This window comes from Sphingomonas sp. 3P27F8, from assembly GCF_005502745.1.
Classification (GTDB): domain Bacteria; phylum Pseudomonadota; class Alphaproteobacteria; order Sphingomonadales; family Sphingomonadaceae; genus Sphingomonas.
Map to the genome: position 1 here is coordinate 56,554 of NZ_SCNL01000011.1, position 56,883 is coordinate 113,436.

At 63.9% G+C, this 56,883-nt stretch carries 53 protein-coding genes and 2 tRNA genes (2 of these 55 cut by a window edge); 29 read left to right on the forward strand and 26 right to left on the reverse strand.

Annotated features, from left to right (window positions below):
• From FFS35_RS13460 to lptG, 3 genes are all read left to right on the forward strand, one after another.
• Positions 1-283, forward strand: the end of a protein-coding gene (locus FFS35_RS13460) for an ATP-binding protein (protein WP_349290327.1). The gene continues 1,670 nt to the left of window position 1, outside the view; only the last 283 of its 1,953 coding nucleotides appear in the window; its start codon lies off the left edge, out of view; the stop codon is at positions 281-283.
• 102 nt (positions 284-385) lie between these two features.
• On the forward strand, positions 386-1,585 hold the full coding sequence (gene lptF / locus FFS35_RS13465) for an LPS export ABC transporter permease LptF (RefSeq protein ID WP_171007629.1): 1,200 nt from the start codon (positions 386-388) through the stop codon (positions 1,583-1,585).
• Entirely contained in the window at positions 1,582-2,673 is a 1,092-nt protein-coding gene (gene lptG / locus FFS35_RS13470; RefSeq protein ID WP_137787609.1) for an LPS export ABC transporter permease LptG, read from the forward strand. Before lptF ends, lptG begins: the two co-directional genes overlap by 4 nt.
• An 8-nt stretch (positions 2,674-2,681) precedes the next feature.
• Here lptG and FFS35_RS13475 read toward each other — a convergent pair whose 3' ends face one another.
• Complete coding sequence (locus FFS35_RS13475) at positions 2,682-3,764, reverse strand: fatty acid desaturase (protein ID WP_249341634.1); 1,083 nt, start codon at positions 3,762-3,764, stop codon at positions 2,682-2,684.
• A gap of 120 nt (positions 3,765-3,884) precedes the next feature.
• On the opposite strand from FFS35_RS13475, the gene FFS35_RS13480 reads away from it, so the two are divergent.
• Entirely contained in the window at positions 3,885-5,039 is a 1,155-nt protein-coding gene (locus FFS35_RS13480) for an N-acetyltransferase (RefSeq protein WP_137787611.1), read from the forward strand.
• A 58-nt stretch (positions 5,040-5,097) separates the two neighbouring features.
• On the opposite strand, the gene FFS35_RS13485 is transcribed toward FFS35_RS13480, so the two are convergent.
• Entirely contained in the window at positions 5,098-5,331 is a 234-nt protein-coding gene (locus tag FFS35_RS13485; protein ID WP_137787612.1) for a hypothetical protein, read from the reverse strand.
• Between the two features lie 275 nt (positions 5,332-5,606).
• On the opposite strand from FFS35_RS13485, the gene FFS35_RS13490 reads away from it, so the two are divergent.
• The 10 genes from FFS35_RS13490 to FFS35_RS13540 all read left to right on the forward strand — a co-directional run bounded on the left by FFS35_RS13490 (position 5,607) and on the right by FFS35_RS13540 (position 19,164).
• Positions 5,607-6,680, forward strand: coding sequence for a PLP-dependent cysteine synthase family protein (locus FFS35_RS13490; RefSeq protein ID WP_137787613.1), 1,074 nt, complete (start codon positions 5,607-5,609; stop codon positions 6,678-6,680).
• Positions 6,681-6,912: 232 nt separating this feature from the next.
• Positions 6,913-7,248, forward strand: coding sequence for a phosphoribosyl-ATP diphosphatase (locus FFS35_RS13500; protein ID WP_137787614.1), 336 nt, complete (start codon positions 6,913-6,915; stop codon positions 7,246-7,248).
• 13 nt (positions 7,249-7,261) lie between these two features.
• Entirely contained in the window at positions 7,262-7,654 is a 393-nt protein-coding gene (locus FFS35_RS13505; RefSeq protein WP_137787615.1) for a histidine triad nucleotide-binding protein, read from the forward strand.
• 96 nt (positions 7,655-7,750) lie between these two features.
• A complete protein-coding gene (locus FFS35_RS13510) occupies positions 7,751-9,319 on the forward strand; it encodes an amino acid permease (RefSeq protein ID WP_249341635.1) in 1,569 nt (522 codons plus the stop codon).
• 62 nt (positions 9,320-9,381) lie between these two features.
• Positions 9,382-11,508 (forward strand): NAD-dependent DNA ligase LigA, encoded by a 2,127-nt coding sequence (ligA, locus tag FFS35_RS13515; RefSeq protein WP_137787616.1) that lies wholly within the window; start codon positions 9,382-9,384, stop codon positions 11,506-11,508.
• A 171-nt stretch (positions 11,509-11,679) separates the two neighbouring features.
• Positions 11,680-13,158 (forward strand): carboxypeptidase regulatory-like domain-containing protein, encoded by a 1,479-nt coding sequence (locus tag FFS35_RS20570; RefSeq protein WP_349290328.1) that lies wholly within the window; start codon positions 11,680-11,682, stop codon positions 13,156-13,158.
• A gap of 162 nt (positions 13,159-13,320) precedes the next feature.
• On the forward strand, positions 13,321-15,096 hold the full coding sequence (locus FFS35_RS20575) for a TonB-dependent receptor (RefSeq protein ID WP_349290329.1): 1,776 nt from the start codon (positions 13,321-13,323) through the stop codon (positions 15,094-15,096).
• 199 nt (positions 15,097-15,295) lie between these two features.
• Positions 15,296-16,357 (forward strand): histidine kinase, encoded by a 1,062-nt coding sequence (locus tag FFS35_RS13530; protein WP_137787618.1) that lies wholly within the window; start codon positions 15,296-15,298, stop codon positions 16,355-16,357.
• 84 nt (positions 16,358-16,441) lie between these two features.
• Complete coding sequence (locus FFS35_RS13535) at positions 16,442-17,245, forward strand: LytTR family DNA-binding domain-containing protein (RefSeq protein WP_137787619.1); 804 nt, start codon at positions 16,442-16,444, stop codon at positions 17,243-17,245.
• Between the two features lie 62 nt (positions 17,246-17,307).
• Positions 17,308-19,164: an ABC-F family ATP-binding cassette domain-containing protein gene (locus FFS35_RS13540; RefSeq protein ID WP_137787620.1), complete on the forward strand. Its 1,857-nt coding sequence runs from the start codon at positions 17,308-17,310 to the stop codon at positions 19,162-19,164.
• A 132-nt stretch (positions 19,165-19,296) separates the two neighbouring features.
• Here the strand turns inward: FFS35_RS13540 and FFS35_RS13545 are convergent, their stop codons facing one another.
• Positions 19,297-19,560, reverse strand: coding sequence for a DUF3297 family protein (locus FFS35_RS13545; protein ID WP_137787621.1), 264 nt, complete (start codon positions 19,558-19,560; stop codon positions 19,297-19,299).
• Between the two features lie 99 nt (positions 19,561-19,659).
• Positions 19,660-20,031: a hypothetical protein gene (locus FFS35_RS13550; RefSeq protein ID WP_137787622.1), complete on the reverse strand. Its 372-nt coding sequence runs from the start codon at positions 20,029-20,031 to the stop codon at positions 19,660-19,662.
• A 132-nt stretch (positions 20,032-20,163) separates the two neighbouring features.
• Here FFS35_RS13550 and FFS35_RS13555 point away from each other — a divergent pair, with 132 nt between their 5' ends.
• Both FFS35_RS13555 and FFS35_RS13560 read left to right on the forward strand, forming a co-directional pair.
• On the forward strand, positions 20,164-20,565 hold the full coding sequence (locus tag FFS35_RS13555) for an EVE domain-containing protein (RefSeq protein ID WP_137787623.1): 402 nt from the start codon (positions 20,164-20,166) through the stop codon (positions 20,563-20,565).
• 182 nt (positions 20,566-20,747) lie between these two features.
• Entirely contained in the window at positions 20,748-23,084 is a 2,337-nt protein-coding gene (locus FFS35_RS13560) for a TonB-dependent receptor (RefSeq protein WP_249341637.1), read from the forward strand.
• A 127-nt stretch (positions 23,085-23,211) separates the two neighbouring features.
• Here the strand turns inward: FFS35_RS13560 and typA are convergent, their stop codons facing one another.
• On the reverse strand, positions 23,212-25,035 hold the full coding sequence (gene typA / locus FFS35_RS13565; protein WP_137787625.1) for a translational GTPase TypA: 1,824 nt from the start codon (positions 25,033-25,035) through the stop codon (positions 23,212-23,214).
• Between the two features lie 110 nt (positions 25,036-25,145).
• Here typA and FFS35_RS13570 point away from each other — a divergent pair, with 110 nt between their 5' ends.
• The 4 genes from FFS35_RS13570 to FFS35_RS13585 all read left to right on the forward strand — a co-directional run bounded on the left by FFS35_RS13570 (position 25,146) and on the right by FFS35_RS13585 (position 28,515).
• Complete coding sequence (locus FFS35_RS13570) at positions 25,146-25,661, forward strand: hypothetical protein (protein WP_212742213.1); 516 nt, start codon at positions 25,146-25,148, stop codon at positions 25,659-25,661.
• 110 nt (positions 25,662-25,771) lie between these two features.
• Complete coding sequence (locus FFS35_RS13575; RefSeq protein WP_137787626.1) at positions 25,772-26,980, forward strand: toxic anion resistance protein; 1,209 nt, start codon at positions 25,772-25,774, stop codon at positions 26,978-26,980.
• The gene (locus FFS35_RS13580) at positions 26,977-27,690 is read left to right on the forward strand and encodes a hypothetical protein (protein WP_137787627.1); all 714 of its coding nucleotides are present in this window, start codon (positions 26,977-26,979) and stop codon (positions 27,688-27,690) included. Before FFS35_RS13575 ends, FFS35_RS13580 begins: the two co-directional genes overlap by 4 nt.
• A gap of 45 nt (positions 27,691-27,735) precedes the next feature.
• Positions 27,736-28,515 carry a tyrosine-protein phosphatase gene (locus FFS35_RS13585; protein ID WP_137787628.1) on the forward strand — a complete coding sequence of 260 codons (780 nt, stop codon included), beginning with the start codon at positions 27,736-27,738 and terminating at the stop codon, positions 28,513-28,515.
• Positions 28,516-28,517: 2 nt separating this feature from the next.
• Here the strand turns inward: FFS35_RS13585 and FFS35_RS13590 are convergent, their stop codons facing one another.
• Positions 28,518-29,831 carry an Nramp family divalent metal transporter gene (locus FFS35_RS13590; RefSeq protein ID WP_137787629.1) on the reverse strand — a complete coding sequence of 438 codons (1,314 nt, stop codon included), beginning with the start codon at positions 29,829-29,831 and terminating at the stop codon, positions 28,518-28,520.
• Between the two features lie 479 nt (positions 29,832-30,310).
• Positions 30,311-30,940, reverse strand: a complete 630-nt coding sequence (locus FFS35_RS13600) for a DNA-3-methyladenine glycosylase (RefSeq protein ID WP_137787630.1) — start codon at positions 30,938-30,940, stop codon at positions 30,311-30,313.
• A 54-nt stretch (positions 30,941-30,994) separates the two neighbouring features.
• On the opposite strand from FFS35_RS13600, the gene FFS35_RS13605 reads away from it, so the two are divergent.
• On the forward strand, positions 30,995-31,312 hold the full coding sequence (locus FFS35_RS13605) for a 2Fe-2S iron-sulfur cluster-binding protein (protein ID WP_137787631.1): 318 nt from the start codon (positions 30,995-30,997) through the stop codon (positions 31,310-31,312).
• A gap of 64 nt (positions 31,313-31,376) precedes the next feature.
• On the opposite strand, the gene rlmB is transcribed toward FFS35_RS13605, so the two are convergent.
• Positions 31,377-32,123, reverse strand: a complete 747-nt coding sequence (gene rlmB, locus FFS35_RS13610) for a 23S rRNA (guanosine(2251)-2'-O)-methyltransferase RlmB (RefSeq protein ID WP_137787632.1) — start codon at positions 32,121-32,123, stop codon at positions 31,377-31,379.
• Entirely contained in the window at positions 32,123-33,718 is a 1,596-nt protein-coding gene (locus FFS35_RS13615) for a M20/M25/M40 family metallo-hydrolase (protein WP_137787633.1), read from the reverse strand. Before FFS35_RS13615 ends, rlmB begins: the two co-directional genes overlap by 1 nt.
• 134 nt (positions 33,719-33,852) lie before the next feature.
• Here FFS35_RS13615 and FFS35_RS13620 point away from each other — a divergent pair.
• Positions 33,853-33,938, forward strand: a tRNA-Tyr gene (locus tag FFS35_RS13620).
• A gap of 241 nt (positions 33,939-34,179) precedes the next feature.
• On the opposite strand, the gene FFS35_RS13625 is transcribed toward FFS35_RS13620, so the two are convergent.
• Positions 34,180-34,254: transfer RNA gene (locus tag FFS35_RS13625), tRNA-Val, on the reverse strand.
• Between the two features lie 56 nt (positions 34,255-34,310).
• Positions 34,311-34,688 carry a cell cycle two-component system response regulator CpdR gene (locus FFS35_RS13630; protein WP_137787634.1) on the reverse strand — a complete coding sequence of 126 codons (378 nt, stop codon included), beginning with the start codon at positions 34,686-34,688 and terminating at the stop codon, positions 34,311-34,313.
• Between the two features lie 129 nt (positions 34,689-34,817).
• On the opposite strand from FFS35_RS13630, the gene FFS35_RS13635 reads away from it, so the two are divergent.
• Positions 34,818-35,651, forward strand: a complete 834-nt coding sequence (locus tag FFS35_RS13635; RefSeq protein ID WP_137787635.1) for an N-formylglutamate amidohydrolase — start codon at positions 34,818-34,820, stop codon at positions 35,649-35,651.
• Between the two features lie 173 nt (positions 35,652-35,824).
• Here FFS35_RS13635 and FFS35_RS13640 read toward each other — a convergent pair whose 3' ends face one another.
• Genes FFS35_RS13640 through FFS35_RS13650 form a run of 3 tightly spaced genes read right to left on the reverse strand, consistent with a single transcriptional unit; the run spans position 35,825 to position 38,660 of the window.
• Complete coding sequence (locus tag FFS35_RS13640; protein WP_137787636.1) at positions 35,825-36,367, reverse strand: cytochrome b; 543 nt, start codon at positions 36,365-36,367, stop codon at positions 35,825-35,827.
• Positions 36,368-36,384: 17 nt separating this feature from the next.
• Positions 36,385-37,155 (reverse strand): SapC family protein, encoded by a 771-nt coding sequence (locus tag FFS35_RS13645; RefSeq protein ID WP_137787637.1) that lies wholly within the window; start codon positions 37,153-37,155, stop codon positions 36,385-36,387.
• Positions 37,156-37,211: 56 nt separating this feature from the next.
• Positions 37,212-38,660: an FAD-binding oxidoreductase gene (locus tag FFS35_RS13650; RefSeq protein WP_137787638.1), complete on the reverse strand. Its 1,449-nt coding sequence runs from the start codon at positions 38,658-38,660 to the stop codon at positions 37,212-37,214.
• A gap of 67 nt (positions 38,661-38,727) precedes the next feature.
• Here FFS35_RS13650 and FFS35_RS13655 point away from each other — a divergent pair, with 67 nt between their 5' ends.
• From FFS35_RS13655 to FFS35_RS13675, 5 genes are all read left to right on the forward strand, one after another.
• Positions 38,728-39,207, forward strand: coding sequence for a hypothetical protein (locus FFS35_RS13655; RefSeq protein ID WP_137787639.1), 480 nt, complete (start codon positions 38,728-38,730; stop codon positions 39,205-39,207).
• A gap of 113 nt (positions 39,208-39,320) precedes the next feature.
• Positions 39,321-40,718, forward strand: a complete 1,398-nt coding sequence (locus FFS35_RS13660) for a DEAD/DEAH box helicase (RefSeq protein ID WP_137787640.1) — start codon at positions 39,321-39,323, stop codon at positions 40,716-40,718.
• A 42-nt stretch (positions 40,719-40,760) separates the two neighbouring features.
• A complete protein-coding gene (locus tag FFS35_RS13665; RefSeq protein ID WP_249341639.1) occupies positions 40,761-40,964 on the forward strand; it encodes a DUF1289 domain-containing protein in 204 nt (67 codons plus the stop codon).
• Between the two features lie 10 nt (positions 40,965-40,974).
• A complete protein-coding gene (locus FFS35_RS13670) occupies positions 40,975-42,321 on the forward strand; it encodes a TldD/PmbA family protein (RefSeq protein ID WP_137787642.1) in 1,347 nt (448 codons plus the stop codon).
• The gene (locus FFS35_RS13675; protein WP_137787643.1) at positions 42,314-43,102 is read left to right on the forward strand and encodes a 3'(2'),5'-bisphosphate nucleotidase CysQ; all 789 of its coding nucleotides are present in this window, start codon (positions 42,314-42,316) and stop codon (positions 43,100-43,102) included. Before FFS35_RS13670 ends, FFS35_RS13675 begins: the two co-directional genes overlap by 8 nt.
• Before the next feature lie 14 nt (positions 43,103-43,116).
• Here FFS35_RS13675 and FFS35_RS13680 read toward each other — a convergent pair whose 3' ends face one another.
• The 10 genes from FFS35_RS13680 to proS all read right to left on the reverse strand — a co-directional run bounded on the left by FFS35_RS13680 (position 43,117) and on the right by proS (position 54,220).
• Positions 43,117-43,863: an HAD-IIB family hydrolase gene (locus FFS35_RS13680; protein WP_137787644.1), complete on the reverse strand. Its 747-nt coding sequence runs from the start codon at positions 43,861-43,863 to the stop codon at positions 43,117-43,119.
• Positions 43,860-44,657, reverse strand: a complete 798-nt coding sequence (locus tag FFS35_RS13685; RefSeq protein ID WP_137787645.1) for a Cof-type HAD-IIB family hydrolase — start codon at positions 44,655-44,657, stop codon at positions 43,860-43,862. Before FFS35_RS13685 ends, FFS35_RS13680 begins: the two co-directional genes overlap by 4 nt.
• Positions 44,654-45,640 carry a phosphogluconate dehydrogenase (NAD(+)-dependent, decarboxylating) gene (gene gnd, locus FFS35_RS13690; RefSeq protein ID WP_137787646.1) on the reverse strand — a complete coding sequence of 329 codons (987 nt, stop codon included), beginning with the start codon at positions 45,638-45,640 and terminating at the stop codon, positions 44,654-44,656. Before gnd ends, FFS35_RS13685 begins: the two co-directional genes overlap by 4 nt.
• A 72-nt stretch (positions 45,641-45,712) precedes the next feature.
• Entirely contained in the window at positions 45,713-46,822 is a 1,110-nt protein-coding gene (gene tal / locus FFS35_RS13695) for a transaldolase (protein ID WP_137787647.1), read from the reverse strand.
• 76 nt (positions 46,823-46,898) lie between these two features.
• Positions 46,899-48,968, reverse strand: a complete 2,070-nt coding sequence (tkt, locus tag FFS35_RS13700) for a transketolase (protein WP_137787648.1) — start codon at positions 48,966-48,968, stop codon at positions 46,899-46,901.
• Between the two features lie 71 nt (positions 48,969-49,039).
• Entirely contained in the window at positions 49,040-49,717 is a 678-nt protein-coding gene (gene rpiA, locus FFS35_RS13705; protein ID WP_137787649.1) for a ribose-5-phosphate isomerase RpiA, read from the reverse strand.
• 17 nt (positions 49,718-49,734) lie between these two features.
• Positions 49,735-50,625 (reverse strand): crotonase/enoyl-CoA hydratase family protein, encoded by an 891-nt coding sequence (locus FFS35_RS13710; protein WP_249341640.1) that lies wholly within the window; start codon positions 50,623-50,625, stop codon positions 49,735-49,737.
• A 100-nt stretch (positions 50,626-50,725) separates the two neighbouring features.
• Positions 50,726-52,249, reverse strand: a complete 1,524-nt coding sequence (locus FFS35_RS13715) for a fumarate hydratase (protein WP_137787651.1) — start codon at positions 52,247-52,249, stop codon at positions 50,726-50,728.
• Between the two features lie 16 nt (positions 52,250-52,265).
• Positions 52,266-52,688 (reverse strand): hotdog fold thioesterase, encoded by a 423-nt coding sequence (locus FFS35_RS13720; protein ID WP_137787652.1) that lies wholly within the window; start codon positions 52,686-52,688, stop codon positions 52,266-52,268.
• Positions 52,688-54,220: a proline--tRNA ligase gene (gene proS / locus FFS35_RS13725; RefSeq protein WP_137787653.1), complete on the reverse strand. Its 1,533-nt coding sequence runs from the start codon at positions 54,218-54,220 to the stop codon at positions 52,688-52,690. The genes FFS35_RS13720 and proS overlap by 1 nt, the downstream gene beginning before the upstream one ends.
• Positions 54,221-54,320: 100 nt before the next feature.
• Between proS and FFS35_RS13730 the strand changes: the two genes are divergently transcribed.
• Positions 54,321-56,057: a DUF885 family protein gene (locus FFS35_RS13730; protein WP_137787654.1), complete on the forward strand. Its 1,737-nt coding sequence runs from the start codon at positions 54,321-54,323 to the stop codon at positions 56,055-56,057.
• On the opposite strand, the gene FFS35_RS13735 is transcribed toward FFS35_RS13730, so the two are convergent.
• Together FFS35_RS13735 and fdhD are read right to left on the reverse strand one after the other, a co-directional pair.
• On the reverse strand, positions 56,017-56,556 hold the full coding sequence (locus FFS35_RS13735) for a molybdenum cofactor guanylyltransferase (protein WP_137787655.1): 540 nt from the start codon (positions 56,554-56,556) through the stop codon (positions 56,017-56,019). The two genes, FFS35_RS13730 and FFS35_RS13735, sit on opposite strands and share 41 nt — an antisense overlap.
• Positions 56,553-56,883 carry the 3' end of a formate dehydrogenase accessory sulfurtransferase FdhD gene (gene fdhD, locus FFS35_RS13740; RefSeq protein WP_137787656.1) on the reverse strand. Its footprint extends 449 nt past the window's final position, so the window shows 331 of its 780 coding nt (coding positions 450-780); its start codon lies beyond the right edge, outside the window; the stop codon is at positions 56,553-56,555. Before fdhD ends, FFS35_RS13735 begins: the two co-directional genes overlap by 4 nt.

Sequence of the window (56,883 nt, forward strand, 5' to 3'; positions counted from 1 at the left end):
GCCGGAACTGCTCGCGACCCACCGGTCGATCGCGCTCATCATTTCCGACGTGCTGATGCCCACCCGAACCGGGCCGGAAATGATCGCCGCGCTGGACGACGATCATGCCCATATCCCCGTCCTGTTCGTAACCGGCTATGCCGGTGAAATCGACGGTACGGTCGCGTTCGGTGGCCATCATGTGCTGCGCAAGCCATTCACGCTGATGGCGCTGGAGCGTGCGATCGGCGCGGCGATCGCAGCCGGCCCGGCCACCGCGCACGCCGACCTGGTCACCGAATAACGCATCGATTTCGATCCGGCGGATATTTCCGGCTGACGCCCGGCATTCCCCCGCCTATACCGCCCCGATCCATACGCAGCGCCGAGTGACAATTCCCCGACCATGAAATCGATCGACCGCTACATGGCACGGCTGATCGCGCTGCCGCTGTTCTCCACGCTGGTTCTCGCGGCGATGCTGCTGGTGCTCGATCGCATGCTCCGCCTGTTCGATTTCGTCGCGACGGAGGGCGGCCCGGTTTCGGTCGTCTGGAAGATGCTGGCGAACCTGCTGCCCGAATATCTCGGGCTCGGCATCCCGATCGGGCTCATGCTGGGCATCCTGCTCGCCTTCCGCCGGCTCGCCACCTCATCCGAACTGGACGTGATGCGCGGCGTGGGGATGAGTTACGGTCGGCTGCTACGCGTGCCATATCTGTATGCGATCGGCCTCGCGCTGCTGAATCTCGCCATCGTCGGCTATGTCCAGCCGAAGGCGCGCTACGCTTATGAGCAGCTCCGCTTCGAGCTGCGTACCGGCGCGCTCGGTGCGTCGATCAAGGTCGGGGAATTTACCCATCTCGGCGACCGCCTTACGCTTCGGATCGAGCAGAGCCGCGATGACGGGCGCCAGCTTTCGGGGATATTCGTCCACACGCAGACGCCGAAGGGCGATTGGGTTGGCGTGACGGCGCAACATGGCCAGTTCCTCGCCACCGACGATCCGGATGTCATCATCCTGCGCCTCACCAACGGAACGCTGGTTCACAATCGCGCCGATTTTCGCACGCCGCGCGTGCTGAGCTTCAGCAGCCACGATCTGCCGATCAACCTGCCCAAGTTCGAGCAGTTCCGCGTCCGCAGCGGCGAAAGCCTGGAGGCGACGCTGCCCGAACTCGCACGCACCGGCCGCTCCGCCCAGTCCCCGCAGGAGCGCGACAGCAGCCGGGCGGAATTCCATTTCCGCGTGGCCGAAGTCGCTTCGATGTTCCTGCTGCCGTTGCTGGCGGTGGCGCTGGGCGTTCCGCCGAAACGCTCCACCTCGGCGCTCGGCGTCTTCCTGTCGATCGTGATGATCGTGACCTATCACAAGGTCAATCAATACGCCGCCACCGTCGGGCAGCAGGGGAGAATCGATCCGTTCATCGCCTTGTGGGTGCCGTTCCTGTGTTTCGCCGGGCTGGTGCTGTGGATGTATCGCACGATCGCCTATGTGCCCGGCGGTCAGCCGATCGGTGCGCTCGAGCGCGTGGCCGGCAAGGCCTGGAAAGCGGTGGCGCGGTACTTGCCCGGCCGCCGTCGCAAGGTGGAGGGTGCGGCATGACCTCCTTCTTCCCGTCACGCACCGTATCTCTCTACATGGGCCGGATGTTCCTGGTCCGGACCTTCGGCATCCTTGCCGGGTTGGTACTGGTGCTGCAGGCGCTCGATCTGCTTGGCGAATCGGGCAAGATCCTGGCGGTTCGCGGCAATGGCGACGCGCAGATCTGGTATTACGTTTCCCTGCGCGTTCCGCAGATCATCGCGCGCTTCCTGCCCTTCTCCGTCCTGCTCGGCACGATCCTGACGCTGATCACGATGAACCAGAACAGCGAGGTGGTGGCGCTTAAGGGCGCGGGCATGTCCGCGCATCAGGTGCTCGCGCCGCTGATCGTCGCCAGCATGGGCGTCGCGGTGGTGAGCTTTGCGTTCAACGACCGGATCGTGCCGCGCGCGACGGCGACACTCAACCGCTGGCAGAAGGTCGATTACGGCTCGATACCGGCCGAGCGTGGCGATCGATCGAACGTGTGGGTGAGATCCGGGCAGAATCTGGTCGAAGTCGATCAGATCACCGGGCGCGGCGACGCCGCGCGGCTTTCCGGGATCACGGTTTACGATCGCAGCGGCGGCGAGCTGCGTGGGATCACCACCGCGCTGCACGGCAAGCGTGTCGCCGATGGCTGGTCGATCTCGCCCGCGCAGCGCTTCGATGTCGCGAGTGGCAAGGTCACCAGGCTGGGCACGACAATTGTCGCGCGCGGCGTGACGTCGGACCAGTTGACGCTGGCTTCCGCCGATGCCGACGAGCTTTCGTTTAGCGAACTGAAGGCGGCAATCGACGATCTCGGGGCGGCCGGACGGCCCACCAAATCACTGGAGGGCTCGCTCTGGCACAAACTGTCCGGCCCGCTCTCCTCCGTGCTGATGCCGCTGCTCGGCGCTGTGGCGGCGTTCGGAATCGCACGATCCGGCAAGTTGTTCGTGCGCGCCGTCATCGGCATGGCGCTCGGCTTTGCCTATTTCGTCGCGGACAATTTCGCGCTGGCGATGGGCAATCTGGGCGCCTATCCGCCTTTTCTGGCAGCCTGGGCGCCCTTCCTGCTGTTCCTGTTCATCGGCGAAACGGTGTTGCTGCGCACCGAAGAATAAGCCTGGTTTCAGCGGCGCGGCAGCATCGTGCTCCGCGCAATCTTGCCGACCAGATACGGCAGGCTGCGATAGCTGGCATTGTGATAGCAAGACCCCGCGTCCAGCGCCGCCGTCAGGCGCCGATGCGCCTCGCCCAGCGAGTGATACGGGACACCCGGCAGCAAATGGTGAAGCGCATGATAGCGCAGGCCAACCGGCGCCCACAGCGCGGGGAGCACACCCGGCGGCGGCACGTTAACCGAATCCAGATATTGCGCGGTGACGGTCATCGCCTCGCCCTCGTTTTCCCACAGATGGGCGACGAGCGTGCGAACCTGATTAAGCACCGCCACGCCCGACGAGATCGCGAGCATGATAACAAAGGCGCGCAACGGGAGCGTGCCCGTGGCCACCAGCGCAAGTAGCGCGATCGCCCAGCATGCGCAGGCGATCTCGATCCGGTTCCACTGCGCGCGGAAATCGCCCTCGGGCATCCGGCGGCGGAACGCAGGATTGATCGCCAGCGCCGAATAACGCTCCACCACCATACGCCGCAACGGGGGGATCAGCAGCGATAGCGGCGAAAGCACGGCAAAACGGAACATCAGCGCGATCGGCGTCAGCCCGGCCACGACGATGAACGCCGGCAAGGTCCACGGCTTCATCAGCGCCAGCGGAAGATATTCCGGGTCCTCCGACGTGCCGTAACGCGTGCGAGCGTGGTGCAGGTTGTGCACCCCTTCATACATGAAGGACGGCACCAGCATCGGCACCCCGATGAACAGATTATAGGCGAAGCGAAAACCGGGGAGCACGGCGTGGCGCACATGCGTCAGTTCGTGGATGAAGCTCAACGCACGATATAGGGCAAGCACCGCGATCAGCGCCGCGGCGATCGCGATCCACGTCGAACCGCTCAGGACCGCGAGCACGAGTCCCGCATAGCCGATCGCGACAGATCCCAGGAAATCCCCCCAGTATATGCCCGCGCGCGGCGCGTTGATGTCACGCGTCAGTTCCGCGGCCGCCTTCAGCATCGCGCGGTCGTCTGCGATCGGCAAGCGCGCCGTGCTGTCGGTCGCGGCTTCGCGGTCGAGAATAATGCTGGTCATGGCGTGGCTCATTGCCCGAAGATAGTGGCGATACGGTGGCCTTTACAGGTCGGCGATCGCGCGATGATGACGGAAAGGTCACTCGCCATGATCGCTTCGGGCGATTATTGCGCTGATCTCATGGCATCAGCACTCACTATCCGCCCCGTCCTGACGAAGCGTGATCGCAAGACCTTCGTCGACTTCCCCTTCAGGCTTTACCGCGACGATCCGAATTGGGTGCCGCCGCTTAAAGGCGAAGCGCTGGGGCTGATAACGCCGGAAAAGAACGGCTGGTACAGCCATGCGATTGCGCAGCTTTTCCTCGCCGAGCAGGACGGCCGCGTGGTCGGTCGCATCTCGGCACATATCGATACGCTGGCGCTGGAGATGCCCGCCGATCGCGGTTTCGGCCCGGGCACCGGCTTCTGGGGGCTTATGGAGGCCGAGCGCGAGGAGGTGTTCACCGCGCTGATTGCCGCAGCGGAAGGCTGGCTGCGCGAGAACGGCACCACGCGGGTGATCGGGCCGGTATCGCAATCGGTGTGGGAAGAGCCGGGGCTGCTGATCGAGGGCTTCGATCATCCGCCCACGGTGATGATGGGTCATGCCAGGAAAGAATATCGCGGCTGGGTCGAGCGGGCCGGTTATCTCCCGGTGAAGCAGCTTCTCACCTACGATCTGGCGATCGACAAGGGCTTCCCCCCGATCGTCAACCGCATCGTGGCATCGGGCGAAAAGAACCCGCGCATCCGGATCCGCGAAGTGGACAAGTCACGCTTCATGGAAGAGGCGACGATCATCCTCGGCATCCTTAATGATGCGTGGTCCGACAATTGGGGGTTCGTGCCGCTCACGCAGCCTGAGATCGACGATATCGGGGTGAAGCTTAAGCCGATTGTCTTCAACGACCTGATCCGCATCGCCGAATTCGACGGGCGGCCGGTGGCGTTCATGATCACGCTCCCCGATCTCAACGAGGCGATCAAGCCGCTGAACGGTAACCTGCTGCCGTTCGGCTGGGCCAAGCTGCTGTTATGGCTCCGCAAGCCAAAAGCACATACGATGCGTGTGCCGCTGATGGGGGTGCTGAAAGAGCTTCAGTCGTCGCGCCTCGCCAGCCAGCTTGCTTTCATGATGATAGAGTTCATCCGTCGCGACGCGGTGGCCCACTATGGCGCCACACGCGGCGAGATCGGATGGGTATTGGACGATAATCAGGGCATGAACTCGATCGCAGGCGCGATCGAGAGCAAGGTCAACAAGGTATATCAAATCTACCTTCGCGAGATCTGACCGCGAAACGGGCGGTCCGCGACGATAAGGGTCGACACGGGCCGCCCAGCACGCTGGGTCACTTGGCGAGCGGATCCAGGCCCAATTTGGTCCATTCGGCGCGGGTGCGGCATACCTTCGTCGGCAGACGTGAGCCGGTGAAATTATCGACCACGCAGATCCGCTGGGTCGACGAAGGCTCCGTACCCGCGACTGGCGCGGCGGTCGCCGGCGCCGCGGTGCGGGCGGCGGCGGGTACGGCCGACGCGGCGGCGATTGCGACGGCGGCGACGATCAGGGACTTGGTATTCATAGCTTCCTCCTCCGAAATTCTGGCAGCGTTTCGTGCTGCGATCATCGGATTGCATCTGCCGTGCCAAACTTGAATATTGTTTTATATCAGTGTCTTAGTAAATTGATTACAGTTGTAATCCGCCAGATGTTGGCGCATCGTCCGAAATGGAGGTGCGTTCCGCCACGATGCGCGATCACATCGACAGCGAGAGCTTGATGACGGCGCCGATCTGCATAGACATGGCCGCCAAAGCTGCGCACTGACACGTTTTGCGAGATGCAGGATTTGCGATGATGGAAGGCGCGCCTACGATCGATCCCCACCGCGTATGGCTGTCGGAGGCGATCCGACGGATCGAGGCGGATTTCAATCGCTCGGCAGATACGCATCTGATCCGCGTCGATCTGCCGAACCATCGCGGGATCACTCTGTATCTGAAGGACGAAAGCTCGCACCCCACCGGCAGCCTGAAGCACCGGCTGGCGCGCTCGCTGTTTCTCTACGCGCTGTGCAACGAATGGATCGGGCCGGACACCTGCGTGATCGAGGCGTCATCCGGCTCGACGGCGGTGAGCGAGGCGTATTTCGCGCGGATGCTGGGGTTGCGCTTCATCGCGGTGGTGCCCGGAACCACCGCCGCGCCGAAGCTCGACGCGATCCGTTTCCAGGGCGGCGAGATCTACACCGTGGACGATCCGCGCACCGTCTATGAGGTCGCGCACCGGCTCGCGAAGGAAACGCGCGGGCATTATCTCGACCAGTTCACTTATGCCGAGCGGGCGACAGACTGGCGCGGCAACAACAATATCGCCGAGAGCATCTTTACCCAGATGGCGCGCGAGGAGCGCCCGATCCCGGAGTGGATCGTGTGCGGGGCGGGCACCGGCGGCACCTCGGCGACAATCGGGCGGTTCATCCGCTATCAGCGCCATGCCACGCGCCTGCTCGTTGCTGACCCGGTCCATTCGATATTTCACCGGCATTATGCCGATCGCAGCATTGCCCAGTTACCGGCGGGCTGCGCCTCCTGCATCGAGGGTATCGGGCGTCCGCGCGTCGAGCCGAGCTTCGTCCCGGGCGTGATCGACCGTATGGTCGCGGTCGAGGACGCACAGAGCATTGGGGCGATGCGCGCGCTGTCCGATCGGCTCGGGCGGCGTGTCGGCGGATCGACCGGCACCAATCTGTGGGCCTGCGCGCAGCTGGTCGAGGAAATGGCGGCGGCCGGAGAGCGCGGCAGCATCGTGACGCTATTGTGCGATGGCGGCGATCGATATGGCTGCACCTATTATGACGACGCATGGCTCGCCCGGCGGGGCATCGATTGGCGGAGCGCGGCCGACCGCGTCGCGGCATTATGGGCATAGCGACAGCCTCGCTGGCGTTCGGCACGAACGAAGCCGGGCCTGCCACTTTAGTCGCCGGCGATCCACACAGCGGCACCGTCCGCGAGCGGACGATGCCCGAGCTTTCGGACGTTGCGCTTTTCGTCGTCGCCGTGATCGCGATATGGCTCACGCGGCGCGCATTGCGGCGGCGAATGCAAAAACGTCCGCCACGCGGTTGACCGCGCGCGCGCCAGGCGGCACCGCTGCCGTCATGGCCGACGATACATTCGACCGCCTCGAGGCGACGATCCGCGCGCGCAAGGACGCGGCGGCGATGAAGTCCTACACCGCCAGCCTGTTTTTCCAGGGGCGCAAACGGATCGCGCAGAAGCTGGGCGAGGAAGCGGTGGAGACCGTTATCGCCGCCTGCTCTGGCGACGATGCGAAGATAATTCCCGAGGCGGCAGACCTGATTTTCCATCTGCTCGTCCTGCTTGCCGACGCCGATCTGTCGCTGGACGACGTGCGCCGCGAACTCGACCGGCGCGAAGGCCAGTCCGGTCATGACGAAAAAGCCGGCCGGCCACTTTCCTTCCGTCCCGAATAGCCAGAGGTGACACATGGCCGTCGACGCCACCCAGCCCTATGACGACCAGAACGTCTTCGCGAAGATCCTGCGCGGCGAAATCCCGTCGCGCCGCGTTTACGAGGATGAATTCGCCCTCGCCTTCCACGATATCGCACCATGGGCGCCGACACATATTCTGGTGATCCCCAAGGGTAAGTATGTTTCGTGGGACGATTTCAGCGCCAATGGATCCGATGCCGAGGTCGCCGGCTTCGCCCGCGCCGTTGGCCGGGTGGCGCGCGATCAGGGGCTCGTTGCGCCCGGATATCGCCTGCTCGCCAACACCGGGCTCGATTCGCATGCGGAGGTGCCGCATCTGCACGTCCATATCCTCGCAGGCCGGTCACTCGGCCCGATGCTGGTACGCAACGACAGCCGCGATTGATCGCGCACACGTTGAGACTTTGCGGATGCCGTATTCGCCGCTAGGCTTGACGGCTTAACATATTCGGGCCGCCGGAGAGGCGGTCGAGGGAGGAACATGGCAACTAGACCCGCAGAAGGTCTTCTCGGGCGGATGATGCTTCGCAAAACGGTGGAGCAGGTCCAGCGCGAAACACAAGCAAGCGAACTTAAACGGACGCTCAGCGCCGCAAATCTCGTTTTCCTCGGTATCGGCTGCATCATCGGCGCCGGCATCTTCGTCCGCACCGGCAATGCCGCCGCGCTCCATGCCGGCCCCGCCGTACTGATCTCATTCGTCGTCGCGGGCGTGATCTGCGGGCTTGCGGGCCTGTGCTATGCCGAACTGTCCTCGACGCTGCCGGTATCGGGCTCCGCCTACACCTATTCCTACACCACGATCGGCGAGTTCGCTGCCTGGGTGATGGGCGCGCTGCTGTTATTGGAATATGGCCTGGCCGCTTCCGTCGTCGCGGTCGGCTGGTCGGGCTATGTCGTGTCGCTGCTGCGCGATTACGGCATCGTCATTCCGGTCGAGCTTACCGGACCGAGCGGCCATGCGATCATGGCCAACGGCGCGGCCGTCCTCGGCGCCAATGGCGCACCGCTGACCTATCTGTTCAACCTGCCCGCTTTCGCTATCTGCGCGGTGCTCGGCGCCCTGCTTGTCGTTGGTGTGAGCGAGAGCGCGAAGGTCAACAACGCGATCGTGCTGGTGAAGATGACCGTCATCATCGCCTTCATTCTGATCGTCGGCTGGTTCGTTATCCAGAATTTCGGCACGTTGAAGGCGAACTGGGATCCGTTCATCCCGCCGCCGTCTGGCGAAAAGGGCGAGTTCGGCTGGGGCGGCATCATGCGCGCCGCGTCGATCGTTTTCTTCGCCTATATCGGGTTCGAAGCTGTTTCGACTGCCGGGCAGGAGGCAAAGAACCCGGCGCGCGACATGCCGATCGGCATCATCGGCAGCCTCGTCGTCTGCACCGTTATCTACATGCTCGTATCGGTCACGATGACGCTGATCGTGAATTACAAGATGCTCAACGTGCCCGATCCGGTCGCGGTCGCGGTCGATGCGCTCGGCCCGCAGTGGAGCTGGTTCGCGAAAATCATCAAGATCGGCGCGATCGTCGGCCTCACCTCCGTCGTGCTGGTGCTGATGTATGGCCAGACGCGCATCTTCTACACGATGGCGCGCGACGGGCTGTTGCCGCGTGTGTTCGCCACGGTCCATCCGCGTTTCAAGACGCCGTGGGTCAACACGATCCTCGTCGCGCTGATCGTCGCATGCGCGGCAGGCTTCTTCGACATCAATACGCTCGGCGACATGACCTCGGTCGGAACGCTGGCGGCATTCGGCATCGTCTGCCTGACGGTGATTTACCTGCGCCGCTCGCACCCCGATCTGCCGCGCGGGTTCAGGGTGCCGCTCTATCCGGTGCTGCCGGCGCTCGGGATCCTGTTCTGCTTCGGGCTGATCTTTTCGGTCGAGACGCGCGTCCTGATCTTCTTCGCCTGGTATGCGGCGGCGGCGATCGTGCTTTATTTCGTGTACGGCATGCACAATTCCCGCCTGTACAAGGGCCTTGATGAAATCGACGGCGGACAGATGGGCGAATATGTCGCGCCCGTCGGGAAGCAGCCCTAACCGGTGATCTTTCGGCCCGTTCACTCTTCGCAAGCGCGGGGTGAACGGGCTAGAGGACGGGCATGAGCGCCCTCCCCTCGAACGACCCGGATGCCGCCGCCGAGCTGGAGCGGCTGGCACGCGAAATCGCCTATCACAATCGCCGCTACCACACGGAGGACGCGCCGGAGATCGCCGACGCGGACTATGATGCGCTGGTGCAGCTTAACAACGCGATCGAGGCGGCCTTCCCGCATCTGGTCCGCGCTGATTCGCCGTCCCGCGCCGTCGGCGCCGCACCCGCCTCGCATCTCGCCAAGGTGCAGCATGCGAGGCCGATGACCAGCCTCGACAATGCCTTTGCCGACGAGGAAGTGGAGGAATTCGTCGCCCGCGTCCGCCGCTTCCTGCGGCTGCCCGAAGACGCGCCTGTCGCGCTGACTGCGGAACCGAAGATCGATGGCCTGTCCTGCTCGCTACGCTACGAAAAACGTCGGCTCACGCAGGCACTGACCCGCGGCGATGGCACTACCGGCGAAGACGTGACCGCCAATGTCGCGACCATCGGCGATATCCCCAAGATCTTGCCGGCCGATGCGCCGGATATCTTCGAAGTGCGCGGGGAGGTCTATATGGCCAAGGCCGATTTCACCGCGCTCAACGCGAGGCTCGCGGCCGAGGCGGTGGAAAGCGGCAAGGACGCGCGGCAGTTCGCAAACCCGCGCAACGCCGCCGCCGGCTCGCTGCGCCAGAAGGACGCCGCCGTCACCGCCAGCCGGCCGCTGCGATTCCTCGCGCACGGCTGGGGCGAGACGTCGGCCTTGCCCGGCGGAACGCAGTTCGACGTGATCGAGGCGATCCGCGGCTGGGGAATACCGGTCGCCGATGCCTTGGCTCGCGTGAATGATATCGCCGAGGCTCTCGCACATTATCGCGCGATCGAGGCGAGGCGCGCGGATCTCCCCTTCGACATCGACGGCGTGGTCTACAAGATCGATCGGCTCGACTGGCAGGAGCGGCTCGGTTTCGTCGCACGCGCGCCGCGCTGGGCGATCGCGCACAAGTTTCCCGCCGAACGCGCGCAGACCACGCTTGAGGCGATCGATATCCAGGTTGGCCGCACCGGCAAGCTCACGCCGGTCGCGCGGCTTACCCCGGTCACCGTTGGCGGCGTCGTCGTCTCGAATGCGACGCTGCATAACGCTGACGAGATTGCGCGGCTGGATGCGCATCCTGGTGATCGCGTTGTCGTGCAGCGCGCCGGCGATGTGATCCCGCAGATCGTCGAGAATCTCTCCCGCGCCGAAGGGCGTGCGCCGTGGCCCTTCCCCACGCATTGCCCGGAATGCGGGTCTGAAGCGGTGCGCGAGCCGGGCGAGGTAGACTGGCGCTGTTCCGGCGGCCTCGTATGCCCGGCGCAACAGGTCGAGCGGCTGAGACATTTCGCCTCGCGCCACGCGCTCGATATCGAAGGGCTGGGCATCACCAATATCGAGAGTTTCTTCGCCGACGGCCTGATCGCGCGCCCGGCGGATATCTTCCGCCTGACCGAAGGGCAGTTGCTCGCGCGCGAGCGCTGGGCGGAAGTGTCCGCGCGCAACCTGATCGCGGCGATCGACGCGAAGCGCAATCCGCCGCTCGATCGCTTGCTGTTCGCGCTCGGTATCCGCCATATCGGCGAGGTGACCGCGCGAGACCTTGCACGGCGCTGGCGAAGCTGGCCGGCGTTCCGCGCGATGGTGCAGACCGGCATCGATAAGCGGGATGCGATGCTTCAGGCGATCGGCGAGAGCGACGACAAATTGCTTCAGCGTACCGCCAGGGAACTCGCGCTGATCGCGGACACGAAGCAGGTCGGGCCGGAAGTGGCGCTCGCGTTGATCGACTTTTTCGCCGAAGCGCAGAATGATGCCGCGGTCGCGGATTTGCTCACCCAGGTGACGCCGGCGGACGTCGTCCACGAAACGCGCGCCTCGGAAGTTTCCGGCAAGACCGTCGTATTCACCGGCACGCTCGAAACGATGAGCCGCGACGAGGCGAAGGCGCAGGCCGAATCGCTCGGCGCGCGCGTCGCGGCATCGGTGTCGTCCAAGACGGATCTGGTCGTCGCCGGCCCGGGCGCCGGATCAAAGGCGAAGAAAGCCGCCGAGCTGGGCATCCGCGTCGTGGACGAGGCCGCGTGGCAGGCGATCGTCGCGGCGGCGGGATGATGCGGCGAGGTGAGTGTCGCTTTTTTGCAACGGATGGAAAAGCGAGTCGGTCATAAAACCGGAATCGACTCGCGGCTGTCATTTTAGCTTAATAATGCGGGGGCACGGGCTCGGCGGACGGTCAGGGATACCGCCGGGAACCTGAGCAGAAAGCTCAAAGGGGAAGAAAAGATGCGTAATAACCTGTTTCTGGGCGTAGCTGCGGCTGCGCTCATCATGCCGATTGCGGCGACAGCGCAGGAAACCACGTCGACGATTCGCGGCACGGTCACCGCGAATGGCGCGCCGGTGGCCGGCGCGACCGTGACGATCGTGAACGTACCGTCCGGCACGACCGCTTCGACCAACACCGACGCCGGCGGCAGCTTCAACGCGTCGGGCCTGCGCGTCGGCGGACCTTTCACGGTCACCGTGAAGGCCAGCGGCTATCCGCAGACGAGCGTGACCGACATCTTCACCGTCGTGGCTCAGGCATATGATCTGCCGATCGAGCTGGCTCCCGCCGCGGGCGCGGACTCCACCGCCGATGTCGTCGTGACCGCGTCGCGCCTGCCGAACGCACGCACCGTGAGCCAAGGCCCGGCGACCGTCCTTTCCGCCGCACAGATCGCGTCGGTGGCCTCGGTCAATCGCGACATCCGCGATCTGATGCGTCGCGATCCGTTCGCGCGCCTCGACTATTCGGATGGCAATGGCCGCGCCGTAAGCTTCGCGGGTCAGAATGCACGCTTCAACCGTTTCTCGGTCGATGGTGTTCCCGTCACCGACAACTTCGGCATCAATCCGGACGGCCTGCCCACGCGCCGTTCGCCGGTTCCGCTGGACGCAATCGGGCAGTTCCAGACCAAGGTTGCGCCCTATGACGTGCGCGAGGGCAATTTCCAGGGCGGCGCGATCAATGCGATCCTCAAATCCGGCACCAACGAATTCCACGGCACCGGCTTCTATGCCCGCTCGTCCGACGGTCTGACCGGCACCAAGACCAAGGCCGGCCCCGGCGTCCCGACCGGTGTCGTCACGCTGCCGAAGTTCAAATACGAGAATTATGGCGCCGAAATCTCCGGCCCGATCATCAAGGACAAGCTGTTCTTCATGGTCGCTGGCGAGCGCATCCGCGCTGGCACGCCGATCGCTGAGGGCACCCCTAGCAACAACGCCGGCACGGTGATCCCGAACATCACCGACGCGCAGGTGCAGCAGATCCAGCAGATCGCGCAGTCGAAATATGGATATAACACCGGCGGAATTCTGAACAATTCAAAGGATTCCGACGACCGCCTCGTCGCGAAGATCGACGCCAACCTGTCCGATCGCCAGCGCGCTTCGTTGACCTATATCTACACCAAGGACTCGATCCAGTTCGGCAATAACACGAACGTCGGGCCGGCCTCCGCCACTGCCAATCAGCCGGGTCTTGGGCTCGAATCCAACGGCTATATCGCGTCCAATCGCCTCCACACAGGCGTGTTCCAGCTGAACTCGGACTGGAGCGATGAGTTCTCGACCGAGGTTCGCGCATTCTACAAGGACTATAAGCGCGGCCAGGATCCGATCCTGGGTCGCGGCTTCGGCCAGTTCCAGGTGTGTACTGCACCGACATCCGATCGCGGAAACTTCGGCGCTGGCTCCACCAATCCCAGCAGCAGCTGAACGGGCAACGACCTGTCCACCAATTGTCAGCCGGGTTACGGAACGGTTTCGTTTGGCCCCGATATCTCGCGCCAGTCGAACCAGCTGACCAGCAAGACCTGGGGCGGTCTTGTCCAGGCACGCCTCACCAGGAACGATCATGATCTGCGCATCTTCAGCGAAGTGCAGAGCACGTCGATCTTCAATCTTTTCGTACAGCGCTCGGCGGGCGATTATTACTTTGACTCGATCGCCGATCTCCAGGCCGGCAATGCGCAGCGCCTGCGCTACACGAACGCTGTCCCCAGCCTGAACCCGGCCTATGCTGCCGCGCAGTTCAAATATCAGTCGCTCGCTTTTGGCGTGCAGGACATCTGGCGTGTCAGCGACATTTTCACGCTGTCATATGGCGCGCGTTATGATCTGTACGCCGGTGACAGCCGTCCGGCGCTCAACACCAATTTCGTGAGCCGCTTCGGCTTCCCGAACACCGCATATATCTCGGGCCGCGGCGTGTTCCAGCCGCGTATCGGCTTCGATTTCAAGCCGGCGACGGGCGTCACCGTGCGCGGCGGCGTAGGCATTTTCTCGGGCGGCTCGCCGGACGTTTATGTGTCCAACAGCTTCTCGAACACCGGTTTCCTGTCGAACAGCATCGATGTTCGACAGAACAACAACGGAACGAGCTATATCGTGCCCGGCCAGACCGGCGCGGCGGCCAACGCGACCGGCAGCGCGATCCTGACCGGTGTGAACGGAACGACAATCCCGTCGGCCGCTAACACCGTTCTGGCGGGCGGCAGCTCGTCGGCCACCGCGCCTACCAATGCGCTGGCACCGAACTTCAAGCTGCCGTCGCAGTGGCGCGCGACCTTGTCGGCGGATTACGACAGCGATCTGGGCGGGTTCCTGGGCGGTGGTTGGCACTTCGGCGCGGACCTGCTGTATTCCAAGGTTCGCGACCAGGTGTATTTCACCGACATTCGTTCGGTCCCGACCGCGCTTACCACCCCGGACGGTCGCACACGCTACGCCTCACTCACCACGTTTGCCGATACGAACCAGGATATCCTGCTGACCAATACCAGCAAGGGTCGTGGCTACATCGCGGTGGCGCGGTTCGAGAAGAACTTCGATATCGGCGTAAATATCGGGGCGAGCTACACCTACCAGAACGTCAAGGATGCGACGCCGGCGACATCCTCGACCGCAGGCTCGAACTACGGCAACGGCGCTTTCTTCGACGCAAGCGGCGCGGCCTACGGCGTTTCGAACGACGAAGTTCGTCACTTCATCAAGTATAACGTGACGTTCGATCACGCCTTCTTCGGTGATTACAAGACGGTGTTCTCGATCTTCGGCGAAACCCGCATCGGCAAGCCTTACAGCTATACGATGCAGGATATCTCCTCCGGTCGCAGCGCGATCTTCGGCAACGTCGGGACGGGCAGCCGTTACCTGCTCTATGTGCCCACCTCCACGACAGACGCGCTCGTGTCATACGATAGCGCGACCACGCAGACCTATCTCGACAATCTTATCAAAAGCACGGGGCTCGGAAAGTATCGCGGCAAGATCGCGCCGCGGAACGGCTTCAATTCGCCATGGTTCACCCGCGTCGATCTGCATCTGTCGCAGGAAGTGCCGACCGGCTTCGGCAACAGCCGCATCATGCTGTTCGCGGACATCGAGAATTTCACGAACCTGCTCAACAAGAACTGGGGCCAGGTTCGCGAATATTCGTTCCCGTACACGATCCCGGCGGTGCGGGTGCAATGCTTGCAGACTGCCGTCGCAACGGGCACAGCGCCCACTGCGGCGCAGGTGACGGGCACCACCTCGCAGGCCTGCACACAATATCGCTACAGCTCACCAAGCGTGACGCCGGATCAGCAGAATGTGATCTCCTCGCGTCCATCGCTGTACACGATCCGCATCGGCGCGCGCTTCACCTTCTAAGCGTCCTCGGTTCGTAACGCCTTCGGGGCCGTCGTTTCTTCCGGGAAACGGCGGCCCTCTTGTTTTGCACCCTGGCGGCGGGGCGTGTAAGGCTACGGCGATGGCGAGCACCCTATCCGCCCCGGGCACCACGCAAACGCCCGCGCCCGGCGCAACCGTTCCGGCCCGGTTTCCCGCAACGATCGTGCGCACCCCGACGATGTTCGCGCGCCCCTTCTTTGAGGACAAGGCGCGGGCCTTCTGGTTTCTTCAGGCGGCGGGCTGGTCGGGCTATCTGATCCTGCGCACCGTATCGAGCATCTCGAACGGTTTCACGCTGCAAGGTGTCGTCACCAACATCGTCGAGACGATCGTCGGCTATTGCATCACCCTGCTTCTCTCGACGCTCTACGGCTATTACCGCAGCTTCCCCCGCCTCGCCGGCATCATCCTTTCGCTTCTGACGCTGGGCGCGGCGACCTTCCTGTATTCGCTGCTCGACACTTTTTCGTTCAGCTTCATCAAGTTCGCCGCGCCGGGCATCGATGTTAAGCTCCTGATCGGCGCGCTGTTCCTCAATTTCACGGTGCTGGCCGGCTGGTCGGCGCTGTATTTCGGGATCAATTTTTATCTGATCGTCGAGGAACAGATCGATCAGATGCAGCATCTGGAAACCCAGGCGTCGTCGGCTCAGCTAGCGATGCTGCGTTACCAGCTCAACCCGCATTTTTTGTTCAACACGCTCAATTCGATCTCCACGCTCGTACTGCTGAAACAGACCGAGCGTGCCAACGCGATGCTCTCGCGCCTCGCTTCGTTCCTGCGCTATACGCTGGCCAACGAGCCGACAGCACATGTCACGCTTGCGCAGGAGGTCGAAACGCTGAAGCTCTATCTCGAGATCGAGAAGATGCGCTTCGAGGATCGGCTGCAGCCGAAATTCGATATCGATCCGGCCGCCGAAAAGGCTCATCTGCCCTCGCTGCTACTGCAGCCGCTGGTCGAAAATGCGATCAAATATGCAGTCACGCCGCAGGAGGAAGGCGCCGAAATTCGTATAACGGCGCGGCTCGCCGGGGATCGCGTGCAGATCACCGTATCCGATACCGGGCCGGGCTTGCAGGGAACTAAAAATCGACCAAGCCTTTCAACCGGCGTCGGCATCGCCAATATCAGAGAACGTCTGGCGCAGGCCTATGGGGCGGATCATCGTTTCGAGATCCAGGCCATGCCGCTGGGTGGGTTCGGGGTAGATATCGAGATCCCGTTCCAGCTTGAGTGAGTCAACAGGGGTGTGGAGAAATAAAGGCGTCGCGCCGAAACGAGTGAATTGGGCGCGACGGACGTTTTGGAGAATACCAGGAAAATGACCATCCGCACCATATTGGTCGACGACGAGCCCTTGGCGATCCAGGGACTGGAACTGCGACTTCAGGCGCACGATGATGTTGAGATCATCGCCAAGTGCCAGAACGGTCGCGAGGCGATCAGCGCTATCAAGACCCACAAGCCCGACCTGGTCTTTCTCGATATCCAGATGCCCGGTTTCGATGGTTTTTCCGTCGTCCAAGGTCTGATGGAGGTGGAACCGCCGCTGTTCGTGTTCGTGACCGCCTATTCGGATCACGCGCTGCGCGCGTTCGAGGCGCAGGCGGTGGATTATCTTATGAAACCGGTCGAGGAGGCGCGTCTGGCCGACACGCTCGATCGCGTGCGCCAGCGCATCGCCGAAAAGAAAGGCGCGGAGGAAAGCGAGAAGCTAAAGGAAGCTCTGGCGGAGCATGCGCCGGAAGCTGCCGCGGAAATGGCCAGCGACGATGCCGATCACGTCAATGCCAACCGTTTTGAAAAGCTTATCAACATCAAGGATCGCGGGCAGATATTCCGCGTCGATGTCGATACGATCGAACTGATCGAAGCCGCCGGGGACTATATGGTCATCAAGACCGGGGACAATTCGCTGGTGCTGCGCGAAACGATGAAGGATCTGGAAAAGCGCCTCGATCCGCGACGTTTCCAGCGCGTTCACCGCTCGACCATCGTCAACCTTGATCTGGTCAAGCAGGTGAGGCCGCACACAAACGGGGAATGCTTCCTCGTCCTCGAGTCCGGGTCTCAGGTAAAGGTTAGCCGCTCTTATCGCGACGTGGTGGCCCGCTTCGTTCATTGAGTTCTTCCTGATGTGCGCGCGCTTGCTGGCGGGATCGCACCTGCTCTGCTAGGCGCGCGCGCATGCTCACTCTCAACGCAATCACCGTCCGTCTCGGCGGGCGCGCGATCCTCGACGGCGCCAGCGCCTCGCTGCCGCCTGGGAGCCGTGTCGGTCTGATCGGCCGTAACGGCGCCGGGAAATCGACGCTGGTAAAGGCGATCGCCGGCATGCTCGATCCCGATGCCGGCTCGATAGACATGCCGCGCGGCGCGCGCGTCGGCTATATCGCGCAGGAGGCGCCCGCCGGGCAAGCGACGCCGTTCGAGGCGGTGCTGGCCGCCGACACCGAGCGCGCCGCGCTGATGGATGAGGCGGATACGGCGACTGATCCCGACCGCATCGGCGAAATCCACGAACGGTTGATTGCGATTGACGCCCATGCCGCTCCGGCCCGAGCGGCTCGCATTCTGGTAGGCCTCGGCTTCGACGAAGCAGCCCAGGGACGACCGCTTGACAGCTTCTCAGGTGGCTGGCGAATGCGCGTGGCGCTGGCTGCGTTGCTATTCTCCCAGCCTGACCTTCTTCTGCTGGACGAGCCATCGAACCATCTCGATCTGGAGGCGGTGATGTGGCTGGAGGATTTCCTCAAATCCTATCGCGCGACGATCGTTGTAGTCAGCCACGAGCGTGATTTCCTGAACAATGTCGTCGATCACATCCTGCATCTGCAGGGTGGCAAGACGACGCTCTACCCTGGCGGCTATGATGCATTCGAGCGCCAGCGGGCCGAGCGGATGGCGCAGCTTGCGGCAGCACGCGCCAATCAGGAAGTGCAGCGCGAAAAACTGCAGGATTATATCGCCCGCAATTCCGCGCGTGCCTCTACCGCCAAACAGGCGCAAAGCCGCGCCAAGATGCTGGCGAAGCTTCAGCCGATCGCGGAGGTCGCGAACGATCCCACCTTGTCGTTTGACTTCCCCGATCCCGAGCCGCTGCGACCGCCGCTCATCACGCTCGATCACGCCGCCGTCGGCTATGGCGAGACCCCGATATTGAAGCGGCTGAGCCTGCGGCTCGATCCCGATGACCGTATCGCGTTGCTCGGCCGCAACGGCAACGGCAAGACGACTCTTGCCCGCCTGATCGCGGCGCAATTGACGCCGATGGAAGGCGACATGGCCGCCTCCGCGCGGATGAAGGTGGGCTATTTCACCCAATACCAGGTGGAGGAACTGGACGCCGACGACACCCCGCTCGCGCATATGACCCGGGTGATGCGCAACGCGACACCCGCTGCCGTGCGCGCACAGCTTGGCCGGTTCGGATTCTCTGGCGACCGCGCGACGGGCAAGGTGGGCAAGATGTCGGGCGGCGAAAAGGCGCGCCTCGCGCTGGCGCTTATAACCCGCGATGCGCCACATCTGCTGATCTTGGACGAGCCCACCAACCACTTGGACGTTGATGCTCGCGAGGCGCTGGTGCAGGCGCTCGCCGGCTATAAAGGCGCCGTCCTGATCGTCAGCCACGATCGTCACATGGTGGAGCTTACTGCTGACCGGCTTGTGCTGGTCGATGGCGGCACGGCGACCGAATTCGATGGAAGCCTCGACGATTATGTATCGCTCGTGCTGGCGAAGGAGCCAAAGACGGAAAGCGCGAAAGCTAACCGGAAGGACGAGCGCCGCGCCGCAGCGGAAAAGCGCGAGGCGGCAAAAGCGCTCCGCAAGGCGGCCACGGATGCGGAGACGGAGCTGGGCAAACTTACCGCTCAGCGCTCGGCGATCGATCACGCGATGTTCGATCCCTCCGGCGCCGATGCCGCGCTGGCCAAACTGACGATGACCGAGTTGATGCGGCGACGCGCCGAGCTCACCGAACGAATTGACGCCGCCGAGGCGCGCTGGCTGGAGGCAAGCGAGGCACTCGAGGCCGCCTAGGCAGCGTTTCGACGGATCAGTTTATCGGGCGTACCCCAAGGACTTTTGCTTCCTGGTGATAACGAGCCTGTGCGCCGTTTTGCGCCGCGCCGGGATTGCCCGCTCGTCGCGCTCGCGGCACGCGTGCTCAGATCAGGCTTCGTCGCCGCCGGGTTCCGCCGGGCGCTCGAACCAGGCCTCGACCGGCCCTGAGAGCTTGATAGTCAGGGGACGGCCGTGTCGATCGACCTTCTTTCCCAGCGCGACGCGGACCCAGCCTTCGGAAATCGAATATTCCTCGACATCCTTGCGCTCTACACCCTTGAAACGGATGCCGACGCCACGTTCAAGCGCCTCCTGAAGGAAATGCGGGCTGCGGGGATCGATCGAAAGGTGGTCGGGGGGAGTATCGCTCATGGGCGGGCCGCTTAGCGGATCATTGCGCGACAACCAATGCAAAAACGGCGCGGGCCTTAACCCGCGCCGTTCCTGCGTGACCTCGTCAGACTGCGCCGATCAACGACAGACGCGTACCGGCACATCGCGACCCCAGTAAGGATCGAAGCGATAGCTGGTCCAGCAGCGCGGATAATATGGACGATAATCGTCATAATAATAGGCGCGCGGCGGCGGCGCGTAATAGCCACGATCATAATAGCCACGATCGTAATAATAGCCCGGCCGGTTATTGGAAGCGATCGCGGCTCCGATGCCCAGGCCAACGATGCCGCCGACAAGCGCCGCACCCGCTGCATTGCCGCCACCATGGTAGCGATGATAACCGCCCCAGCCGCCGCCCCAGCGCTGCGCATCCGCCGGTGCCGCAGAAACCGACGCCGTCGCGGCCAGCGCGGCGCCGAGTCCTGCCTTTTTCAGAAAGCTGTTCATCTCGAACCTCCATACTCTTTACATCGGTCCGCCTGACCAACGCACGATGGTGCGACCGTGTTGCGTTTGCTACGCGAGTCGGGCTGAATGGGGCCGGAATAAGGTATTCACCAACGGTTTAGGTGCGCGACGATGGCAAATTGGCTGCTGAAATCCGAGCCTGACAGTTACGCGTGGAACGATCTGGTTCGAGACGGGGGCACCGAATGGGATGGCGTGCGCAATAACGCCGCTGCCGCGCACCTTCGCTCGATGCAGCCGGGTGATAAGGCGCTGGTCTATCACAGCGGCAAGGATAAGGCGGCGGTCGGCATCGCGGAGGTGACGCGCGGCCCTCGCAAGGATGGAGACGAAGGCCATTGGGTGTCGGTCGCTATCAAGCCGCTCGCCCCCCTCCCCGCCCCTGTATCGCTCGCCGCCATGAAAGCTGAGCCCGCGCTCGCGGCATTGCCGATGCTTCGGCAGTCGCGGCTGTCCGTATCTCCCGTCGGGGATAAGGAATGGTCTACGATCATCGCGATGGCGGCGCGGTAATCACTCGCCCGGCGCCATCGGTTTTTCATCATTCGGACACAATACGAGCCTAGCGGCGGGCTCAACGGGCGGACACCAGCACGAGTCGGATGAGCGCGACCAAATGCCCTACCGGGAGTGGGCATGGCCACGACCCCCGTCTCCCGATCCACCCGGGAAACATAATCAAAGAGGGAACCACCGTGTCCATTCGTCACCGTTTTCGCCCCGCGCTGCTCGCGGGCGTGACCGCCGGCCTTGCCATTTTCGCCACTCCCGCGAATGCCCAGGCCGTCGATAACGTCGCCCCTGCCGCCTCGGATAGCGAGGGATTGAGCGACATCGTCGTCACGGCCGAGCGACGCAGCGAAAACCTTCAGCGCGTACCGGTCTCCGTGGCCGCCGTCAGCGGCACGGACCTGCGGACCTTTCAGTCCGCCGGCGAAGACATCCTGGCGCTCTCTGGCCGCGTACCCAGCCTTTATATCGAGACGACGACCGGCCGGATCTTCCCGCGCTTCTACATCCGCGGCCTCGGCAACGTCGATTTCTACCTCGGCGCATCGCAACCGGTATCGATCATCCAGGACGATGTGGTGCTGGAGCACGTCGTGCTGAAGTCCAACCCGGTCTACGACGTGGCGCAGGTCGAAGTGTTGCGCGGCCCGCAGGGCTCGCTGTTCGGCCGCAATACAACCGCCGGCATCATCAAGTTCGACACGAACAAGCCGACGATGGACTGGGAAGGTCGGGGCTCCGCCTCATGGGGCACGTACAACACGGTTTCGGCGGACGTGGGCCTCGGCGGGCCGATTATCGCGGACAAGCTCGCCTTCCGCGTCTCTGGCCTATGGCAGCACCGCGACAACTGGGTCAGCAACAACTACACCGGCTCCAGCGCGGACGGCACCAAGGGCGGCAAGGATGTGATGGGCGGCTTCAACGACCGCAACGCCCGCCTTCAATTGCTGTTCACCCCGTCCGACAGTTTCTCGGTCGATGTCTCGGGCCATGTCCGCGACTATGACGGCACGTCGACCCTGTTCCACCGCGCCGCGCTCAGGAAGGGCTCGAACAACGTCCAGGCCGAGCCGCGCGATGTGGTTTCCTATGACGAAGCCGCGAACAATCCGCAGGCCTACAAGACGCAGGGCGCCTCCGTTCGCGCAGCGTGGAATTTCGGCGGCGCGACGCTGACCTCGATAACCGCCTATGAGCACTCCTCGGGCTATAGCCGTGGCGATACGGACGGCGGCGCTGCCGCGAACTATCCGTTCAACGGCAACCCCAACGGCTTTGGGCAGAGTGAAGGTTATCTGCGCGGGCTGGACCAGTGGACGCAGGAATTGCGACTCGCCTCCAGTGGCAACTCGCCCTTCAAATGGCAGTTCGGCGGCTTCTACTTCGACAGTCGCGACATTACCGACTTCTACCAGCGGACCTATTTCCTTACGCCACCCGCCAACAACCCGAACAACTGGGTCCGTCTGCGCGACGTTAACACGTCATGGGCGGTGTTCGGTCAGGCCAGCTATACGATCGACAAGCTGACGCTGACCGCCGGCGCGCGTTACACAGAGGATCGCAAACGCACCGCCCTGATCAAGCCCGTGTTCGACCCGACCGGGACGGTTGACCAGTTCAAGCGGTTCAACCCGACCGCGCCGACTGATGTGCGGCTTGTCGGCAAGGAACCGAGCTGGGACATCTCGGCGCTGTACGCGATCGATCCGTCCGTTAACCTTTATGCCCGAGTGGCACGCGGTTTCCGTGGCCCGACGATCCAGGGGCGTTCGGCGGTATTCAACTCGCCGTTCACCACCGCTGATTCAGAGACGATCATGTCGTACGAAGCGGGCTTCAAATCGCAGCCAACGTCCAACCTGCGCTTCAACGCCACCGCCTTTGCCTACACCGTCAAGAATATCCAGCTGAACGGTAACGACAGCAACGGATCGGGCGTGTTGTTCAATGCCAATCATGCGAATGCCTATGGCATCGAGGCGGAGGCGGAGTGGCGGCCGATCCGCAACATCACCTTCACCCTGGGCGGCAGCGCGCTGCATTCCAAGATCAAGGATCCCAACGCCTATGCGCAGGTTTGCAGCCTCAACGGCGTAATGGTCTGCACGGTGCTCAACCCGATCGCCTTCACAAAGGGCAGCGGCACGGGCACGACCTATTTCGCCTCGATCAACGGCAACCCGCTCCCCAATGCCCCGACGTTCAATATCGACGGCGCGGTGCGGTATGACATCCCGCTCGGCAATGGCGGCAACTTCTTCGTGGGAGCCGACGCCAACGTACAAGGCTACACGAATTTCGTGCTTTACCGGACGAGGGAATTCTATTCGAACGGCAATCTCGAACTCGGTCTGAAGGCTGGCTTCACCACGCCGGACAAGAAGTATGAGATCGCCGCGTTCGCGCGCAACGTCACCAACGAGCAAAACCTCAAGGGTGTTATCGAAAATTATATGGCCGCGGTATTCAACGAGCCGCGCGTCATCGGCGTCTCGGTATCAGGCAAGTTCAACTGATCGTCAGCCGGGGCGGATCGCCGAGCGACCCGCCCCGGTTTGATTGGCCCGGCAAAACGAAAAGGGCGGGATGGCATCAGCCAACCCGCCCTTTTTCTAATCCGCTGTTCCGGCCGAAGCCGAACCGTCAGGCCGCCTGTTTGGCACGCGACGCACGCTTGCGCTCGTGCGGATCGAGGTGCCGCTTGCGCAGGCGGATCGACTTGGGCGTCACCTCCACCATCTCGTCATCGTCGATATAGGCGATGGCCTGTTCGAGCGTCATCTTCTTCGGCGGGGTCAGGCGGATCGCATCGTCCTTGCCGCCGCTAGCGCGGAAGTTGGTGAGCTGCTTCGCCTTCATGGGATTGACCTCGAGGTCATCCGTCTTGGCGTTCTCGCCGATGATCATGCCTTCATAAAGCGCCTCGCCATGGCCGACGAAGAGAATGCCGCGCTCCTCAAGCGGGCCGAGGGCATAGGAATTGGCCTCACCGGCGCCGTTCGAGATAAGCACGCCGTTCTTGCGGCCCTCGATCTTCCCCCTGTGCGGACCATATTTCTCAAACAGCCGGTTCATGATGCCTGTTCCACGCGTGTCCGACAGGAACTCGCCGTGATAGCCGATCATCCCGCGCGACGGGGCGGAGAAGGTGATACGGGTCTTGCCACCACCCGACGGGCGCATGTCGGTCATCTCGGCTTTGCGCAGGTTCATTTTCTCGACGACCGTGCCCGAATATTCGTCGTCCACGTCGATGATGACGATCTCGTACGGCTCGGTCTTGTTGCCGGCCTCATCCTCGCTGAACAGCACCCGCGGGCGGCTGATGCCGAGCTCGAAGCCTTCGCGTCGCATCGTCTCGATCAGCACGCCAAGCTGAAGCTCCCCGCGCCCGGCGACTTCGTAGCTGTCGCGGTCGGCGGCCTCGGTCACCTTGATCGCGACGTTCGACTCCGCTTCACGAAACAGGCGATCACGGATCATCCGCGACGTCACCTTGCTGCCCTCGCGCCCCGCCATCGGCGAATCGTTCACCGCGAAGCGCATTGACAGGGTCGGCGGATCGATCGGCTGCGCATGGAGCGGTTCGGATACGCTGGTATCGGCGATCGTATTGGAAACGGTTGCAACAGTCAGGCCGGCCATCGAGATAATGTCGCCAGCCCTCGCCTCGTCAACCGGCACGCGATCAAGACCGCGGAACGACATGATCTTGGATGCACGACCCGTTTCAACGATCTTGCCATCGTTATCGAGCGCATGGATCGGCTGATTGAGCTTCACCGTGCCCGAATTCACCCTGCCGGTAAGGATCCGACCGAGGAAATTGTCGCGATCGAGCAACGTCACCAGGAACGTGAAAGGTGCGTTCTCGTCAAGGTTGGGCGGTGGGACGTGGCTGACGATGGTCTCGAACATCGGGGTCAGCGTGCCTTCACGGGCATGCATGTCAGTGGAGGCGTAGCCGTTGCGGCCCGAGGCATAGAGCACGGGAAAATCAAGCTGCTCGTCGGTCGCGTCCAGCGTCACGAACAGATCGAAGACTTCGTCGAGCACTTCCTGGATGCGCGCGTCGCTGCGGTCGACCTTGTTGACCACAACGATCGGGCGGAGACCAAGCGCCAGCGCCTTGCCGGTTACGAACTTCGTCTGCGGCATCGCCCCCTCGGCCGAATCGACCAGCAGGATCACGCCATCGACCATCGACAGGATGCGCTCCACCTCGCCGCCGAAATCGGCGTGTCCGGGCGTATCAACGATGTTGATACGGATCCCCTCCCAGTCGATCGAGGTGGGCTTCGCAAGGATCGTGATGCCACGTTCCTTTTCCAGATCGTTCGAATCCATCGCGCGCTCCTCGACGCGCTGATTGTCTCGAAACGTGCCAGACTGGCGGAAAAGCTGGTCCACAAGGGTGGTTTTGCCATGATCGACGTGCGCGATGATGGCGATATTGCGCAGATTCATCGTAATTCCTGGAATGGCCGCAAAGCACGCGGCGTTGTGCGCGCCGATAGCGCATCTGCTGCATTGCGGCTAGACCCAGCGCGAATGACTGTTTCATGGAGAGCCCGAAGATGCCAAGCTCGCTTCTGCCGTTACTCTTGGTGCTCGCGCAAGGCGCGCCGGTTGCGGTGAACAACTCCGTCGCCTGCCCCGGTCCCGCTGCTCCGCCCGCGGGCATGTCGGGATGGTCGCGCACCATCCAGATCGCCAGCGTACTGCGCCCGCGCGACACGACGAAGGCGCTGATCCCGACAGGATCGCGCGCGCTGACCGGGCTGTTTCCCGTGGCGCAGGTCAATTACGCCGTCCCGCCGGCCAAGCTCCCCCAAGGAGGCGCCAACGGCGGATTGCTAGGATTTTTCGCCACGAAGGCCGGGCGCTATCGCGTCGCGCTGGGCGGATCTGCCTGGGTGGATGTGGTCCGGGACGGCAAATCGCTGCCATCCGTGGCGCACAGCCACGGCCCCGCATGCAGCGGCATCCGCAAGATGGTGGATTTCGATCTGAAGCCGGGGCGCTACCTGCTTCAGATCGCCGGGAGCGACGCGGCTGCGTTGGACGTGATGATATCGCCTGTCCCGAAATAATTTCAGTGCTTCGTCGTTATCGTTGAACCGATCCACAAGCGTGTTACATATGCAATACAGTTGAATGCGGTGCGCAGGCAGGCCATGCTCTTGCACCGCTGGAGGAAAAGATGGCGACGACACCCGAGACGACCAACGCAGAGCCTGCGCTGAAGCTGACGCCGCCCGATCCCGTACCGACGGTCGCGACCGCGCAGGCGGCCGGCCTCGTCCCGGTCGATGACGGCACCAAATCGAAGCTCGAGGAGCGGGTCGATCATTTCGTCGATCAACTGGTGGCGCAGGATGCGAACTCGCCCGAATTCGGCAAGCGTGTCGATGCTATTACCGCAATGGGAGCAAAGGAGATCCGCGACGCGGCCGGCCAGTCAAACCGGTTTCTCGATCGCCCTGTGCGCGCAATGGATCAAGAAACCGGCGTGGGCAAGGATCTCGCGCAGCTTCGCCGCGTAGTCGAGGATCTCGATCCAGGCCGAAAAGGCAATCTTACCGCGCCGCAGAAGCTGTTCGGGATCATCCCGTTCGGCAATAAGATGCGGAATTATTTTGATACCTACAAATCGAGCCAGACGCACATATCCTCGATCCTGCGCAGCCTCGCCTCCGGCAAGGACGAGCTATTGATGGACAATGCCGCGATCGATACCGAGCGAGCGAACCTGTGGTCGGCGATGGGCCGGCTGGAGCAGATGATCCACCTATCGAAGCTGATGGACAGCAGGCTCGAAGACAAGGCCAACCAGCTCGACGCTACCGACCCGGCCAAGGCGAAGGCGATTCGCGAAACCGCCTTGTTTTACGCCCGCCAGCGCACGCAGGATCTGCTAACGCAGATGGCGGTGACAGTGCAGGGATATCTCGCGCTCGATCTGGTCAAGAAGAACAACGTCGAGCTTATCAAGGGCGTCGATCGCGCGTCCACAACCACCGTATCGGCACTGCGCACGGCCGTCACCGTCGCGCAGGCGATGACCAATCAGAAACTGGTGCTGGATCAGATCACCCAGCTCAATACCACCACCGCGAACATCATCGACTCTACCGGCAAGCTGCTGCGTTCGAACACCGCGCGCATCCACGAGCAGGCGGCATCCTCCGCGATCCCGCTCGAAACCCTCCAGCGAGCGTTTCAGAACATCTATGACACGATGGACGCGATCGACACGTTCAAGATGAAGGCGCTCGATTCGATGAAAACGACCGTCGACACGCTCGGCCGCGAGGTCGAGAAGTCAAAGGGTTATATCGCTCGTGCCGAAGGAGCCGCGCAGAACCAGGTTTCGGCCCCGCAGGATAATTTCAAGCTGGAGTCGGTGTGAGCGACACTTCCGATCAGACGATCGCCGCCGCCCGCGCCGCTTATGAGCGCATCACGGGCGCGCGCTACGACGCCACCTATCTCACCCGTCGTCGCCGCAGCGCTGGCGCGAAGCGGCTCGGCAAGCGGTTGACCCGGATCGCGATCGCCGACGCAGCGATCCTGAGCGGCGCGTTCGTGATCGGCCTTATCGTTCCGCTCGGCATCATGGGCGCGACAGCGGTGATGGCGCTGTTGCTCGCGGTGACGGCGATGCTGGCGGTATGGCCGGCCGATGCACCGATCGCACCTGAACGGCTACGCCAGACGGATATCCGCGCGCTCCCGACGCAAACTGCGCGTTGGCTGGATTCTCAAAGGCCCGGCCTTCCCGCGCCCGCGGTATTGGTTACGGACAGGATCGGCGTGCGGCTGGATACGCTGGGCGCGCAGCTGGCCGCGCTCCATGAAGAGACACCAGCGACCGCCGAAATCCGCCGGCTGGTAGGCGAACAATTGCCCGAATTCGTTCGCGACTACCAGCGCGTTCCCCGTGCGCTTCGTGCTACACCGCGCAACGGGAAGACGCCCGATCGCCAGTTAATTGACGGATTGGAGTTGATCGAGCGCGAGATCGGGCAAATGTCGGAGGAGCTGGCGCAGGGCGATCTCGATACGCTCGCGACCCGCGGCCGTTATCTGGAAATCAAGTATCGCGGAGAGGAATCCTAAGCCGACTCGCTTAACATCGTCACATATTTTCGTTAGCTAGCGCGCATGAACGAGCGTGTGCTGAGCTTCCAGGGTATCCACAACTTCCGCGATTATGGTGGCTATCACACGCCGTCCGGAAAGATTCGGGCCGGCTTATTGTGGCGATCGGGCCAGCATGGCGATGCGACCGCGGACGATCTCGATGGTGTGGCGTCGCTTCGGATCGCCACTATCATCGATCTGCGTGGGGATAGCGAGCGTCGCGTCGCGCCATGCCGCCGACATGGCGCGTTCGACGGTACTGTCCTGTTCGCGCCTGGCGAGACCGCTGGAAGCAAGCTTGCTCCTCATCAGCAGGCCGCGAAGGGGGTCGCAACAGCAGAAGAGGCTCGTGCAGCGATGCAGGAGCTTTACGTCTCGATGCCATATCGCGACGTACTGATCCGCACGCTGACCCTTTATTTTAAGGCGCTGGCCACGCGAGATGGCGCGAGCCTGCTCCACTGCCTGGCCGGAAAGGATCGCACGGGACTGGCGGCTGCATTGCTCCACAGCCTGCTCGGCGTGGGTGAGGACGATATCATGGCGGATTATCTGCTCACGAACACCGCCGGCAATCCCGAGCGCCGCATTGCCAGCGCCGCAGCGTCTATGCGCGCAAACTATGGTCAACAGATGACTGACGAGGCGATCATCGCGCTAATGTCGGTAGAGGCCGATTATCTCCACACCGCATTCGCCTCGATTCGGGAGCGGCACGGAAACATCCAAAACTATGCGGAGCAAGTGCTGGAGGTGGATGGCGCCCGGCGCGAAGCTATCGCGGCGCGCCTGATCGGCTGACGTCAGCCGAAAGCTATACCCCACAGCAGGACCGCGTTCAGCAGCACGATCAGGCCCGCCACTGACCAGGCAAGGGCGGCAAGCCAGCGCGGTGCGATATGTGCGCCCATGACAGTCGCGCTGCCGGTGAAGGCAACCAGCGGCACCACCGCGAACGGCAATTGCATGCTTAGAACCGCCTGGCTCAATAGCAGCAACCGCGTCGCGCCTTCATCGCCCATCGTCATCACGACCGCGATCGCCGGCAAGAGCGCCAGTCCGCGTGTCACCAGCCGCCGCGCCCATGCCGGCAGCCGCAGGTGAAGAAACCCTTCCATTACAATCTGGCCCGCCAGCGTTCCGGTGACAGTGGAATTCTGCCCGCTCGCCAACAGCGCGATGGCGAATACCGTGCTCGCTGCCCCCACGCCAAGCATCGGCGCGAGCAACCGGTGCGCGTCTGCGATTTCCGCTACGTCGGTGCGCCCGGCGACATGAAAGGTGGCCGCCGCCAGGATCAGGATGGCGGCATTTATGAAGAAGGCTAGCCCTAGCGAAACCGTCGAGTCCACCGTCGCCAAGCGGATCGCCTCGCGCCTGTCGCGCTCGCTCTGCCCGAACGCCCGCGTCTGCACGATGGCGGAATGGAGGTACAGGTTGTGGGGCATCACTGTCGCGCCCAGGATGCCGATCGCAATATACAGCATCGCGGGATTGCGGACGATTTCCGCAGTTGGCACCACGCCCCCCGCAGCCGCGCGCCAGTCCGGCCCCGCCCAGATAAGTTCCAGGGTGAAACAGCCGGCGATGATGATGAGCAATGCGGCGATAACCGCTTCCAACCGCCGGAATCCAAAACGCTGCAGCGCCAGGATTAGGAAAACGTCGAGCGCGGTCACGCACACGCCGGCGACCAGCGGCAGGCCAAACAGCAATTGCAGTGCGATCGCCGTACCCAGCACCTCGGCGAGATCGCACGCGATGATCGCGATCTCGCATAGCAGCCACAGCGCCAGCGCAACACCGCGAGGGTAATGCGCGCGGCAGGCCTGGGCGAGATCCATTCCCGCCCCGATACCCAACCGAGCGGCCAGCGCCTGAAGCACAATCGCCATCAGGTTCGACAGAAGCACGACGGAGAGCAGCGCGTAGCCAAAAGCAGAGCCACCCGCGATATCGGTCGCCCAGTTGCCCGGGTCCATGTAGCCGACCGCCACCAGCCAGCCCGGGCCAGTGAAGGCAAGCAGCTTACGCACGAAGCCTGCACCATGCGGCACGGTGATCGTGCCATGGCTTTCCGGCAGCGAGCGCCTGACGTCGATAGGGAGCCGGTTCATCCGCGCATCCATGCGGGAGGGTACGATGTGGTTCAACCGCGATTTGGCTATCGGAGGAGCGCACTTAAAAGCGGCCAGCCCGCGCGCTGCCCAAAGGCAGGTTTCCCTGATAGCGCGCCGTCTTCTCCCTTATTGTCGCTACGCAGCATACGGCGGACGGATCGGGCATCATCGCGCGCGCGCCACGTGTCGCACCGATGTGCGGCAAGCTCGCCACGATCGTCAGGCCGAGTACGCAAAGCCACGAGCGGGATATCAAGTATCCCGATCCTGCTCTGCGGTCGCGTCCGATGCGCAGCATCCAGATTCTTTACCGGCTTACAGATAACGGCAAGGAGTGGCGTGGCCAGATTTGTGATCCGCGTCGGGGCAAGACATTCAAGTCGACCGGCAGCCGCAACCCGATGGCTCGCTCAACGTGCAGGGTTGCGTCGCAATGTTCTGCCAGACGCAGGTTTGGAAACCCGCGCCCTCACCGGTCAGACGGGAGCGGCGTCCTTCCCAGCGCCGTAATGATGCCAGATGAAGATTGCAGCCGCACCGCGATACGGTCGCCAAGCCTCCGCCAACTCTCGCGTCAATTTCTCGCTAGGCCGAGTCTCATGGCCAAGGATCCGCCCTACTTCGATCTGCACGGCGAGATCGCCTGCCGGCCAGATATCGGGTCGCCCTTCAGCGAACAGCAGATAGATTTCGGCGGACCAGCGCCCGATCCCTTTCACACGAATGAGGTCTGCAATCGCCTCTTCATCGTCCGCCGGAAGGTTGGCGAGATCGAGACGGCAACTCAGCACCTCTTCCGCCAGGCTGCGGGCATAGCCCGATTTCTGTCGCGAGAAACCACAGGCGCGCAAATCCTCATCGCTGGCACGCGCGATGATTTTCGGATCTGTCGGATCACCGATCTGCGCCTCGAGCTTGCGCCACACCGCGTCCGCTGCCTTCACGCTCACCTGCTGCCCCACGATCGTCCGCAGCAAGGTGGCGTAACCGGGTGCGCGAATCCGCGGCTCCGGGTAGCCGACGCGGGCAAGAGCAGCGGCAAATCTCGGCTCGATCGAGCCAAGCGCGTCGATCGCTGAATGCAGCGCTTCCTTGTTCAGCCCCATTGCAGGCGCGCGCGAACGAAGGCATGGGTCGGGGAGAAATTCACGGAGAGCATGATGCCGAAGCTTATCGTCGTTACGCGGAATGGGGAAGAACGCGAGTTGGACGGCGATGCAGGCCTGTCTGTGATGGAAGTTATCCGCGACGGCGGCATCGATGAGATCCTAGCGCTGTGCGGCGGTTGCTGTAGCTGCGCCACCTGCCACGTACATGTCGACCCGGAATTTGCGGCCAAACTGCCGCCTATGAGTGAGGATGAGAACGACCTGCTCGATTCTTCCAGTGACCGGAACGAAACCTCGCGCCTGTCATGTCAGATCCCGTTCACCGATGCACTTGATGGACTGAAGATCCGCATCGCCGAAGAAGACTAAGCGGCGAAGCCGCGATAGTGCAGAAGCTTCAAAGGCGCGACTTCGCCGTATCGCGCCTTTGAAATTATCCCCGCACCGTCACCGCATAAAGCGCGATCGCGGCGGCATTGGACACGTTCAAGCTTTCCACTTTGGGGGAGATCGGCAGCTTTGCAAGCTGGTCGCAATGCGCCTCGGTATTCTGGCGCATCCCCTCGCCCTCCGCACCAAGTACGATCGCGATGCGCGCCTCGCCCATAGCTTGAGCCAGCGTCTGCGGGGCACGGCCGGTCAAGCCGATACGCCAAAAACCTGCTTCGGCAATCTCATCCAGTGCGCGAGCAAGGTTGACCACCCTCACCCATGGTACGGTTTCCAATGCCCCTGAGGCGGAGCGAGCCAGAACGCCGGATTCGGGCGGCGCGTGACGATCCTGCGTGATGATTCCAAGCGCATCGAACGCTGCGGCCGAGCGCATGATGGCACCAACATTGTGCGGATCAGTGACCTGATCGAGCACCACCAAAGGTCGGCGATCATCCTTCCCCCGCTCTAAGAGATCGCCCAGCCATATTTCCTCCAGCGGGTCGACCTCGGCTACCAGCCCTTGATGCGGTGCATCATTGGGCACCATCCGCCCGAGATCGGCGACATCAGCATAGACGACCGGCAACACCGGCGGCAGATCAAGCGCCGCAAGCGCTTCACGCGTTCCCCAGATCTTGCGCACCACGCGCTCCGGGTTCGCCAATGCAGCTATCACGGCGTGCCTGCCCCAGAATCGCGGGCGACCGCCGGAGGGCTGGGAAGGGCGGTGTCCGCGACGGGTCATCAATTGTTGTCCGGGTAAGCAAATGGATCGGTAACGACCGGCTTGGTCGGCAACGGTGAGCGCGGCAAGGGCTTTTCGGCATTGGCCGCGTTCAGCAGAAACGAGGCGAGGATCGTCGCCCCTTGTCGCATGTCGTCCGCCTTCAGATGGTCGTAGGTGTCGGCAGATGAATGGTGGGTGCGCGTCTCATAGTCCAGTGGATCCTGGATGAACTGAAAACCGGGCGCACCAACAGCCTGCATGAAGACGTGATCTGTGCCGTCGGTCGGCGCGACCGCCACCTGCGTCATCCCCATCGAGCGGAAGGGCGCCATCCAGTCGGCGAAGATTCGCGCCGCCGCTGGGTTGTTCTCGGCATAGATGCCGCGCAACTTTCCGGAACCGTTGTCGATATTGAAATAGCCGGCGAGCGCGTCGTAGCCCGGCTGCTTGTTGATCGGCCAGCGCTTCGGCCATTCATAGTAACGGCGTTCTCCCGTCAGCGGCGGATCGTTCGGCCCGCCGCGCGTGGCGAGGTTCTTTTCCACCCACGCCAGGCTGCCAAGCAGCGCCTGCTCTTCCCCGCTCCACAGCGCGAAGCGGATAGTGCGCTTTGGGCGCACGCCAATGGTGGAGAGTATTCGCGCAGCCTCCATTATCATCGCGGAGCCCGCGCCATTGTCTGTCGCTCCGTCCCCGGCGACCCAGCTGTCGAGATGCGCCCCGGCCATAACATAACCAGCCTTGGGACCGGTGCCGGGAATCTCTGCGAAAATGTTGTACGCTTTGACGTCGCTGTCGTCATAGTGCGTCACGCTGTCGATTTCGAGCGTCGGCGCGGCCGCGATCTTCGCAAGTCGCGCGAGTCGTCGATAATCCTCGGCAGCGATCTGCACGCCCGGCAGCGACGGCGATTTACCCGCCTCGAACATATAGCCCTCGCCGTGCAACAGCAGGCCATCGCGATACGAGATGGTGGCATATGCGAGAGCACCCTCTTCTTTCAGAAAGGCGTCGCGCTGCTTCTCGAAGTCGGAACGCTCCAGCGTCCGCTTGTCGGCTTCCGGGTCGTATTTAGCCTGCTCGAATTCGTCGAGCTTCGCCAGCTCATCACCAGTATAGCGATGGAATGGCGCCGTCGTACTCTCCGATCCGGCGCCGGGCTGGGAAACCAGCACAATCTTGCCACTGAGCTTTCCCCTGTATTGCGCGAAATCGCGTGCGCGCTGCATTGGCGCGACGAAAATCGGGGCACTGATCGTGCCCTTCGTCGGTGGAGTCCAGGCAATCGGGATCGCTGTAAGCTGGATCGGACGAGGCGAAACCATCCGCACACTGGATTTCTCGATCCACCAACCGCGGCCGAAAAGATATCCTTCCTTGTGAACGTTCTTCAGACCCCATTCGCGATACTTCTTCTGTGTCCATTCCTCCGCCGTACGCATAGCGGGCGAGTTTGTGAGGCGCGGGCCGATCACGTCACTCAGATGTTGAGCCGTCAGCATCACCTGAGAATGGCTTATGCCTTCGTCAATGATCCTGGCGATGTCTGCGTTATCGTGGGCTTGGACTGGCGTAGCGATAATAGCGGTCGCGGCGAGCAACAGATGGCGCATGTGCGGTACCCCTTCCCTGCGGGAATTATTTTGTTGCGCGCCCTATGCCGCGCGTCGGTCATGAAAACCAGTGCGTTGACAGCGACCGCCGGCTTCGGCATTGGGCGCCCTCGCTTTGATGAAGCGGCCCCATTGGAAGGGTGGCCGAGTGGTTAAAGGCAGCAGACTGTAAATCTGCCCGCGTGAGCGTACACTGGTTCGAATCCAGTCCCTTCCACCAAGGCCGCAACCGGCGGCCTTTCGCAAACGGCAGATCGGCACAAACCCGGCACGATCGAGGCCCGCAGCCTTCTGCGACGGTTCGAGAGGGGCTTTGCCGTTCCCGGACGGCGCCTTGGGTTTCAAGACATCCGAAACGCCCGACGCGCAATATCTACAGCGTTTGCGTTAGATGTTCATCGGCCACTGCCGACCATCAAAGCAAAAGCCCCGCCACCCGGATCGGGCAGCGGGGCTTTCGATGGTGGGCGTGGCAAGGATTGAACTTGCGACCCCTGCGATGTCAACACAGTGCTCTACCACTGAGCTACACGCCCACGGGAGTGGGGCCTTTAGCGAGGAGATTCCGACCACGCAAGCGGCGCAGCGCGATTTAGTTCAGGCCGCTCACATTATCGGCTTCGAACATGCGATCGACTTCGAGCACGAGATCTCGCAGGTGAAACGGCTTCGACAAAACACGCGCCTGCGGCATCGCCCTGCCGGCCTTCAGCGTCACCGCCGCGAAGCCGGTGATGAACATGACGCGCATGTCCGGCGCGATATCGGCCGCTTTCTGCGCCAGCTCGATCCCATCCATTTCCGGCATCACGATATCCGTGAGCAGCAGATCGAATCGCTCCGCCTCGATCAGCGGAATCGCCGCCGTGCCACGATCGACCGCCGATACCGCATAGCCCGAACGCTCAAGCGCGCGGGTAAGATATTCGCGCATCACCTGATCGTCCTCGGCCAGTAGTATCCTGATCATGGTGGGTTGTCGGTCCTCGTATCTGGCCGTGCCTCGTCGGGGCTGCCAATATGCCGCAACACATTAAGAAAATCCATCCGCCCGCGCCCCGTTGCGACCAGTCGCGCTGTGCCATAGGCTGATGCAAGAATGACGCGATCCTTCGATATTGTCGGCCCGGAAATACCGGAAAGCCCAGTGGTAATCTCGGTGCCCCACGCGGGGCGCGATTATCCGCTCTCCCTGCGTGCGAACCTGCGCGTGCCGAGCGAACTCCTGGCCACTTTGGAGGACCGCCATGTCGATGCGATCGCGCTGGCGGCGAGCGCGGGCGAAACGCTGCTGATCCAGCGGCTGGGACGAGCCTGGATCGATCTCAACCGCGCAGAGCATGAGCGTGATCCGGGCGTCGATGAGGGTGCGCCGCCGGGAGCACCCAGCACGAAGGTGCGTGGCGGGCTTGGAATCGTACCGCGGCGCACGGCGCGGGCAGGCGAATTGTGGCGACGACGTTTTCCAGGCGAGGAGATTGCAGCGCGCATTCTCGCCGATCACCGGCCGTATCACGCGGCGCTGCGCGAGACGCTGAGACTGGCACGGGACCGGTTCGGCTGCGCAGTATTGCTCGATCTTCATTCGATGCCGCCGATCCTGCAAGGCAACGCGCGGATCGTCACGGGCGATCGCTTCGGTCGCTCCAGCAGCGTGCGCTTCGTCCGCCGCGTGGAATCGGTCGTGAGCACGGAAGGTCTGCGGTACAGTCGCAATGTCCCCTACGCCGGTGGCCACATCCTGGAACGGCATGGCAACCCGGCCACGCATATTCATGCCATTCAGCTCGAACTCGATCGGTCGCTGTATCTTGACAGCACGTTCGACAAGCCTGGCGCCAATTTCGACGCGATCGTCCGACTGGTGCGCGGAATTATAGACGCACTGACCGACGAAGCATGCGATTCCGCGCCGGCACTCGCCGCCGAGTAACCCACAAAAAAAACCACCTCGCGAATACACGCGAGGTGGCCAAGGTTCAGGGAGGAGACACGCCTGAGCGTGTCATACAGCGCCGTGAAAGGGGGGAACACTGCGCTGTACGGCTACAACATATGATGGGTGGATTTGGTTTCAAGAGCAATTAGCTCAACCGATCGCTTTTATCATCCAGACCGTGGCAGCATCCGCGCGACGAGGTTGTCGCGAAGGAGAAACTGATGGCGCAGCGCGGCGGCGATATGCACCACCACCAGCCCGAGCATCAGCCATCCCAGCACCCCATGCGCGTCGCCGCCGAGATTGGCGGTGACACGCGAAACCGGGAGAAACGGGATGTCGAACGCGCCGAACCAGTCCAGCGGCCGCCTGTGCTCCGGCGAGGAAACCATCGCCCAGCCGGATAGCGGCAGGAGCAACAGCACCGCATAGAAAAGGCCGTGCACAAGTTGCGCGGCGGCTCGTTCCCATCCCGCCAGTTCAGGCGGCAGCGGCGGCGCGCGATGCGCCAGCCGCCAGCCGAGCCGCAGCAGCGTGAGCACAAGCACGGTGATGCCGATCGACTTGTGACCGGGCATCCACGCGCGCAGCATCGGCACGGAATCATGCCCGATGCCGATGAGCAGATTGACGATGACGAAAAACGCGATGAGCCAGTGAAGCGCGATCGCCACACCGGAATAGCGAGCGCCAACAAACGGTCTGGTCATCGCGTCGTCATCTCCATTCAGACAATCAGATTGGGCTGCGGCACGAGACCGAGATTGACCTGACGGACGAAGATATCCCGCATCAGGGCCAGCGAGAAGAGGTGGGCGTAGATAAGCGGCAGCATGCCCGATTTGGACATCTTGCGAAGCTGGTCACCGCGCAGATCCGCAAGCTTCTCTTCGTTGACCATCTGGAAGCCGCGATAGACGAACGGCTGCTCGTAGCCGTCATGCTGGATGGAAACCTCGCCCTCCATCAGCAGGTCCATCTCGCGAAGTTCCTGCACGAAGCCGCCGGTGCGCGCGCCCGCCTGCTCGAAAGATTCGTTGAACGACAGGATGTTGCGGGTGAATTCGCTCGGCTGCGTGCCATCGAACAGCGCCTCGCCTTCATCGAATGCGCCGATCGTATCAGCGGTCGGATCGAAGCAGAGCGACAATTCGTCCGCGTCGGGGCGCAGACGCGCGAGCATGAAGGGATAGCGGCGGATATAGGCCGGGACGTAGAAATTGTCCTCGGTCAGCTTCCCTTCCGCATCGATGAAGACGTTCACGCCCTCGTTCAGGCCCATCAGCGCGATCGGCACGGCATCGTCGCCCGCGGTGAAGACGATCGGCATGAAGCGCTGGACCAGCGGAAACTCCTCGACCGTTACCGGGATCGCATGCTGATGCTGCAGGAACGGCGCGGCATTGGCGGGCCGGAGGCGATAATTGGCGTGCAGATCGCTCGAAAGCGGCTCCAGGCCGTTGTAGAAAAGCGGAAGCTGCTGCGGCGCACTGGCCATCATTCTCTCCAGTATCGAAATCAGTATCAGGCCGACACGGCCCGGATCGAGCGGCCCTATTCGCCCTGCCCGCGCGGCGCAAGCGCGACGAGCTTGCCGGGGTTCATGATCCCGTACGGGTCGATCGCGTGCTTGATCGCCCGCAACGCGGCCATGCGCGCGGGCGAGGACAGCCGCTCAAGCTCGGCAAGCTTCATTTGCCCGATGCCGTGCTCAGCCGAGATCGAGCCGCCCGCCGCCACGACCAGATCGCCGACGAAGCGCGTCACCACCGGCGCCTCTTCGGCAAACCAGCGCGCGGCATCGGCACCGGCCGGCGCGCGCACGTGGAAATGAACGTTGCCGTCACCCAGATGCCCGAAACCCGAGGCGTGGGTGCCGGGGAAGCGCGCCTCGCATGCCGCCGCCGCCTCGATCATGAAGCGCGGCATCGCCTCCACCGGCACCGAGATATCGTGCTGCGCGGCAGGGCCGGTTGCGCGCTCCGCGTCGGAAATCGATTCGCGGATGCGCCAGAAGGCGTCGGCCTGCGCTTCGCTCGCCGCGATCGACGCATCGGCGATGACGCCATCGGCAAGCGCGGCCGCCAGCACGCGCTCAACGATCGCGGCGGGCGGCTCCGCCTGCGAATCGGCCGCCGTCACCTCGACCAGCGCGTGCCACGGATGCGCGCTTTCCAGCGGCGAGCGCGTGCCGGGGATATGGCGCAGCACCGCGCCAAGCGATTCACCGGGCAACAGTTCAAAGCTTTCCACATCGTTGCTCGCGCGCTGGAAACGACGCAGCAGCGCCAGCGCGGCGGCCGGGTCCGCCAGCCCCACCCAGGCGACCGCGCGCGCCGCGACCGCCGGCACCAGCCGCAGCGTCGCCGCGGTCACGACACCCAGCGTCCCCTCGCCCCCGATCAGCAACTGCGTGAGATCATAGCCGCGATTGTCCTTCTTGAGCGCGTCCAGCCCGTCATGGATCTGACCATCGGGGAGCACCACCTCGATCCCTGCGACCAGCCCGCGCATCGTGCCGAAACGGAGCACCTGCGTGCCGCCCGCATTGGTCGAAACCAGTCCGCCGACCGTTGCCGACCCCTTCGCGCCGAGCGACAGCGGGAAACGCTGCCCGCGCTCCAGCGCCGCAGCGTGAAGATCGGACAGGATCACCCCCGCCTCCGCGACGACCAGCCCCGCGGCCGCATCGAGCCGGCGGAGCGCGTTCATCCGCCGCGTCGAGAGGATCGCCGCGCTGCCGTCTGCCGGCGGCGTCGCGCCCCCGACCATCGAGGTATTCCCTCCCTGCGGCACGAGGGGAACCCGCAGCGCGGCGGCAGCCGCGACGATCGTCGAGACCTCCAGCGTGCTGGCGGGCTGGAACATCACCGGCGCATGGCCATGCCAGCGCCCGCGCCAATCCGTCTCCAGCGGCGCGATGGCGGCAGCATCGGTGATGATCGCGCGGGCCGGGATTTGCCCCGCCAGCGTTTCGAGCAGAGCGGTCTGGGCTGGTGTCATGTCGCATTTATCGCACGCAATTCATGTATCGTTCAAATCCCATCGCTCACGTCCAGCCTGTTTGCCCATGTCAAAGCGCGCCCTGCCCCTGCTCCCGATCCTCGCCGCGATGCCGCTGCTCGTATCCGCGCGCGCGCCGGACGCGGATGACATGGCGGGAACGCAATGGGCGCAGGTCATCATCCGCGAACGGATGATCATCCGCATTCCGCGCGTGGATTCATCGCCCGAGCCCCCCCGTCCGCTATACCGTCCAGCGCCGCCGCCGCCCGCCAGATGGCGCGAGCAATCCGCGCCCAAATGTGTTCCGGCGGACTCGATTGTCGCTGCGAGGATGAACGAGGGCGACGTCGATCTCGAAACGATCGACGGGCGGAGACTGCGCGCCAAGCTCGACGACGCCTGCCCGACGCTGAAGTTCTATACCGGCTTCTATCTGAAGCGGACGGGAGACGGAATGATCTGTGCGAAACGCGATGCCTTGCGCTCGCGATCGGGGGCGCGTTGCGAAATCGCGTACTTCAGGGCGCTCGTGCCCCGTCGCTAGCCCGGCGCATTGCCCGCTGCGTTGCACAAAAACTTGACTTTTCCGGCGCAATCGCGTTCCGCCAGCATCAGGGTGACCCATGGGTGCACCCATTGCTCTTTCTCGGAATTGCCATGAGCTTCGCCGATCTCGGCCTGTCAGATGAACTGCTCCGCGCCGTAGCCGATACCGGCTACAACGAACCGACTCCGATCCAGGCGTCGGCGATACCGTCCGTACTGATGATGCGCGATATCATCGGCATCGCGCAGACGGGAACGGGCAAGACAGCCTCGTTCGTGCTTCCGATGATCGACATCCTCGCCCAGGGACGGAGCCGCGCGCGGATGCCGCGCAGCCTGATCCTGGAACCAACGCGCGAACTTGCCGCGCAGGTCGCGGAGAATTTCGAGACCTACGGCAAATATCACAAGCTCTCGATGGCGCTTCTGATCGGCGGCGTGCAGATGGGCGATCAGGTGAAGGCGCTGGAAAAAGGCGTCGACGTGCTGATCGCAACGCCGGGCCGCCTGATGGACCTGTTCGAGCGCGGCAAAATCCTGCTCACCGGGTGCAGCATGCTCGTCATCGACGAGGCGGACCGGATGCTCGACATGGGCTTCATTCCCGATATCGAGACGATCTGCACAAAGCTTCCCGCCACGCGCCAGACGCTGCTCTTTTCCGCGACGATGCCGCCACCGATCAAGAAGCTGGCGGATCGCTTCCTGACCAACCCGAAAACGATCGAGGTCGCGCGGCCCGCATCGACCAACATCAACATCGCCCAATGGGTGGTGCCGGTGAAAGGCTCCGCCTTCGACAAGCGGGATACGCTGCGCCGCCTGCTGCGGACCGAGGAAGTGCGCACCGCGATCATCTTCTGCAACCGCAAGACGACCGTGCGGGAGCTCAACAAGAGCCTTCAGAAGCACGGCTTCGCCTCCAGCGAGATCCACGGTGACATGGAGCAGTCGGCGCGGATCGCGGAGCTGGAGCGTTTCAAGCTGGGCGACGTGAACATCCTCGTCGCCTCCGACGTCGCCGCGCGCGGGCTGGATATCAAGGGCGTGAGCCACGTCTTCAATTTCGATGCGCCGTGGCACCCCGACGATTACGTCCATCGCATCGGGCGCACCGGCCGGGCGGGCGCAACAGGCATCGCCTACACCTTCGTCGGCGCGGACGATGCCGAGAATATCGAGAATATCGAAAAGCTCACCGGTCAGAAGATCCCCCGCGTCGCCGCCCCTGCAAAAGATGCGGAAGAGCAGCATATCGCCACTGCCGACGACAAGCCGCGCGCACGCCGCCGCAATCGCGGCCAGCGCGCCGGCGAGCAGACGGCGCAGCGCACGGCCGGCAGCGTGGGAGCGCGCGCGCAGGAGGCAGAAGCCCCGCGCAGCGACAGCCGCGACGCCGAACATGCGTCACAACCGCCGCGTCGTCGGCACGAGCAGCGCGATCATGCGACTGACGAGGGATGGAACGGGCCGGTTCCCAGCTTCCTCAGCATATCGATAACCAGCTGATCGGGGTCGCGCCGGGCAACCATGCCAATCGAGGCGCATGACGTGACGACCGGCGCGCCGCAATCGCCGTGCACGCTGGTGTGCACGATGGACCGGAAAACCGGGCAGTGCCTCGGCTGCTTCCGCACGATCGACGAGATCGCGCGCTGGTCCACGATGGGTGACGCGGAAAAGCGCGCGGTTCTGGCGCTTGTAGCGCAACGTGGGGCGGCTGCCGCACTAGCATCCGGCGGAACCTCGCCCTAAGTCATCGGCGATGCTTACTTCAGACCAGGCGCGCGATCGCGCACAGGATATCGTGGCCCGGGCGATGCGCGCCGGCGCCGATGCAGCCGATGCGGTGTTCGCCGCCGACGCCTCCAGCGATGTTTCGGTTCGTCTCGGCGAACTGGAGGACGTCGGCCGTTCGGAAAGCGAGGATCTGGGATTGCGGGTGTTCGTCGGGCAACGCTCGGCGAGCGTTTCCACCTCCGATCTTTCCTCCGCGGCAATGGACGCGCTGGTCGAACGCGCGGTGGCGATGGCGCGTGAGGCGCCGGAGGATCGCTGGTCCGGCCTCGCCCCGGAAGCGCGGCTGATGCGCGGCACGCCGCCCGCGCTCGATCTGGAGGACAAGAGCGAGGTTTCGCCAGCGGAGCTGCGCGAGATCGCCGCCGCCGCCGAAGACGCCGCCCGCGCCGTTCCCGGTGTCACCAACAGCGAGGGCGGCGGGGCCAGCGCCTCGCGGAGCGTGATCGCGCTTGCCACCAGCCACGGATTTTCGGGCGGATACGGCACGACCGGCTTCAGCACCTCCGCCAGCGTGATCGCGGGCGAAGGCGGCGGAATGCAGCGCGATTACGCCTTCCACTCCACGCGCCATCGCAATCGGCTGGATTCGCCGGAAACGATCGGCCGCGAAGCGGGCGAACGCGCCGTCGCGCGGCTCGATCCCGGCAAGGTGGAAAGCGGCGCCATGCCGGTGGTGTTCGCTCCGCGCGTGGGGATGAGCCTGCTCGGCCATCTGACCGGCGCGATATCGGGCCAGTCGATCGCCCGGCGGACGAGCTTCCTGCTCGACGCGCTGGGCACCAAAGTGTTCGCCGATGGAATCCGCATCTGCGACGATCCGCATCGTCCGCACGGTTTGCGCTCGCGCCCCTTCGACGGAGAAGGTCTGCCGGTATCGCCGGTGGCGCTGGTCGAGGACGGGGTGCTGGAAACGTGGCTGCTCGAAACCGCTTCCGCCCGTCAGCTCGGGCTGGAGCCGACCGGGCATGCCGCCCGCGGTGTCAGCGGCGCCCCGGGCGTTTCGACCAGCAACCTCTATATGGAAAACGGCCACATCCCGGTCGAAACCCTGATCGGCGATATCGCGCGCGGCGTGTACGTCATCGAACTGATCGGCCAGGGCGTGAACGGCGTAACCGGCGATTACAGCCGTGGCGCGGCGGGTTTCCTGATCGAGGATGGCGCGATCACGCGGCCGGTGGCCGAATTCACGGTGGCGGGCAACCTGCGGGAGATGTTCCGCCAGCTGACCCCGGCCAACGACCTGGAATTTCGTTACGGCACGAACGCGCCAACACTACGCATTGACGGGATGACCGTCGCCGGTGGCTGACCCGCGCCTTGCCGACGCGGTCGCGGGCATCGCCCGGGAGGCCGGCGCGATGGCGCTTGCCCGTTGGCGCACCGATTTCGCGCGGTGGGAGAAAGTGCCGGGCAGCCCGGTATGCGAGGTGGATCTCGATATCGACGCCATGCTCCGCGCCCGCCTGATGGCATTGCTGCCCGATGCGGGGTGGCTGTCGGAAGAAACCGCCGACAATCCCGAACGGCTCTCGCGCAGCCGCGTATGGGTGGTCGATCCGATCGACGGCACCCGAGACTATATCCGCGGAAGGCCCGGCTGGGCCGTGTCGATCGCGCTGGTGGAGATGGGGGAAGCGACGCTTGCCGTGCTCGATGCGCCGGCGCGGGGCGAAGTGTGGCGCGCAGCCACCGGAGCGGGCGCCACGCTGAACGGCGCGGGCGTTCGCGCCGGAAATCGCATGATCTTCCCCGGCGCGCGCGTTCCCACCGATGTGCTGCCCAACGTAGACAGCGATCTGGTGACGGTGGAAAAACCCAATTCGATCGCGCTGCGCATGGCAATGGTTGCGGATGATCGCGCGGATCTGGTGGTGACGCTGCGCTGGGGCAACGAATGGGATATCGCCGCAGCCGCGCTGATCGCGTCGGAGGCCGGGGCCACCACCAGTGACGCATTCGGCGCGCCGCTCACCTTCAACAAGCCCGATCCGCGCGCCTTCGGCATGGTGGTTTCAACCCCGGGCATACACGCCGCCGCCGTGGCGCGGCTGGGCGATCGCGCCCGGGCGATCGCGGCGGAGGGGCACTGACCCCCCTCCCCGCTTCACTTCTGGCAGGCGACCACCGTGGCGATCACACCCAGCGTTTCTTTCGGATCGCGCACGCGCACCGTATCCAGCCCGAGTTCCTTCGCCGGATAGTCGTTGCCGCCCGGGAAGATCGCATCGCCGACGAACATCATCGCATCCAGCGGGATGCCGCTCTCGTCGCGCAGTTTCTTGAGGCCATAAGCCTTGTCCACGCCCTCGCGCGTGATGTCGATCGAGGTGGCGCCGCCCATGTTGATCGCCAGCCCTGGCAGGCGCTGGCGCAGATCAGCCTGGATCACCTTGCGCTTGGCGAAATCGGGATCCCATTTCTCCTTCGCCTCGAGCGGCGCCTGCTGGCCTAGCGCGGAAAAGGTGATCTGGCTGCCACGATCCTCGATCCGCTCGCCCCACGTCTGCTCCGGCACGAAGCCGGTCGCTTCCAGGCTGGCGGTGAACGCATCGACAATCTTCTTCTTCTCCTCATCGGAGAAAAGCTCGGCATAGACGACGCCCCACTGGCCGTCGCGAAACGTGTAGAGCTTTGTGCCGGTGGTCGGCATCAACCACAGCCTGGCACGGTCGGCATGCGCGGGCAGGCGCGAGGCGACCTGCTTGTCGAACTGCGGCCAATCCCCGCCGGAAATCACCGCGACGTTCGCCACGCCGAGCAGCTCCGCCAGCGCCTCCGCCATATCCGGCTGGATCGCCTGTTTGCTTTCTGCGAGCGTGCCATCAAGATCGAACGCCACGAGTTGCTTCACATCATTCTCCCAAGGATGAATTTGTCGATCGCATGCGCGACGCCATCGGCGTCGTTCGCGGTTGTCACATCGTCCGCCTGCGCCTTCACCGCATCGGTGGCATTGCCCATCGCGATCGAGCGGCCAGCGCGCGCGAACATCGCGAGGTCGTTGGCCTGATCGCCGATCGCCACCGTGTGGGAAAGCGACACCCCGATCGCCTGCGTCAGCGCGGTGATGCCGTTGCCCTTGTTGCCGGCCCCGGCGGTGATATCGAGATAATAGGTCTGCGACTGGACGATCGTGGCGGCGGCGGCCAACGGCTCCACCTTGTTGGCCAGATCCTTCAGCAGCGCCGCGTCGTCACTGACGAAGGTGATCTTGTCCGCGCGGTCGAGCAAGTCGCTGAAGTCTGCACGAACAATCGGCTGCTGGTTCGACGCCAGCCGCTCGTGCTCGACGTGAAGGCCCTGATCGGTGGAAGCATACCAACGGTTGTCCGCGAACACCCAGCGATCGACAGCGGCTTCGGCGGCAGCAGCGAAAGCACCGCGCGCGACCTCGATCGGCACCATATGATGTTCGCTGATCGTGCCATCGCGCCGGAAAACGATTCCGCCGTTGAAAGCACCCATCGGGACGTCAAGTTCCAGTCGCTCGGCGATCGGCATCATGCCGGACATCGGGCGCGCGCTGATGATCGTGAATTCCACCCCCGCCGCACGCAGGCGCTTCACCGCCGCAGCCGTGGCGTCGGTCAACTTCTTCTGCTTGTCGACCAGGGTTCCATCGACATCGCAGACCACCAGCATCATTGCGGAATCTCGACGTGGCCGCCGAAGCCGTAGCGCATCGCGGAAAGCAGCTTGTCGCCATACATCGCGTCGATCCGGCTGCGATAGCGCGCAAACAGCGCCGTCGTCAGCACCGCGACCGGGGTGGATTGCTCCATCGCCGCATCGATCGTCCACCGTCCCTCGCCGGAATCCGCGACATGCCCGGAGAATTGCGAGAGCTTGGGGTCTTTCGCCAGCGCCGCAGCGGTGAGATCGAGAAGCCAAGACGACACGACCGAACCACGCCGCCACACCTCGGCGATGTCCGCCATGTTGAAATCGAACTTCTCGTCGTCGGGCAGCTTCGGCGCGTTCCGGCCGTAGAGCACGTCGAAGCCCTCGGCATAAGCCTGCATCAGGCCATATTCGATGCCGTTGTGGACCATCTTCACGAAATGGCCCGCGCCAACCGGGCCGGCGTGAATATAACCCTTTTCGGCGCGGGGATCCTCATCCGGATGAGCCTCGCGATCAGGTGTACGCGGAACTGTGCCGAGTCCCGGCGCGAGCGTATCGAAAATCGGATCAAGCGTATCGACGGCATCCTTGTCGCCGCCGATCATCATGCAGAAGCCGCGCTCCAGCCCCCAGACCCCGCCGGAGGTGCCGACATCGACATAGTGCACGCCCTTGTCGGACAGCGACTTGGCACGGCGGATATCATCCTTCCAGAATGTGTTGCCGCCGTCGATGATGATCGTGCCCGACGCCGCCTTCGCGCCGATCGCGGCGATGGTCTGCTCGGTCGGATCGCCGGCCGGCAGCATAACCCACCAGATCGCCGGATCGGCAAGCTTGCCGCTCATGTCATCGAGCGACTCAGCCGCGATCGCGCCCTCGCCGGCCAGCTCCTTGACCGCATCGGCGCTGCGATCCCACACGACGCATTCGTGCCCGCCGCGCATCAGTCGCCGCGCGATGTTGCCGCCCATCCGGCCGAGGCCGACGATGCCGATTTTCATAGGTGATCCTTCTTCCCACTCCGCCCCGGCTCAATCGCCGGGCGCGGATATCGTTCCGACAGGAAAACCCCTTCAGGCGGCGGCTGGATGCTTTGCCGCGATCGCGCCGAGGAGATCGTCGAACGAGTGGACGAAGGCATGAACGCCCTCCTCCACCAGCGTCGAGGTCACTCCGGCAAGATCAAGCCCGAGCCGCTCCGCATCAGCGAGCACCTTGCGCGCGCCATCCACGTCCTGCGTCAGCGTCTCGGCAACGTTGCCGTGATCGCGGAAGGCGTCGAGCGTCTTCGGCGGCACGGTGTTTACCGTATCTGCGCCGATCAGCGTATCGATATAGAGCGTATCGGGGTAATCCGGGTTCTTGGTGCCAGTTGATGCCCACAGCAGCCGCTGCGGCATCGCGCCCTTGGCGGCCAGCTTCTGCCAGCGGTCCGACGCGATGAACTCCCGATACCATGCATAGGCCGCCTTGGCATTGGCAATGGCAACCTTGCCCTTCAGCGCCTTGGCCTCATCGGCGCCGACCCCGGCATCGATCTTGTCATCGATTCTGCTGTCGATCCGGCTCACGAAGAAGCTCGCGACGCTCGCGATGCGGTCAATCGGATGGCCGTTCGCGACGCGCAGCTCCAGCCCCTCGACGAACGCGAGCGCGACCGACTTGTACGCTTCGATCGAAAACAGCAGTGTGACGTTGACGTTGATTCCCGCCGAAATCGTCGCTGCGATCGCGGGCACTCCTTCCGGCGTTCCGGGAATCTTTATCATCAGGTTCGGCCGATCGACGGCTTTCCACAGCCGCGCCGCCTCCGCGATCGTGCCATCGGTGTCCTCCGCCAGCTTGGGCGACACTTCAAGGCTGACGTAGCCATCCTTGGCGTTGAGACGATCGTAGACCGGGCGCAGCGTATCGGCTGCGTTCCGGATATCCTCGATCGCGAGGTGCTCGTAACGCGCCATCGCGGAGGCGTCCGGGTTTGCCTCGTCGAAAGCCGCGAGGCTGGCGTCATATGCGGTGCCGTGACCCATCGCCTTCTCGAAGATCGACGGATTGGAGGTGACGCCGGTGATGCCGTCCTCCGCAACCAGCTTCTTCAGCCCGCCCTCGTCGAGGAACTTGCGATCGACGAAGTCCAGCCACACCGCCTGACCATGGCTCTCAAGCTCGTTAAGGCGTCCCATCGCTTCACACTCCATCCGCAAATATACGACCGATATCTGTTTCCGCCCGCTACGGCACAAGGCCGCGGCGGTACGATCAGCCCCGCAACACTTCCTTCGCCACCTTCGCCACATTGGCGATGGTGAACCCGAACTTGTCCTGGAGCTGGGCCGCCGGCGCCGATGCGCCATAGCCGTGCATGGTGACGGTGCGGCCCCGCGCGCCGACATAGCGATCCCAGCCCATTTCCGCGCCCATCTCGACCGCGACACGCGCGGTCACCGCCGCCGGCAGCACGCTTTCCTTATAGGCGGCATCCTGCCGCTCGAAACGGAACCACGACGGCATGGAAACGACGCGGGCGGATATTCCTTCCGCCTTCAGCTGTTCGTACGCACCGATCGCAAGCGAGACTTCGGACCCGCTGGCAATCAGGATAACCTGCGGATCGGCGCTGTCGGCGAGAACATATGCGCCTTTATCCACGCCAGCGGCGCTGGCGTATTTGCCGCGGTCCAGCGTCGGCAGCGCCTGGCGGGAAAGGATCAGCGCTGCGGGATGCTGGCCGTCGCGCACGATTGCGCGCCATGCCTCGGCCACCTCGTTCGCGTCGGCCGGGCGAATCGTGTCGATCCCCGGCGTGGCGCGCATGATCGCGAGCTGCTCGATCGGCTGGTGCGTCGGCCCATCCTCGCCCACGCCGATCGAATCGTGCGTGTAAATCCACGTGCTGCCGATTTCCATCAGCGCGGACAGCCGCACCGGCGGCCGCATGTAATCGAGGAATACGAAAAACGTGCTGCCGTAACCGCGCAGGCCCGACAACGTCATGCCATTCACCACGGCGCCCATGCCGTGTTCACGTACGCCGAAGTGAAAGTTCGCGCCGCCGTAGTTGCTCCCCTCGAACGAGGGCGCGCCCTTGATATCGGTCTTGGTTGAGGGGGCGAGATCGGCCGAGCCGCCGATCAGCCACGGCACGCGCTTCGCGATCGCGTTGAGCACCTTGCCGCCGGCGTCGCGGCTGGCGATCCCCTTCTCGTCGGCGTCGAAGGTCGGGATATCTGCGTCCCAGCCATCGGGCAGCTTGCCCGCGAAGATCAGTTCCAGTTCGCGATAAAGATCCGGCTCGACCTCCTCATATTTCGCGAGCGTCGCCTGCCATTCCTCACGCAAGGGCCGGCCGCGCGCCGTCATCGCCTGCTCGAACGCTTCCTGCACCCCATCGGGGACGTAGAAATCCCTGGCCGGCCAGCCATACGCCTGCTTGGTCTTGGCGACATTCTCCGCGCCCAGCGGCTCGCCATGCGCCTTCTCGCTGCCCGCGCGGGGCGATCCCCAGCCGATCACCGAATGGACGACGATGAAGGTCGGGCGATCGTTGGTGGCGCGGAATGTTTCGAATGCCGCGGTCAGCGCCGGGATGTCGTTGGCGTCGTCCACATGAATGACGTTCCAGCCATATGCCTGGAAACGTTTGCCAACATCCTCGTCAAACGCGAGATCAGTGCCGCCCTCGATCGAGATGTGATTGGAATCGTAGATCCAGCACAGGTTGGACAGCTTCAGATGACCGGCAAGGCTAGCCGCCTCGGCGGAAACGCCCTCCATCATGTCGCCGTCGCCGCACAGCGCGTAAACGTCATGGTCGAAAAGCGTGAAGCCGGGCTTGTTGTAGCGCGCCGCCAGCCAGCGCTCCGCGATCGCCATGCCTACCGAGTTGCCGCATCCCTGGCCCAGCGGACCGGTCGTCGTTTCGACACCGGTGGTGTGACGATATTCGGGGTGGCCGGGCGTTTTTGACCCAAGCTGCCGGAACGCCTCGATATCGGCGAGACTGACGGCGGGCTGGCCGGTCGGCTTGCCGTTCCGATCCAGTTCCCTGACCCCCGCGAGGTGAAGCAACGAATAGAGCAGCATCGATGCATGGCCCACCGACAGCACGAAGCGGTCGCGGTTCGGCCAGTCGGGCGTGGCTGGATCGTAACGCAGGAATTTCGTCCACAGCGCCCAGCCGACCGGCGCCAGCGCCATCGGGGTGCCGGGATGGCCCGAATTGGCCTTCTGCACCGCATCCATCGACAGGGTGCGGATCGTATCGATCGCAAGACGGTCAGGGCTGCCGTCCTCGTGAATGCCGGTGGGTGCGGTGGCGGTGTCGGTCATCAGGAAGCCTCGTTCGGGATCATGGTGGCGAACGCACCGGAGGGGCACGCGGTTGCCGATTCCCCGCCCCCTTAATCGCTCGGCCGGTCGCGTTCCAGCCGCGTAACGATGCCGGCGGCGGCAATATAGGCCGCATCAACCTCATCGAGGAACAATCCGTGCCCCAGAGCGCCCGGTATCGCGGCGATCATCGCGGCAAGCGCGCGCGGATCGGGTATCGCGGGAAAGCGGCAATCGGCGACGATATTGCCGTTATCGGTCTGATACGACGGCCGCACCGCCACGCGCGCGTCCAGTCGCTCGAGCGCGGCTGTCACCGATGCGCGCGCGAACGGCAGCACCTCCACCGGCACCTTGGCCGCGCCGATCGCCGTAACCCGCTTCGATCCGTCCGCGATCACGACCATTCGACGCGAAGCCGCGGCAACCGCCTTTTCGCGCAGCATCGCCCCGCCGGCCCCCTTGATCGCGAACAACCGCGAATCGATTTCATCGGCACCGTCGATCGTGAGATCGAGCGCGGCGATCCGCGCGAAATCGAGCATCGTGATGCCCGCGGCGGCGGCAGCGGCGGCTGTGGCCTGGCTGGTGGCGACCGCCTCCACCCTCAGCCCCATCGCCACGCGCCGCCCCAATGCCGCGATAGCAAAGGCCGCCGTGCTCCCGGTGCCGAGGCCGACGAGCATGCCGTCATCCACCTCCAGCACCGCCGCTTCGGCCGCAAGCCGCTTGTCGTCATCCCTGCTCATGCGGGGATGATAACCGCTCAGCTATATTTCTGCTCCTCCCACCACGGAACGAAGTCCGGCATGTTCGCCGAAACGCGATCGGGATAAACGGGCGAGCGTTTTTCCAGGAAAGAAGCGACGCCCTCCTGCGCATCGCCGGAGCGCCCGCGCGACAGAATCGCGCGGCTATCCACCTTGTGCGCGTCCATCGGGTGCGAAAAGCCAAGCCCTCGCCACAACATCTGCCGCGTCAGGGCGATGGAGACGGGCGCCGTATTGTCGGCGATCTCGCGCGCCAGTTCGGTCGCACGCGCGATCAGCCGATCGCCGGGGATCACTTCCTTGACCAGACCACCCTTCAACGCCTCCGCCGCGTCAAAAACCCGGCCCGAATAACACCATTCTAGCGCCTGGCTGATACCCACCACGCGCGGCAGGAAAAAGCTGGACGCCGCTTCCGGCACGATGCCGCGCCGCGCGAAGACGAAGCCCATCCGCGCACTGTCACTGGCGAGGCGGATGTCCATCGGCAACGTCATCGTCGAACCGACGCCCACCGCCGGGCCGTTGATCGCCGCGATCACCGGCTTCAGGCACTCGAAGATGCGGAGCGTCAGCCGACCGCCGCCATCGCGGGCGCTGTCGCTCGAATAGCGCAGTTCGCCGTTCGGCCCGACCGGCGATTCATCGCCGCGGCTTTCATAATCGAACGTCTTGGCGCCGCCCGACAGGTCCGCCCCGGCGCAGAATGCCCGCCCCTCACCCGTCACGATCAGCGCCCGCACATCGTCGTCCGCATCGACCCGGTCGAACGCGTGGATCATCTCCTGCATCATGCGGCCGGTGAATGCGTTGAGCTTTTCCGGGCGGTTCAGCGTGATCGTCGCGATCCCGTCCTGCGCCGCATAGCGAATCTGTTCGTAATCCAAGCCGCCTCTCCTTTTTCCTGTTTGGCGGCACCATAACATTATTTATGGTGATCGGCGCAAGGGCGCGTCCATCCATGGCCAAAAGGACCGGCGGGGAAGATCACGCCCCGACGAGCAGATGCTCCTTCGCGATCTTCTCTTTCCACACCAGCGGCGCGAGCTGGTGGACGTTGTTGCCCTCCGCATCGACCGCGACGGTGACGGGAAAGTCCTTCACCTCGAATTCGTAGATCGCTTCCATGCCGAGATCCTCGAACCCGACGACCTTCGATCCCTTGATCGCGCGCGCCACCAGATAGGCCGCGCCGCCGACCGCCATCAGATAGGCGCTCTCGTGATCTCGAATTGCCTCGGTCGCCGCCGGGCCGCGCTCCGCCTTGCCGACCATCGCCAGCAACCCCTGCTCCAGCATCATGCGCGTGAACTTGTCCATCCGCGTCGCCGTGGTCGGGCCGGCCGGGCCGACCACTTCCTCGCCGACCGGATCGACCGGCCCGACATAATAAATGACGCGCCCCCTGAACTCGACGGGCAGTTGCTCGCCCTTGTCGAGCATATCCTTGATCCGCTTGTGCGCGGCATCGCGGCCAGTGAGCATCTTGCCGTTCAGCAGCAGCCGGTCGCCCTGCTTCCAGCTCTGAACCACTTCCGGCGTCAGCGTGTCGAGATCGACGCGGATCGCGGCCTTGTCCGGCGTCCAGTTCACGTCCGGCCATTCGTCCAGCTTCGGCGCCTCGAGATAGGCCGGGCCGGAGCCGTCCAGCGTGAAATGCGCGTGGCGGGTCGCGGCGCAATTCGGGATCATCGCCACCGGCTTGCCCGCCGCATGGCACGGCGCGTCCATGATCTTCACGTCGAGGATGGTCGCCAGGCCGCCCAGCCCCTGCGCGCCGATGCCCAGCGCGTTCACCTTGTCGAAAATCTCGATGCGCAACGCCTCGATATCGTTCTTCGGCCCACGCTCCTTCAGCGTCGCCATGTCGATCTGTTCCATCAGCGATTTCTTGGCCAGCAGCACGCAATGTTCCGCCGTGCCGCCGATGCCGATGCCCAGCATCCCCGGCGGGCACCAGCCGGCGCCCATCTGCGGCAGCATCTCGAGCACCCAGTCGACAATCGAATCGCTGGGGTTCATCATCTTGAACTTGGACTTGTTCTCGCTGCCGCCCCCCTTGGCCGCGACGTCGATGTGGACGAGCGAGCCCGGCACCAGTTCGACGTGCAGCACGCTGGGCGTATTGTCCTTCGTGTTGCGGCGCGTGAAGGCCGGATCGGCGAGCACCGAGGCGCGCAACTTGTTCTGCGGGTTAAGATAGGCGAGCCGCACGCCTTCATCGACGACTTCCTGCAGGCTGCGCGAGATGTCGTCCAGCCGACAGTCCATGCCCCATTTCACGAACACGTTGACGATGCCGGTATCCTGGCAGATCGGACGATGCCCCTCGGCGCACATCCGGCTGTTCGTCAGGATCTGCGCAATCGCATCCTTTGCCGCCGGGGATTGCTCCGCCTCATAGGCGGTGCCCAGCGCGCGGATATAGTCCATCGGATGATAGTAGCTGATGAACTGAAGCGCATCGGCGACGCTTTCGATGAGATCGGCGGTGCGGATCGTCGTGGTCATGGCTGATATCCTGTGATTACTGGCGGTCGATCACCGCGGCTGTCATGCGGGAAAGGCAGATGAGCTTGCCGGCATCATCCTCGATGCGGATCGTCCACACCTGGGTCGAGCGACCGAGCATTTCCGCGGTGGCGGTGGCGTGGACATGACCCGACATGGCCGGGCGCAGGTGATTGGCGTTGATCTCCAGCCCGACCGTCACCTTTTCCGGTGGCACCGCCATCGACCCGGCGACCGACGCCAGCGTTTCAGCGAGCACCACCGACGCGCCGCCATGGAGCCGGCCGAACGGCTGATGCGTGCGCGCATCGACCGGCATCCGCGCCCGCATCCAGTCCTCGCCATAATCGGTGAACTCGATCCCGACGAGGCCGGGCAGCGCCTTCGCGCCCAACTCGGTGAGTTGCGCCAGATCGATCGGGTGTGTCCAGATCGCCATCAATATGATCTCCCGATCAGCACCCGCTCGACAGCTGGCTGTCCGCTGAAGATACAGCTCGCGCCATCCGCATCCTGGCCCGTCGGCGCGTTGCGGATCGTCAGTTTCAGCGCCTTCAGACGCTCCACCACCTGATCGAGCGCAGCCCCGGTCGGGCGCGACCAGGCGACGTTCGCCCAGCCGGGCTTGCGCGCGGATTCGGCGAACATCGCCTCAACCCCGGCCCAGTCCTCGACGCGCGCGATATTATCGTGCAGCCGCGCCCTGGCTTCGGCGTGAAGCGCGGCCTGGATTTCCTCCAGCATGCCGGCCGCGTCGCGGGCGAACGCATCGCGGGGGGTGATCCGGCTGTCGAGCTTGCCATCCTCGCGATACAGCGCGTCGCGGCGCAGGACCGAGACATTCCCGCCCGCCACGTCGCGACCGCCGACCTCGATCACCAGGGGCGCACCCTTCTTCACCCAGCCCCAGCGCTTGTTCGCCGCCTTCGCGGGCTTGAGATCGAGCAGCGCGCGCACCGGCTCGCCCAGCGCCGAAAGCTTCGCCAGTTCGCCCTGCAGCGCACGACAATAATCGACAATCGCGGCATCCTCGGGCTGATCGCGCAGCATCGGCACGATCACGACCTGCCACGGCGCGATCTTCGGCGGCACGCGCAGGCCATCATCGTCGCCATGCACCATGATGATGCCGCCGATCATCCGCGTGGAGACGCCCCAGCTCGTCGTATTGGCGAATTCCAGCTCGCCCTCCGCATTCTGGAAGCGGATATTCTGCGCATGCGCGAAATTGGTGCCGAGGAAGTGCGAGGTGCCGGCCTGCAGCGCCTTGCCGTCCTGCATCATCGCTTCGATCGAATACGTCGCCACAGCGCCGGGAAACCGCTCGTTCTCCGGCTTCTCGCCCGCGATCACCGGCAGCGCCAGATCGTCCTCCGCGAAGCTGCGATAGACCTCCAGCATCTTCAGCGTTTCCTCGCGCGCCTCATCGGCGCTGGCATGGGCGGTATGCCCTTCCTGCCAGAGGAACTCGGCGGTGCGCAAAAACATGCGCGTGCGCATTTCCCAGCGCACCACGTTCGCCCACTGGTTGATGAGCACCGGCAAGTCGCGCCACGACTGCACCCAGCGTGCGAATGCGGTGCCGATCACCGTTTCGCTGGTCGGGCGCACGACCAGCGGCTCCTCCAGCTTCGCCTCCGGGTCGGGCATCAACCCGCCCTTTCCGTCCGCGATCAGTCGGTGATGCGTGACGACCGCCATCTCCTTGGCGAAGCCATCGACATGCTCGGCCTCCTTCTCGAAATAGGAAAGCGGGATGAAGAGCGGGAAATAGCAATTCTCGTGGCCGGTCGCCTTGATGCGATCGTCGAGCAGGCGCTGGATGCGTTCCCAGATCCCATATCCCCACGGCCGGATCACCATGCAGCCCCGCACGCCCGATTCCTCGGCCATGTCGGCTTCGGCGATGACGGTTTGATACCATTGCGCGAAATCGGCGTCGCGCGTGACGGAAAGGGCGTGCTTTATCATATCGCGCGCGCTTACCGCGCGAACGGTGCTTCGTCACCTGCGGACTTGCAGGCCGGGTCACCGCTTGAAGGGCGATCGCGCTTCGGCCACGATAGTGGCCATGCACCACGCCTTCATTCCCGCAGCCCTGCTGCTCATCGCCGCCGCGCCCGCCCCCAATGCGACCGACCGGCAGTTCGACCGTATCTGGCAAGACGAGTGGGCATGGCGCGAGAAGGAGGGGATCGCGGAGCGCGCGCCCGGCACGATCGATGCGCATATCGCCGACGATTCGGCCGCCGCCCACGCGCGCCGCCTGAGCCACTGGCAGGCAGTGCTCAAACAGCTCGATGCGGTCGAATCCGGGAAGCTCTCGCCCGACACGCTGACCGACTGGCAGGTCTATCGCGCGCAGATCGCCAGCCAGATCGACGACGAAACCTTCCGCGAATTCGAAAAACCGGTGAACGGCGACAGCGCCTTCTGGTCGGACCTTCCCTCCGCCGCGCGCGCCGATTTCGCCAACGGCGAGCGTGATTACCGCGCCTACCTCTCCTGGCTGGGCGATATCCCGCGCTTCTTCACTCAGGAAACGGACAATATGAAAGCCGGGCTTGCACGCGGCTTCACCCCGCCCGCGATCGTGATGCAGGGCCGCGACAAGGGCGTCGCCGACATCGCCGGCGCGACGGACCCGACCAAGGTCGCCTATTACGAACCGTTCGCCAAGCTGCCCGCGACGATCCCGCAGGCGACGCAGGCCGAACTGCGCGCCGCTGCGCGCAAAGTGATCGCCGAGCAGGTGATTCCGGCGCACCAGAAGCTGCTCGCGTTCCTGCGGACCAGCTATTTTCCCGGGCTTACCAAAGAGCTTGGCGCTGACAAATATCCGAACGGCAAGGCTTACTACCAAAGCCGCATCCGCGTTTACACCACCACGAACATGAGCCCGGAAGAGATTCACAGGTTCGGCCTGGCGGAAGTGGCGAAGATCCGCGCGGAGATGGAGAAGGCGCGGACCGATGCCGGCTTCAGGGGCGATCTGCCCGCTTTCCTGAAATTCGTGCGTGACGATCCGCAATTCCACCCGACCACCGGCGATCAGTTGCTTAAGGAAGCGGCCTGGCATGCCAAGCGCTTCGACGGCATGGCCGCGAAATGGTTTGGCCGGCTGCCGCGCCAGCGCTTCGCGATCGTCGAAGTGCCGCCGGAGGTGGCGCCATATTATACGGCGGGACGCGGCGGACCGGGCGTGTACCTCGTCAACACCTATGACCCGCAATCGCGCTCGCTGCCGCAGCTTCCCGCACTGACGCTGCATGAAAGCGCGCCGGGCCACGCCTTCCAGATGCCACTGGCGGCTGAAAACAAGGCACTCAAGCCATTCCGCCGCAACAGCTACATCTCCGCTTATGGTGAAGGCTGGGCGCTGTACACCGAGCGGCTGGGCGACGAGATGGGCTTCTATCGCACGCCATACGAGCGGTTCGGGATGCTTTCCTACCAGATGTGGCGTGCGGCGCGGCTGGTGGTCGATACCGGCATTCACACCCGGGGATGGACGCGCGAACAGGCGCAGCAATTCCTGCGCGACAATACCGCGCTGCCGGAGCGCGAGATCGTTTCCGAGGTCGATCGCTATATCGGCTGGCCGGGGCAGGCGCTGTCTTACTATCTTGGCGAGCAGGCGATCCTGAAGGCGCGGGCCAAGGCGCAACACGCGCTGGGCGCGAAATTCGATATCCGCAATTTCCACGATACGGTGCTGTCGCTCGGCTCCGTGCCATTGCCGGTGCTGGAAGCACGGATCGATCGCTTCATCGCGGAGGGCGGCCACTCCCCCTATCCGAAGGACTGAGCGCGGCCAGGTCTTCGGGCCGGTTGATATTGGCGATCGGCGGCGCGTCGATCGCGCGCGCGCCGATAATCATGCACCATCTGCGCATGGATCGATTGGGGTCGATGCGCAGATGGCGCTCCAGCGGATCGGCCAGTTCCACGGGCCAGCACCCGATGATAGGCGTCTCCGCGACAAAGCTTGCACCCGCCGACGCGGCAAGCGTCGCCAGCGTTTCCGCCGGCACGAACGGCGTGTCGCACCCGATCGTCACAATTGCCTTGTGCCCGCGCGCAACGGCAAAATGCAGCGCCCCGCAGATCCCGCCCAGCGGCCCCAGCCCGGCCGCCGGGCGATCGGGAACATCTTCCGCGCCGCTCACCACCACCTCCCCCACGAACGGCGCCAGCGTTGCCCGTGCATGATCGGTGAGCGTCATGCCATCCAGCAGCGCGCGCGCCTTGTCGCTGCCGAACCGACGCGATCCGCCCCCTGCGAGCACCACGCCGAGCAATGTCATGGCACCAGTTCCAGCAGCGCATCGGCGCGCGCGAGCACCGTTAGCCGCAAGCCACACGCCCGTGCCCGCTCGACCGCAAGGCTCGTCGGGGCAGAGATGGTGACGAGGTGCGGGCACCCCGCCAGCGCCGCCTTCTCCACAAGTTCGTACGAACAACGCGAGGTGAGCAAGGCGAACCCCCCATCCCAATCGACGTCCGCACGCAGCATGGCACCGATCAGCTTGTCGAACGCGTTGTGCCGGCCGACATCCTCGCGCACCGCGATCAAGCGTCCTGCGGCCGTGCAGCACGCGGCGGCGTGGACCGCCCCGGTCACGCGGTTGAGC

Excerpts from the sequence above, each read along its gene's own strand:
- proS (WP_137787653.1), bottom strand. The coding sequence starts at position 54,220 with ATGATAAAGCACGCCCTTTCCGTCACGCGCGACGCCGATTTCGCGCAA.
- FFS35_RS13605 (WP_137787631.1), top strand. The coding sequence starts at position 30,995 with ATGCCGAAGCTTATCGTCGTTACGCGGAATGGGGAAGAACGCGAGTTG.
- lptF (WP_171007629.1), top strand. The coding sequence starts at position 386 with ATGAAATCGATCGACCGCTACATGGCACGGCTGATCGCGCTGCCGCTG.
- FFS35_RS13500 (WP_137787614.1), top strand. The coding sequence starts at position 6,913 with ATGGCCGACGATACATTCGACCGCCTCGAGGCGACGATCCGCGCGCGC.
- lptG (WP_137787609.1), top strand. The coding sequence starts at position 1,582 with ATGACCTCCTTCTTCCCGTCACGCACCGTATCTCTCTACATGGGCCGG.
- FFS35_RS13540 (WP_137787620.1), top strand. The coding sequence starts at position 17,308 with ATGCTCACTCTCAACGCAATCACCGTCCGTCTCGGCGGGCGCGCGATC.
- FFS35_RS13615 (WP_137787633.1), bottom strand. The coding sequence starts at position 33,718 with ATGCGCCATCTGTTGCTCGCCGCGACCGCTATTATCGCTACGCCAGTC.
- FFS35_RS13535 (WP_137787619.1), top strand. The coding sequence starts at position 16,442 with ATGACCATCCGCACCATATTGGTCGACGACGAGCCCTTGGCGATCCAG.
- FFS35_RS13510 (WP_249341635.1), top strand. The coding sequence starts at position 7,751 with ATGGCAACTAGACCCGCAGAAGGTCTTCTCGGGCGGATGATGCTTCGC.
- FFS35_RS13640 (WP_137787636.1), bottom strand. The coding sequence starts at position 36,367 with ATGACCAGACCGTTTGTTGGCGCTCGCTATTCCGGTGTGGCGATCGCG.
- gnd (WP_137787646.1), bottom strand. The coding sequence starts at position 45,640 with ATGAAAATCGGCATCGTCGGCCTCGGCCGGATGGGCGGCAACATCGCG.
- ligA (WP_137787616.1), top strand. The coding sequence starts at position 9,382 with ATGAGCGCCCTCCCCTCGAACGACCCGGATGCCGCCGCCGAGCTGGAG.
- FFS35_RS13575 (WP_137787626.1), top strand. The coding sequence starts at position 25,772 with ATGGCGACGACACCCGAGACGACCAACGCAGAGCCTGCGCTGAAGCTG.
- rlmB (WP_137787632.1), bottom strand. The coding sequence starts at position 32,123 with ATGACCCGTCGCGGACACCGCCCTTCCCAGCCCTCCGGCGGTCGCCCG.
- FFS35_RS13730 (WP_137787654.1), top strand. The coding sequence starts at position 54,321 with ATGCACCACGCCTTCATTCCCGCAGCCCTGCTGCTCATCGCCGCCGCG.
- FFS35_RS13490 (WP_137787613.1), top strand. The coding sequence starts at position 5,607 with ATGGAAGGCGCGCCTACGATCGATCCCCACCGCGTATGGCTGTCGGAG.
- rpiA (WP_137787649.1), bottom strand. The coding sequence starts at position 49,717 with ATGAGCAGGGATGACGACAAGCGGCTTGCGGCCGAAGCGGCGGTGCTG.
- FFS35_RS13655 (WP_137787639.1), top strand. The coding sequence starts at position 38,728 with ATGTCAAAGCGCGCCCTGCCCCTGCTCCCGATCCTCGCCGCGATGCCG.
- FFS35_RS13645 (WP_137787637.1), bottom strand. The coding sequence starts at position 37,155 with ATGGCCAGTGCGCCGCAGCAGCTTCCGCTTTTCTACAACGGCCTGGAG.
- FFS35_RS13660 (WP_137787640.1), top strand. The coding sequence starts at position 39,321 with ATGAGCTTCGCCGATCTCGGCCTGTCAGATGAACTGCTCCGCGCCGTA.
- FFS35_RS13630 (WP_137787634.1), bottom strand. The coding sequence starts at position 34,688 with ATGATCAGGATACTACTGGCCGAGGACGATCAGGTGATGCGCGAATAT.
- FFS35_RS13570 (WP_212742213.1), top strand. The coding sequence starts at position 25,146 with ATGCCAAGCTCGCTTCTGCCGTTACTCTTGGTGCTCGCGCAAGGCGCG.
- typA (WP_137787625.1), bottom strand. The coding sequence starts at position 25,035 with ATGAATCTGCGCAATATCGCCATCATCGCGCACGTCGATCATGGCAAA.
- FFS35_RS13475 (WP_249341634.1), bottom strand. The coding sequence starts at position 3,764 with ATGACCAGCATTATTCTCGACCGCGAAGCCGCGACCGACAGCACGGCG.
- FFS35_RS13545 (WP_137787621.1), bottom strand. The coding sequence starts at position 19,560 with ATGAGCGATACTCCCCCCGACCACCTTTCGATCGATCCCCGCAGCCCG.
- FFS35_RS13735 (WP_137787655.1), bottom strand. The coding sequence starts at position 56,556 with ATGACATTGCTCGGCGTGGTGCTCGCAGGGGGCGGATCGCGTCGGTTC.
- FFS35_RS13685 (WP_137787645.1), bottom strand. The coding sequence starts at position 44,657 with ATGATGCTGGTGGTCTGCGATGTCGATGGAACCCTGGTCGACAAGCAG.
- FFS35_RS13550 (WP_137787622.1), bottom strand. The coding sequence starts at position 20,031 with ATGAACAGCTTTCTGAAAAAGGCAGGACTCGGCGCCGCGCTGGCCGCG.
- FFS35_RS13635 (WP_137787635.1), top strand. The coding sequence starts at position 34,818 with ATGACGCGATCCTTCGATATTGTCGGCCCGGAAATACCGGAAAGCCCA.
- FFS35_RS13670 (WP_137787642.1), top strand. The coding sequence starts at position 40,975 with ATGCTTACTTCAGACCAGGCGCGCGATCGCGCACAGGATATCGTGGCC.
- tal (WP_137787647.1), bottom strand. The coding sequence starts at position 46,822 with ATGGGACGCCTTAACGAGCTTGAGAGCCATGGTCAGGCGGTGTGGCTG.
- tkt (WP_137787648.1), bottom strand. The coding sequence starts at position 48,968 with ATGACCGACACCGCCACCGCACCCACCGGCATTCACGAGGACGGCAGC.
- FFS35_RS20570 (WP_349290328.1), top strand. The coding sequence starts at position 11,680 with ATGCGTAATAACCTGTTTCTGGGCGTAGCTGCGGCTGCGCTCATCATG.
- FFS35_RS13485 (WP_137787612.1), bottom strand. The coding sequence starts at position 5,331 with ATGAATACCAAGTCCCTGATCGTCGCCGCCGTCGCAATCGCCGCCGCG.
- FFS35_RS13590 (WP_137787629.1), bottom strand. The coding sequence starts at position 29,831 with ATGAACCGGCTCCCTATCGACGTCAGGCGCTCGCTGCCGGAAAGCCAT.
- FFS35_RS13715 (WP_137787651.1), bottom strand. The coding sequence starts at position 52,249 with ATGACCACGACGATCCGCACCGCCGATCTCATCGAAAGCGTCGCCGAT.
- FFS35_RS13480 (WP_137787611.1), top strand. The coding sequence starts at position 3,885 with ATGGCATCAGCACTCACTATCCGCCCCGTCCTGACGAAGCGTGATCGC.
- FFS35_RS13720 (WP_137787652.1), bottom strand. The coding sequence starts at position 52,688 with ATGGCGATCTGGACACACCCGATCGATCTGGCGCAACTCACCGAGTTG.
- FFS35_RS13555 (WP_137787623.1), top strand. The coding sequence starts at position 20,164 with ATGGCAAATTGGCTGCTGAAATCCGAGCCTGACAGTTACGCGTGGAAC.
- FFS35_RS13505 (WP_137787615.1), top strand. The coding sequence starts at position 7,262 with ATGGCCGTCGACGCCACCCAGCCCTATGACGACCAGAACGTCTTCGCG.
- FFS35_RS13585 (WP_137787628.1), top strand. The coding sequence starts at position 27,736 with ATGAACGAGCGTGTGCTGAGCTTCCAGGGTATCCACAACTTCCGCGAT.
- FFS35_RS13650 (WP_137787638.1), bottom strand. The coding sequence starts at position 38,660 with ATGACACCAGCCCAGACCGCTCTGCTCGAAACGCTGGCGGGGCAAATC.
- FFS35_RS13600 (WP_137787630.1), bottom strand. The coding sequence starts at position 30,940 with ATGGGGCTGAACAAGGAAGCGCTGCATTCAGCGATCGACGCGCTTGGC.
- FFS35_RS13530 (WP_137787618.1), top strand. The coding sequence starts at position 15,296 with ATGTTCGCGCGCCCCTTCTTTGAGGACAAGGCGCGGGCCTTCTGGTTT.